Here is a 57,671-nt window from a genome sequence, read left to right as displayed (position 1 = left end):
AGTGTTGAGAAGAATTGGAATTCCGTAATTTAGTATAAATACAATAATAATACGCCGAGACACTTGCTCGGCGCACCCTACTAATGATTAATTCTCTGAATAAAATCATCCAATTTCTCTTTGTCTTTAAGCTTTTCATTACACTCATGACTATCCTGGCAGACGTAATTCCCTTTCTTCACAAAGGTTCCTTGAGATGAAGTTTTCGATTCAGACATATAAAATCCGATGCTTCCAAAGGTATTGCAAATCGTGCAAATTCCCTTCTTGCTGCTGCTTTTGAAGGTACCCTTAAATCCTTTCAATTTACCCTCATGCATAGCGACAATATATTTTCGCTCCTGCCCGTAATCATTCCAGCCTAAATAGGAGAGATCCCTAAAATCGATATTTCCCCAATCAGGTGACTTAAGTTTTTTCACTTTGGGGAATAATTTTTTTAATGAGGCTTCAGAAACAGCTGGAAATGGAATTACATAAGGTTTTAATCCAATTAAATAATCCTCCGCCTGGTCAGAATCCCTGATATTCCCGATTGGATCAAGTATGTGCAGTTGAGCTTGAGACAGTTCATCGAACAAATTTGTCACCTTATCTTTCACAAGTCCTTTCAAAGCTTGAAGGACACCTAGATCATTCACTGTTGAATATCCATTGATCAGTACTTGAGTCTGATACGTTATGAAATTATATTGATCATTTCGAATAAATGGTTCCATGTTAATCGCTCCTAAAAACATTTGTCATTATCATCATCTTAAATCGGCTTTTTAAGATGAGTCAAGGAGCACAGTTATTCCGTGCAACCCTATTTTTACTATATACCGGTACATGTCAAAAATATATGTAGAGTTTGGTTCAGAATCAATCTATACAAGATAAAAAGCACTGACATAATCATCAGCGCTTTCTATACACTATTTTCTTAATTGTTTCCGTTGAAAGATAATAATGTTCGGCTAATTCTTGAATCGTCTTTCCATTCAAAAAAGCCTCTTTGATCTCACCATTTCGTTCATCAATTTCTTTTCTACTTCCAGAACGGCTACCCCATTTTCGGTATTTCACCTTAGGTTTAGGAATATAAAGAGTTTCCCCCTGTACATATTTCTGGACTTCAACAAGAAGCGATGGTGGTAAAACACTCTCAGCTTTCACATATTTCATTTCAGTCAGCCCCTTATTTTCTGATTAATAAAGTAAATAAGGTGCAAAGCCGACTTACTAGAAATGAACTTTAAGGGCGATCAGTCAGCGTCCCCCCATGCAAAGTATCGCCTTTCTAATAATAGGCTTTGCATGAGACGCTTTGGACTCTGGTAAGTTTGTTTTCATTACCATGTCACCACCTCCTTTAAGTTGTTGTTCGTTCTTCTATTATAAAATAAATTCGGTTGAATCACATTATGATAAAAAGCCTAGAAAGAAGCAACATATGGTATAATCTTCTAAATATATTAAAGGAGATGTTCCCATGTTTTCTTTCAAAGTAGATCAAGAAATCTCGATCGAGCTATTTCAGCAGCACCACAAAGAGGAGTTATACGAACTGATTGATTCCAACCGGGATCATCTTCGCCAGTGGCTTCTTTGGGTCGATAAACGGAAGTCCCCACAGGATTTAGAGTCGATCATACCCATCTGGATACGGAATTATGCGGATAACAACGGATTCGATGCCGGAATACGCTATCAAGGGAGATTAGTCGGTATGATCGGGCTGCATTATATTGATTGGAAAAGCAAGAGCACCAGTATTGGATACCTTCTTTCGGAAGAAGCAGAAGGAAAAGGGATCATTACACGAGCCGTTTCTGCTCTATTAAACTATCTATTTAGTGAAATGGGCATCAACAGGGTAGAAATCCAATGTGCCATCAACAATAAGAAAAGCATTGACATCCCGGAACGTTTGGGATTTGACAAGGAAGGTATCACGCGGGATGGTCAATGGTTATATGATCATTATGAAGACCTTGTAACGTATAGTTTGTTGAGAAAAGATTGGGAGATGTCTTAAGGAGTCACTCATTACATAGGCAGTTTTCATTTTAGAAACGCCTCTTCTTTTAAAAATTGCTATATGTAAACGAGGCGGTTTCACTTCCTCCTTTGCCGGTGCAATGTCCCCATGTTTTTTCTAAAATATATAAATTCATTCATAAGAAAAATTCTTTCGAAACCATAAGAATCTGCTTAAAAATAAGCAGTCAATTCAATGACGGTTAATAGATGAAGCATGGTCTTAATTAAGACCATGCTTCATCTATTTATATTTTCCATACACACACGTATCGGTTAACCGTTCCCCATCAACCGAAAGATCCTCATTGCGCAGAATTCCTTCCAGTATATAGCCAAGCCTTTCAGGAATTCTCCTGCTTCTCCCATTTGTGGATTCACACCTGATTTCCACTCTTTTTCCTTTTAATTCAGTTAAGGCGAAATCGGTCAATTTCCCAACTGCTTCCATCATGTAACCATGCCCACTCATTCTGGTATCAATCCAATAACCGATTTCAAATTTTGGAACACTCCATTCAATGTTGTGAAAGCCTGTTGAACCGACGAATTCATTTGTATCTTTTCGGAAGATGAGGTACCTCAAACTTTCCCTTGTTAGAAATTTCGCATGAGCTTCACGGGTGTTCGTTTCCGTATCTTCTACTGAAGGGTCATTTTGTGCAAATCTTAACCACGGCTTTAATTCAGATAGTGAAGCCTTAATGGCTGCATTTACTGACCTGCCATCACCTGGCTGAGGCATTCTTAGTACTAACCTCTCCGTTTCTAACACTGGTGGAACTTCAAGTAATACAGGGTTCATACAAAACACTCCTCTTTATCAAAATAAAAAACTCTCATTCTCAAGAAATAATTCTTGAGGACGAGAGTTTATTTTTCGCGGTACCACCTCAGTTTGTTGGCATGTCACCATACCAACCTCTTTGGATACATTGTATATCCTATCTCTATAACGGGAGAAACCGATGTATTCACTGCCTGAAAGAGCTTCATACATAACTCCAAGTCTTTTACCATAATGAACATGATGGCTCTTTTTCAGCTAATAGAGCTCTCTGTACATCAATTACTCCATTATAATTTTCTCTTCATCGTTAATTGGAAATTCTTTAAATTAATGAAATTATAAGGTAATGACATCATATTGTCAATATACCTGGTATACTATTATTCTAGTCTTTCCAGCCTATACTAAAAATTAATAATACTTTATAATAAAGGAAAATCATACATCTGGAGGAGAAAAATGACTCACCACACAATCACTACTTCTATTGGGGATCAACTGATTGAGAGAAAGCATGAAATCGCCAATAACATTTTCTCAGAGCTTTTGGCTGCTTATCCAACAATTTACGTGGAAGCACGAAGAATTGAAAGCCTTCCTTATTTTGAGCAGCTTATCGAACTTATAGGTGAAGGCTTGCTAAGGGGAGAAAATAACTTAGACAAATCAAGTCAGTGGGGAAAGGAAGTTGGAAGACTTGCTTCAGGCCAAGGAGTTCCTTTGCATATGTCCATAAGTAAATCATCCTTATATAAAAAAGTGATATTAGAAAATATCGTTTTGCACAATGAAGCAACCATTTCTAAAGATATCCTACTGCAAATCACAAACGATATCGATCACACATTCACCACTATGATTTCTGCTTTTTGTGAAGCATATAGTGAGTATGCAGAAGAACAGCTGAAAATATCTGAAGAAAAGTATTTGTCCTTATCCACTCCAGTCGTTCCCATCTTCTCCGACTTGGCAGTATTGCCTCTCATTGGACAAGTGGATGAAGTACGTGGAGAAATGATGGCTGAGCATGTCCTTCTTGAGTGTAAAAAGCTATCCATTCATAAATTAATCATCGATCTTTCCGGTGTGTATGAAGTGAATCCATTGTTCCAACAGGGAATCATGAAATTGATTGACAGCCTTAAATTATTGGGAATCGAACCGATTTTATCGGGTATGCGCCCAGAAATGAGTATCGAATTTGTACAGATGGGAATAAACATTTCAAGCTTGAAAATCTATCAATCTTTAAATAAAGCAGTAGAAAATCATTAAAATGATATAGCATAACCTAAAGGACTTCATAGACAGAAGTCCTTTTTCTTATAAGTAATATAAGTAATGTTGCCCTCCACTCTCCCCTTCCTAGAGGGACGGACCTCTAAATCCATCTCTCTAATGATGCAATTTTTAGCATTTATGCATAATCACCATACTCTTTTCAATAAAAATGGAGGTCCGTCCCTCAAAAATTTTAAAAATGAGGTTGGGAAAATGCGGGACTGTTTTCCTATGGTTATTTTTGTTTTTGTGGGAGTGTGGAGGAAAGTTTTCTTGAATCTCGGTGATTTTTGCATTTGGCCACCCCTTAACTCCCAAAAATTTACATATTCTGAATTGTTGACCTATTCTGTTTTTTGGAAGGGTCTGCTAGAATCCTAGTTAGCAAGAATCATATACATACTTTCTCATACACACTCTCAATTATTCTTGTGAATTTTCATAAGAGGAGGTTATTCCACAAGCAAACGTTTCACTAATCCATTCATTTGTCGTTGAGCCAAAAAAAGAAAATCGGAGGAATGCTATTATGAAGTTTAAAAAAATTGCTGCTTTATCTCTAGCTGCTTCACTTGCTCTCGTACCTAGTTTCGGAGGAAGTGCCTTTGCACAAGATCAAAACCCTCTTGAGAAAGCCCCGAAAAAGACAGTTGTCAGTAAAAGCCTCGAAAAAGGCAGCTATACAAAAGGTGAGGTTATTGTAAAATTTAAAGACGGTGTGGCAGAGTCTGAAAAAGGAAACACTCTCAAAAAAGTGAATGCTTCTGCAGTAAAGGAAAAAGCTAGTAAGAAGAAGCCTTTTGAAGTGTTAAAAGTAGGAAATGTAGAAGCAACTGTAAAAGCATTAAGTAAGAATCCTAATGTAGAATACGCTGAACCTAACTATACTTTCTCAGCCACCTGGACCCCAAATGATTATTACTACCAAGGATATCAATATGGACCACAAAACACGTATACACCTAGTGCATGGGATCTTGCACGCGGGAGCAGCGGTCAGGAAATCGCCGTTCTTGATACAGGTGTAGATTATAACCACCCTGACTTAGACGGCAAAACGATTCGTGGATATGATTTCGTCGACAATGATTATTATCCGATGGATTTAAATGGACATGGTACACATGTAGCTGGTACCGCTGCGGCTGAAACGAACAACGGAACCGGGGTTGCCGGTATGGCTCCTAATACAAAGATTCTTGCCGTTCGGGTATTAGATGCCAACGGAAGTGGATCACTTGATGATATCGCGGCAGGTATTCGTTACGCTGCAGATCAAGGCGCTGAAGTTCTAAATCTTTCTCTTGGTTGCGACTGTAATACAACAACGTTAAAAAGTGCGGTTGACTATGCGTGGAACAAAGGGTCTGTCGTCATTGCCGCTGCAGGAAATGACGGAGTATCAACAACGTTTGAGCCAGCTTCTTACCCTAACGCCATTGCAGTAGGAGCAGTTGATTCCAGAGACCGTAAAGCTTCTTTCTCAAACTATGGAACTTGGGTGGATGTAACCGCTCCAGGAGTTGATATCGCTTCTACCGTACCTAACAACGGCTACTCATACATGTCAGGTACATCGATGGCTTCACCTCACGTTGCAGGTTTAGCGGGATTACTTGCAGGGCAGGGACGAAACAATGTTCAAATCCGTCAAGCGATCGAACAAACAGCTGATCCTATCAGCGGTACAGGCTCTTACTTCCAGCATGGAAGAATTAACTCTTACGATGCTGTAAGATACTAAAAAAGTGTAAAACACCCCTCAACCAATTGGTTGAGGGGTGTTTTACATTGATTGAATCTATTTCCCCAACAAAATAGAAAAAACCACTCTCCTTTTATAACCCTACCCGCTTATATTAACACTAAAAAAATTACAAATTCTAACAAAAGATTTATATCTTATATAAAGATTCGTTTTCATGAAAATTTTCCTGAATACTACTATTAATGGTCTACTCTATATCCTCAAAAAGTCCTTCATTTTCTCAATACCTTCTTCTTCGTTCGTATGATAATCTATTTTTGACAGAATTTTTAGAAAAAAGGAGGAATTGATTTGAAAAATAATAAAATCATTAGCGTTGGGCTATCCATTGGTTTACTGTCTGGAATGATGGCTACGGGGAGTTTAGCTGCACCATCGGACACTGCTCTCTTTCAAATGAATAAAAAAGAAGGAACACCCGAATTTGTTTCAGGACTACTATCTGCCCCATCCGGGAAAAAAGCGGAGACAATCGTCCTCTCCTTTTTAGAGAAGAACAAGGCGAAATTCAAGCTTTCTGATAAGAAATCGGACGAGCAGTTCAAGGTGTTGTCTGTCGAAAAAGATGAACTTGGAAATAAAGTCGTTCGCATTCAGCAAACCTACCATGGAGTACCTGTTTGGGGTTCCACACAGTCAGCAGTTGTAAAGGAAGATGGCACACTTCAAGCTTTTTCCGGTACTGTCGTAGCTGACTTGGAACAAAAGATAACCTCATTAAATAAGAAAGTGAACGCGAAAAAAGCCTTAAAGATTGCTAAGAAAGACCTTGGACTCGATCCAAAATTAGAAAGAGATGCTAAACCGGAATTAGTCGTCTATACAGATGGTGATTCAGCTTCCTTTGCATATTTTGTAAACCTGAATTATTTAGAACCGTCTCCTGGTAACTGGAACTATTTTATTGATTCTAAATCCGGAAAGATATTAAATAAATACAATGACATGCATGAAGTCACAGGAACGAATCAAGTAGGCACCGGTAAAGGCGTATTGGGTGACTTTAAACCGTTGAACACAACCCTTTCAAGTGGAAAGTACTATTTGCAGGATAATACCCGGGGAAATGGTGTGTATACATACAACATGAACAATCGTACCTTCTTCCCACAATTTTTCTTACCGGGCACTTTGTGGTCAGATAGCGATAATGTTCTAAATGCTGCATATGATGCTCCTGCAGTTGATGCTCATTATTTCGCAGGCATAACGTATGACTTCTACAAGGATAACTACAATCGTAATTCTTATGATAATCAAGGCGCACGCCTGGTGTCTTCTGTTCACTACAGCAGTGGGTACAATAACGCTTTTTGGAACGGCTCTCAAATGGTGTATGGTGACGGGGATGGCACCACGTTTGCCCCACTTTCAGGCGGTATTGACGTTGTGGCCCATGAATTAACTCATGCGGTGACAGACTTTACTTCTGACCTTGTGTATCAGAATGAATCGGGAGCCTTAAACGAAGCGATTTCAGATATTTTTGGAACATTGGTAGAGTACGAGAATGGAGCGAATCCAGATTACGAGATTGGAGAAGATATTTATACTCCTGGCACATCCGGTGATGCCCTCCGTTCCATGAGCAACCCTGCCAAATACGGTGACCCAGACCACTACTCTAAACGTTATACTGGTACAGGAGATAACGGGGGTGTTCATACAAACAGTGGAATCATTAATAAGCAGGCTTACCTTTTAAGTGAAGGTGGTAGTCATTATGGAATAACCGTTCCCGGAATTGGCCGTGAAAAGCTTGGGGATATTTATTATCGTATGAATACAGTGTACCTGACAGCTTCCTCAACCTTCAGTCAGGCAAGAGCTGCAGCAGTCCAAGCTGCAACCGATTTATTTGGAAGCACTTCAGCCGAAGTCAATGCTGTTAAACTATCATTTGATGCAGTTGGAATTAACTAAAGAGTTTGCCAGACCAGCAGGGATTATGTCCTTTGCTGGTTTTCTTCATTGGAAATTGTTCTTTCATCATCAAAAAAAGCCTGTTTCTAAGTACAAAAGTACCCAGAACAGACTTATTCTATTTAGGATGACCTTAACAGCAGCCGCTATCCGGTTCACCCACTAATACTAATCCCCCATCTTGCACATCTAATGTGATTTCTTCAGTCATAGAAATCACATTCGTATCAAAGGCAACCGAAACCCCATTAATTTCTTCCACTTTATCCGTTGCTTGAGCTAAATCTAAAGAAACGCCAATTTGTGGCCCACAGCATCCCCCTTGATTAAGAAAAAATCTGATACCTTCCGATCTGTTCTCTTCCATTGCATTCAACAGTAATTCTTTTGCTTCATTCGTAATATTCATTGTAAACAATCCCCATTTCTTTTTAAGGTCCGTCCCTCAATTCTTTGGATATAACTCTTTTAATACATTTTTCAGTTCTGGTTTGATGTTGATTTTTGGTCGGACATTCTTTGCTTTCGTTTCAGCTTCTTCGAGTGTGGAGGCTTCTCCCAGTGACAGTAGAGTTCCTGCTGCGACCGTGCCTGTCCGGTTACTTCCTCCGTTACAGTGGAAGTAGACGTTTTTGCCATTTTGATAGGCTGTTACCACTTCATCGATTGCACGCCTTACGGACTCTTCTTGTTGATCAGCATTCTCTACAATTGGACGATGCATGCGGGACACATCATCAAATTCCACTCCAGGTGCTTCAGCTCGTAAGTCGACAATTATATCCACTTTATCACGAACTGAGTCCACATCTTCGAAACCCCCGATATAAATTCGGTCTTTCACTAATTCATTATAATTCATTGTTATCCACCTTTACTTAGAGAAGTCCATCAGTTTTTTGTACCCTATCTTTTCTTCACTCATCCATGGAATGAGAGCGGTCTTGTTTGCATAGTCGTAATGCACTTTTTGTATCCATTCCCGCTCTGATACAGACCTGCCTCTTAACACGGGATCTGTTGTGTCCGTTGCAGATAGGCTTTGATTAATGATCCACCACTTTGGGTGAATCTCCGCTCGGTGCAAATCTTCCTGGAGTCGTTTCGCTTCGAAAACAGGGGTAGCTTCAGGTAATGTCACTATCACTACGCTCGTTTCGTTTGGATTACGAAGACGTGGCAGAAGATTTTTCACATGGTCTTCCACCTCTCCTTTTGAACGCGACACTTCTTTCGTATAAGATTCAGTCGCATCCAGTAAAAGCAGAGTATGACCCGTTGGAGCAGTATCGATCACGACTATTTCTTCATCCGCTTTCCCTACTATCTCTGCAAAAGATTGAAAGATGGCTATTTCTTCGGTACAAGGGGAGTTTAAATCTTCCTCCAGATACGCCAATCCTTCTTCATCGAGACCCTCTGCAGCTTTAGAAAGAACAGACTTTTTATACGACTCAACCGTTTCTTGCGGGTCGATCCGGCTGATTCTTAAGTCGTCCTTCCCTCGTTCTTCTTGGAACATATGAGTTAAGTGGGCTGCAGGATCTGTTGTGGTTAAATGTACCTTATGTCCCCTTTCAACCAATCCAACAGCAATGGCAGAAGCAATAGTGGTTTTCCCCACTCCACCTTTACCCATTGTGAAAATGACTCGGGTGTTATTCTTGGAGAAGTCATCTATCACTTCTATTAATCCGGGAATTTCAATTGATTCATCGTCATCAACAGTTACGGCATTCGGGTTAACCTCTACATGTGAGAATAATTGCCTCAAAGAATTCGTTCCCGTTAAGGAATACGCTACATAAGGTAGCGAATACGTTTGAATTTCCTTAAGAGCAATCGGCATTGAACGTAATGCTTCTTGCTGACGGCTGTAAAAGGCCGATGCAATCGGATCATCCCATTGATGCTTACCCATTAATCCATTTACAATCAACATTTGATTTTTTATTCCAATATCCTTGAGTTCCGTTGATGCCCGGTCAGCTTCCATTAACGATGAAGAATCCGGTCGTGCAACAAGTACAAGAGCTGTTTTTTCCTTATCGGATAAAACGTTAACAGTGGAAGAATACATATCCTTCTTGTCTCCAAGCCCTGAAAGAGGTCCCAAGCAAGAAGCTCCATGTGTACTCTCTTCCAAGAATCCCGTCCAAGCTGTTGGAAGCTGCAGTAATCGGAGTGTATGACCTGTCGGTGCCGTATCAAATACAATATGATCAAACTTATTTACTATGGCAGGGTCTGAAAGCAAGCTTGTAAACTCATCAAAAGCGGCAATTTCAACTGTACAAGCACCAGACAGTTGTTCCTCCATATTACTTACTACAGATTCTGGGAGCTTCCCTCTATATGGTCCAATAACTTTTTCACGGTATGAAGCTGCTGCTTCTTCCGGGTCAAGATTACAAGCGGATAATGTCGGTAATCCTGGAACTTGTTTTGGTTGATTGGTAAGTTCGGTTTCTAATACATCCTGTAAATTGGAAGCTGGATCTGTACTGACAACCAGCACCCTTTTTCCTTCATCAGCAAGGGCAATGGCTGTTGCACTCGCCGTAGACGTTTTCCCCACTCCGCCTTTTCCTGTAAAAAAGAGGAATGGTGTATGATGGACAGCTTCTAATTGAAACGATGTGAACATTCTACCCCAACTTTCTTATTTCTTATTAATATCCAATGTCAGTCGTACTTTTCTTTTCTCATTCAAATCCTCAGCCGGTACTTCAAACCATTTTGAAAAATCTTCATTTGAAGGATATTTTCCAACAGCGGCTTGTTTCCCATCAACAAGCGTGACAGGTAAAGCATCCGGACCTTTATCGTGTAAAATACGGTTGATCACTTCATGGTCAGCAAATGCCCCTGGATCATTCGCTAAATTGTATCGGCTAATATCAAACCCTCGTTTTTCAAGTGAATATACAGCATTCGCGACGCGAGTAAGCTCAGGATCGATACTGGGACCACAAACCCCCGTCGAACAACACATTGCCGGATCAAAAATTTCAACCTTAACCATCAAAATCCCTCTCCCTTTACTAAGCTTGTATGAAAAAAGCCGAGAAGAATCTCTCGGCTTTATAAGGAGGGACGGACCTATTGTACAATACCTCATATTTACAATTCACAATGAGGTCCGTCCCTCTATTTCTGTTTACTTTCCAGTTTCAGCGAATGTTTTGATGCGGTCGCTGATTTCATCACGTACGCGTTGGAAGAATGCCCATTTTTCTTCATCCGTTCCTTCGGCTTTTGCCGGGTCATCGAAGCCCCAGTGCTCACGCTTGACATGCGGAGGAGTCATTGGGCATTTATCCGCTGCATCACCACAAAGTGTAACGACTAAGTCTGCATTGTTCAAAATGACAGGATCGATTATGTCAGAAGTCTGGCTTGAAATATCAATTCCCGCTTCTTTCATTGCTTTAACGGCGTTAGGATTTAATCCATGCGCTTCAATACCGGCACTTTTCACATCCCAATCCTCTCCTAAATGATGCTTCGCCCAACCTTCTGCCATTTGGCTGCGGCATGAGTTACCTGTACATAGGAAGTATAGTGTTTTTTTAGACATAATAATCGAGCTCCTTTTGTTGTAAGTTTTAAGATATGATCATTAACCAGATATATAAACCAATAAGGGTAATGAGTAATGTTGGTACGGTTAAAATAATTCCTGTTTTAAAATATTGCCCCCATGAGATTTTCACGCCCTTTAATGATAAAACGTGTAACCATAAGAGGGTTGCCAATGAACCGATCGGGGTGATCTTCGGACCAAGATCAGAACCGATGACATTGGAATAAATAAGGGACTCCCGAATAACTCCTGTAGTGTTCGTATCCATAATCGCAATTGCATCGATCATAACGGTCGGCATATTGTTCATGACCGATGACAGTATCGCTGCAATGAACCCCATGGAAATCGTAGCGACGAAAAGTCCTTGATCAGCAGCCAATTGGATAACATCAGTTAACACACTCGTCAGTCCTACATTACGTAAACCATACACTACCACGTACATTCCAATCGAGAAGAATACAATCGCCCATGGGGCACCTTTAATGACCGTTTTCGTATTGACAGCTGAGCTTCTCCTGGCCATCAATAAGAAGAAAATCGATACAATGCCTGCGATGATCGATACAGGAATGTGCAGTGATTCACTGATAAAGTAACCAACAAGCAAGATACCAAGTACAATCCATGATAGCTTAAACATACGCTGATCTTTAATCGCTTCAACCGGTTTCTTTAGCTGGCTGGCATCATAATTCTTTGGAATGCTTTTTCTAAAGAACAGATACAGTACCAGTATGCTTGCAAACAATGAGAAGAAGTTTGGAATGATCATTCTTGATGCATATTCCACAAACCCGATATCAAAGAAATCGGCTGATACGATATTCACAAGGTTACTCACGACAAGCGGTAATGAAGTCGTGTCGGCGATGAATCCACTTGCCATGATAAATGGAAAAACCATTTTTTCTTCAAAATTCAAGTTTCTTACCATTGCCAAAACAATCGGAGTCAATATCAACGCAGCTCCATCATTCGCAAAAAATGCAGCGACAACCGCTCCTAATAGGGAAACGTACACAAACATTTTAACGCCATTCCCTTTTGCTGCTCTCGCCATATGTAGAGCAGACCATTCAAAGAATCCAATTTCATCCAGAATCAAAGAGATAATGATAATAGCAATGAATGCTAAAGTCGCATTCCAGACTATTCCTGTCACAGCCACAACATCCTGGAAGTCGACAACCCCTACAATCAAGGCAAGGATCGCTCCTCCACAAGCAGACCAGCCAATGGACAATCCTTTAGGCTGCCAAATCACGAGTACCAATGTGGTCACAAAAATCATGGTAGCTAAAATTACTGATAACACGGGAAACCCTCCTCCTAATTACAAGAAATGCGTAATCCTTGCTTTTCTAATGCTGTTAATCGATCATCCTGATTAGGCAAGTGTTCCATCAAGCTTTGAACAAACGGATACGCATCACTTTCTTTGTTAAGAGAGTAAAAGACCCATTGACCCCTTCTTAATTCCCTCACAAGTCCTGCATCTTTCAATTTACGAACATGCTGTGAGATGGCAGGCTGACTCATTTTGAATATCTCGACAAATTCACACACGCAGCAGTCATTGGATTCTAATAGTTTCACCATGGTAAGACGGGTTTTATCCCCTAAAAGCTTTAACATTGTTGCCGCCCTTTCAATATCAACTTTTGATTTAAGCATGTAAACACCTCCTCAAACACTTATTTTATTAGCATATTATTATTTACTTATATAATAAGAAAAAATAAGAACCTTTCAAAAGGCTCTCATATAAGTTCTTGCTTATATAATAAAATACTTATATGCTTATTTCAACCTTTTTTCATGATTCTTTAGTTTTGGGGCGCAAATTGTACCAAATAAATATAATTAGAAAAGTCCTTGATCACTTGACCAAGGACTTTTCTGATTCTTACTTAATGGTTAACGGCTTTATCTAATCCACCGGGCTTATTATGCACGGCCAATTTGTCAATTAAATTATTACTTTCAGTGTTCAGACCAATCAGATTTACTTTCACCCCATTCTGATGGTACTTAATAACGATTTTATCAATCGCTCCCACGGCAGAATCATCCCATAAATGTGTGTGGGTTAAATCCAGCGTTACTTCCTTCACATCTTCATTGAAATTAAAGCTTTCAACAAATTCCGTAACAGAAGCAAAGAACAATTGACCTGACACACGGTATACCTTCTTATGAGTTTCTTCAGAAGCCATCGTGGTAATCTTCACTTTTGATATTTTGGAAGCGAAGAATACAGCGCTTAAGATAATCCCGACAAGAACACCTTTAGATAAATCATGAGTAAACAATACCGTGACAACTGTTGCAATCATAACAAGAGAGTCTGTAATCGGCGTTTTGTGTAAGTTTTTCACTGAAGACCAATCAAATGTCCCAACGGATACCATGATCATAACACCAACCAAAGCCGCCATTGGAATTTGAACCAAGAAATCATTGAGCAATAGGATTAAGGTCATCAAGAATGTACCAGCCACAAATGCTGATAAACGTCCTCGTCCACCTGACTTAACATTAATAACAGATTGTCCGATCATCGCACAGCCAGCCATTCCACCGAAAAGACCGGATACGATATTCGCAATCCCTTGACCTTTTGCTTCTTTATTTTTATCACTTGTGGTATCTGTCATATCATCAACAATAGACGCAGTTAACAGAGACTCTACTAACCCTACAATTGCAATGGATAAAGAATATGGGAAAATGATTTGCAATGTCTCGAAATTAAATGGAATATCAGGAATCAAGAAGATAGGTAATGCTTGAGTGAGCTCCCCCATATCTCCAACTGTACGTACTCCACTTCCTGTCATCACCGCGAAAATAGTCACAGCGATAATTGCCACTAATGGTGATGGAACTGCCTTTGTAAAGCGGGGTAAAATATATATGATCCCCAATGCACCAGCCACCATAGCATACATGATCCACGATTCTCCAACAAAGTGTGGTAACTGTGAAGTAAAAATTAAGATGGCAAGGGCGTTCACAAATCCAACCATAACGGAACGTGGTACAAATTTCATTAAGCGGCCTAGTTTAAGGACACCCATGATAATCTGGATCACACCTGTTAGGATGGTCGCTGCTAACAGATACTGTAATCCATGATCTGCGACCAACGTCACCATCACCAGTGCTGTAGCACCCGTGGCGGCAGAGATCATTCCCGGACGACCGCCTACAAAGGCAATCACTACTGCAATACAGAAGGAAGCATATAACCCGATCATTGGATCGACACCTGCGATGATAGAAAATGCAATTGCTTCCGGGACCAATGCCATAGCCACGACTAAACCGGCTAACACATCTCCACGGATATTACCAAACCACTCATATTTAATTTTTTGACTTAAACCCATAATGCACCTCTTCCTGTTTAATTATGACTTTCAACTCTCATGAAAGTCGGGGCCGTTTAACACAAGGGACATTATATAATGGATGATTTAATTTGTGAAACGGTTATGAAAGCGCAAACATAACAATTTAACTTTCATTTACTCTTAATTTCACTGATAATCTGCATCATTTCAAAAACATGTAAATAAATCTTAAAGTTCCGAAGAGGAAATTGAATAATAATATAGAACTAAATACTAAACGCTTTCATCGGATGGAGGAAAAGCAATGTTCAAACATATTCTTCTAGCAACAGACGGATCTGAACACTCTCTAAGGGCAGGAGAAAAAGCGATTGCTCTCGCAAGATGCCATGAAGGCTCTAAAATAGATATTGTATACGTTGTAGATGGGAAGCAATCCAAGGAAGATGTTCTGCACCATTGGGGACTGGATGCAGCAGATAAACGGAAGCAGAAACTGCAAATGATAGAACAAAAAGCCAAGCATGAAGGCATCGACTATGAGATTATCTTTTTACACGGAGAACCGGGGCCAACCATTGTTGAGCATGCAAACAAAAACAACTTCGATGCAGTAGTCATCGGAAGCCGGGGATTAAATGTGTTTCAGGAAATGGTCTTGGGAAGCGTAAGCCATAAAGTTGCAAAGAGGGCTAAATGCCCAGTGATGATCGTGAAATAAAGTAAGACTTCCTATTTGGAAGTCTTACTCTATTTCAACCTTACAAATAATCAAAAATCATCAGTACCCGCTCTAATAGAAACAAAGGAGGGCATCCCATGAAAATTGGACTTATTGGAGATAGTTTAACGGAAGGCAGACCGGGGGTATCATTCGTCTCATTTCTTCAAAAGAAGTATCCAAATTATCTTTTTGACAATCTTGGAAAACCTGGTGAAACTGTTAAGAGTTTAAATACACGCATCACTAATACCCCTTTGCAAAAAAACTATGACCTTACATTTCTCTGGATCGGCGTGAACGATGTATACTCCAAGCTGTTAAAAATTCAGTCGCAGCCAGTTGTAAAAGATCATGATGAGTTTAAAGATTATTATCGAAACATACTTAAGAACATTTCTTCCTCAACCCGATACACCATCGCGGTTTCTCCAGCTATAATCGGTGAGCGTCTCGATAACGAATTCAACATGGAATTAAAGGAACTATCTTTCATAATCCAATTCATCACGGGCAACAATCCCTCCATCCATTTTCTTAATATGCAAGAGGTTTTCCTTCAACATTTATCCACTGGAGACAGCAGCAATTTTATCAACACCAGCATCTTTAGCATCATGAAAGATGCTCTTTTTTATAAGAGTCCTCCCCGAATTGACCACCTTTCTAATAAACGGGGATTGAAGTATACAATAGATGGTATTCATTTAAATAGTCACGGCGCCATGATCGTTGCTGAAAAATACGGAGAGTATATTGAAGAATTGCTCCAAACTTAATAGAGGCCCTTTCCGTCAAGAAGGGCCCCTTTTCAACATTTTTATTCACTTTCACTGCGATTGTATGAGCTTTCAGGAAGCGTGTCCCAGAAAGAAGTATCAGCATCTTCAATTGATCCGTCAGCAATGGCTTTTGCCGTAGCTTCTAAACTAATGACCGCTTGCTTAATAAGATACCCATTACTCTTTTGACCCAGAACATAATCATCGCGATAATGATCAGCCATTCCTCTCATTTCAAAAAGAAGAGTCGCTATTCCATATTCAACCGCCAGTCCGTTACGGCTAATCGTCGGTGCTGTGCCACCGATGTATTTTGATAACGTACCAAATCCACGACTTTCCACCGTGTTGTAAAGAACAGTACCCAGCCGTTTCGATTTCTCCACTACTTCAGGATCCACTTCTTCATTCGTAGGGTAAAGTATAGATCCCGATACGAGTTCATCGGTATCTCCAAGCGTTGTTTCGGCTCCTTGATGATGAAGATCGATCATATAATCAGGTTTGTACTTTTGGAGGACGTTACCATGAAGAGCTTGTGTTTCTGGTTGTAAGCGGTCCACGTGATCACGATTTAAATCGACTTCATTCGCATTGTAGCGGGTGTGAGTCCCCGAAACATAATCCTCAAGGGAGAAATTAACGTCTCCTTCTGCTCCATCCACATTTAATCTCGGAGCAACCAAAATATTCACATTCTCGAGCATTTCTTTTACTTCTTTTGAGTTCGATGTAAGGTGCTTGATGAACTGAAGAGCCCCTTCAGTCGTCAATGTTTCATTTCCGTGCTGCTGAGTTAAATAAAGGATCGTAGGATTGTTTTCATTTGTTCCAAACTTCGCAAGGTAAAGATCTCGTCCCTTGACGGATTGACCATACACTTCTAAGGAAAGAGCATCCGATTTCTGATCTAAATGTTGAAGCATACTCACCATTTCTTCATAATTATGTAATCGCTCGTTTTTGATCGTCTCGTTCCCATTATATCCTGGACCATTTGCAAGTACAGATGCACCCGGTGCAGAGAAAGCGATCCCTGAAGCTACCAGCACACCCGAAAGTGCTCCAACCATTAATTTATTCTTCATTATGTATTCCTCCTTTTATTTCGACTCCCTAATCTATTTAGAGATAAAAGGATTGAAACCCTTTACCATTTGCAAAAATGAAACTATGGTACCGAACTATGGACCTGAGTGTGAATATAAGTTCCTATGATATTTCTTAAATGGTTGAGTTTTGTCAAACTAATAGCAGGAGACTAATTATTCAGTCCCTATCCTCTATAAAAAAAGAGAAGCTAATGAAATATCAGCTTCTCATCAAAAAATCCCAACCTATCCTACTGTCCATAAATCTTCCCAGAATCATCAACGTAAATCGTTTTAATGAAGGTTCTTTGGAACGTATTTTTGTCCTTGCTTCCTTCTACATCAATGGTCACGTTATAAATTCCTTCTCCAAGCTTCGGAAGTTTTAATGAGTCATTTTTTGGTTTCACCTTACTTTTCTTCAACTTACCATTCTTGTAATATTCAATTGTCATGTCAGTTTTATGCTTTACCTTACTGTCCTTGGCTTTCAAATTGATTTCATCCTGTGCTAATTGGATGCTCATTACATCATTCATCGTGCTTTCAAAAGACACGTGTAAGAGATATTTTTCTTCTGAAGACGACGATGCATCAACCGTCCACTGCCCTGGTGCAGGATCATTTACGGTTACCGTATGGTGATACGCACCGTTAAAGTATTCACTTTCATCCTTTTTCACCTTGAAGATTGAACTTGTTTTTTGACCAGGATCTCTTAGGATTAATTGTGACGAAGGCTTATTACTAATCCAGTCAAATGTTACGGACAGAGCCCCTTGTTCTACAAAGACCTTTTCATGTTTCTTTCCAATATATTCTCCTCCTCTAACAAAAGAGGCAGCGTTCTCTGCAACATTTGTCTCGACCTCACTTTGCGGGTTAAACCCCGAGGTATTGGTCGCTTCATTCAAATAATTTCTGAACAAATTAAAGGTAGAGGAACCTTCTTTGATGGTCGAATGATTCCAATCCCCCACTCTCAGCTCTGTTCCATAGGGAAGTCTTGAACTATTGACCGTAACGGCACCATCGTTGCTTCCATAAGTACCCAGGTACAATCCTCCCCAATATAGTGAGCTTCCGAAGCTTCCCCATTTGGTCCCGCCAAACGTATAGATTGGATTTCTATTTACATTCCCATGAACATCCGTTTCAGAGCGGAAATAACTCATATACCCTGTTTGCAGTGAATAGGTGGCATCATTCTTACTTCCCAAAATGCCTGTCAACCACCCTGCCCAGCTGCTATAAGCAAGATCTGCCAGTTGGGAACCATAATGGGGTGTGGAAAGGGTGATCACCCTTGAGACATACGGATAAGCACCATAGTGTACAAGTGCTGATTGCGTATCGATTCCCCCTTTACTGTGGGCCACAACCACTACCTTTTCACCGTAGTAATTGTATATGTCGCGAATTTTCTGGGCAAGTAGGGCACCGTTATCCCACATATTCTTTGTTGGATACAGATCGATAAAAGCGGTTTCATAACCATTTTGATAGGCTGTGTCATACATATTATTTTCATTCCACCATGTGTTAGAAGAGCTATTTAATCCGTGTACAAAGAGGATAGGATGCTTGGAAGGGGCTACATACGAGGGAGTTGTACCTACATACCACTGCCCGGGAACTCCAGAAGGATCATCCTTACCGAATGAACCTGCATGGCCCCAGGACGGCAGCAATAATAATAGAGCAAAAACGGTCATGCAAATCTTTTTAATCATACACTCTCTCCTTTTCCATTGAAATAAACCTGTAAAGTATATCGACGGAAATCAGAAGATATAACCGCTCTAAAGGAATTAAGGAAGAAAGAACTAAAAAATGTTCTGGTCTTTCCCATAAACAATCATTATGAAATCTTTATTCTCAATATTATTTATATCACGTTCTTTCTTCAAAAAAGTAATTCAATTGTTCACGTAACTGACTCCTACTTTAAATTCACCACCCACTCTATCAAAATCCCTGATAGAATGATGGTATTACAATATATTGCGAGGAATGTGCTATGCCTGATTGGTCCTATCACGGAATATTTAAACCCGCTTTATCCAAACTCCCTGCTTACATGTCGAGAGAGCTTATACATAGAGGAATGGGGACGATCGCTTCTCTCCCTCTGGGTCCTAACATCATCCATTTCCTAGGAAGAGAAGAGTGTTCCCCTCTCCTGTATCGACAAATCAAACGGATGGAATTTACCAACCCTGTTGGTCTCTCCGGTAAAATTGATCCCTTACTGACCGGAACCTCTGCCTTTATTCATTTAGGCTTTGGCTTTATTGAAATTGGTCCGGTGACTTTACAGACTTCATCAGACTCCGCTTACCCTAATGCAGATCATAATGAGCAGCGTATACAGTTCTCGGACCCACTTGAATCTATTGGGTTAGAGAGGACTCTGAAGAAATTAAAGAAGATTAGAAAAAAACAGCCCTTCATCATAAGACTGTCGGGGACACCCCAGGAAATATCTATTATGATGGAAAAATTAGATGGATTTTCAGATGGTTATATTGTTGAAAGCGAAGAAATCCCCGCTACTATACATAGTGACAAACCGATTTTCATCTTAAATCCAACGTTAGAACTTCTTTACGAATTAAACGTCGAGGATATTACAGGAATCGTTGTAGAAGAAGATGAATTCAACGACCTCCTTTCAACTGTTCGTTCATACAAAAAAGCAATCCCGGCTCTATCAATCATCACTTCAGGTGGAGTTCGTGAACCAAGTCAGGCACTATCTCTACTAAGTGCGGGTGCAGACCTCCTTCTTCTTTCAGATGGTTATGTCTTTTCGGGTCCTGGTTTAACCAAACGCATTAACGAAGCATTACTGGATGATTTGAACGATCAGCTCACCCCTCAAAAAGGATGGAAATCTTACTGGTATTTTGGTTTATTTATTTTTATAGGAGGACTCTTGGCCTTCCTATTTAGTTTAACGTCGGTGATTCTGCCCTATGATGAACATTATTTGGGGATGAAGAGGGAATCGATTGCTGGATTCAACGACCGTATTGTAAAATTTATGGCTCATGATCGGATGACGTTAGCAGGTACTATGATTTCTGGAGGGATTGTGTATATGCAGCTCTCCTTCCATGGTGTCAGGAGAGGTCTCCTATGGGCCAAACAGTCCATAGATATTGCCGCTATTACAGGATTTCTGGGAATTTTCTTATTTATCGGATATGGCTATTTTGACTGGCTTCATCTTTTATTTTGGCTCATATTGCTACCCTTTTACGCATATGGCTGGATTCATACAATGGGAATAAAAGGAACTCCCTCATCTCGAAATCGAAGAAATCATAACATATGGATGCAATCCCTGTATGGTCAGCTTGCATTTGTCGTACTTGGATTTTCTTTTGTTCTTGGTGGTCTTGTCATTTCTTACTTTGGGGTTACTTCTGTTTTTGTTCCGACGGATCTTCTTTACCTCTGTATGCCCCCAGAGATTCTTCATGAGTTCAATCAGAACCTCATTCCCGTAATTGCACATGATCGAGCGGGATTCGGCAGTGCTTTACTAAGTGTTGGATTACTAGTATTAACTCTCTCACTTTGGGGCTTTCAGCAAGGAAATAAGTGGGTATGGCGGACCCTTCTGATAGGGGGGCTTCCTGCCTTTATTTCGGGGATATATATTCATTTTGCTATCGGGTACACCTCGTTTATCCATCTTCTGCCCGCCTACTTTGCCATTGGCTTATTTTTGATTGGCTTAGTCAAAACCTATTCATTTTTTTATCAAGATATAGTTATTGATGAACGGTAGCTGTATCCATTGCGGATATGGCTTTTTTACATTCGTAAATACCTTTTGTTAAGAGTTTGTAAATTTGCCGTCAAACCTTTGAATCAGCACACTTTTCATGTTACAGTCTTTGTATAATATTTTGATATCGACTTTCGATATTGGATTTCGATTTGAATATTGGGAGGTGTTTATTTGGAAGACAAAGTATTACGGAAACTCTTTCTGGGGTTTATCCAGATCCATATACTCCATCATGCCAAAGAAGAGCCAATTTATGGTACGTGGATGTTAGAAGAATTAAGAGAACATGGATATAGCATAAGCTCCGGTACACTGTACCCTATTCTTCACTCAATGGAGACTGACGGACTACTAACAAAAGAAGAGAAAAACGTGGAGGGAAAGATCAGGAAGTATTATTCGACTACAGATAAAGGCAATAAAGTACTCAGTGAAGCACGTGATAAAGCCTATGAGCTATTTAAAGAAATCAAAGACTAACAAAGAAGGTGAAATTATAATGAAAACATCTAGAAGTTTAAAGTCCCTGATTGAAATACTGTTTATTTCAACAAGGTTGGGGCTAACATCTTTCGGTGGGCCGGTTGCCCATTTAGGATACTTTCATGAAGAATATGTTCGCAGACGAAAATGGATGGATGAAAAAAGTTACGCAGATTTGGTCGCTCTTTGCCAATTTCTCCCCGGTCCTGCAAGCTCACAAGTCGGAATGGGCATTGGTATCATGCGGGCAGGAGTTCTTGGAGGAATTGTTTCATTTATAGGCTTTACACTCCCTTCTGTCATTGCATTGATTCTTTTCGCCATTATTCTTCAAGGATTGGATGTGGCAGATGCCGGGTGGATCCACGGGTTAAAGATTGTCGCAGTTGCAGTCGTTGCTCATGCTATTTTAGGAATGGCAAAAAAGTTGACGCCTGATTTAAAACGAAAAGCGATTGCATTGTTTGCTTTAGTGGTCATTTTATTATGGCAGACAGCGTTTTCACAAATTGGGGTCATTCTTCTTTCAGCTTTCATTGGATTTCTACTCTTTAAACAACATAAACCCGACGATGAAGCCCGAATTGACTTCCCGATTTCTCGTAGATTCGCAGTGATTTGTTTAGTTATATTCTTCGGCTTACTATTTCTTCTTCCGTTCTTAAGGGAATTGACCTCCCTTGAATGGATCGCTTTATTCGATAGCTTCTATCGTTCCGGGTCATTGGTTTTTGGTGGAGGTCATGTTGTCTTGCCTCTGCTTGAACGGGAGTTTGTTCCTACCGGATGGTTAACGGAAGAAGCGTTTTTGGCAGGGTATGGTGCAGCCCAGGCGGTTCCAGGTCCTCTCTTCACCTTTGCAGCTTATATTGGTGCTGTGATTGATGGGTGGCAGGGAGGATTGCTTGCGACTTTCGCGATTTTCCTTCCAGCCTTTCTACTCATTTTAGGGACGCTTCCATTCTGGGATTCCCTCCGTAGAAATCCTAAGATAAAAGGCGCGCTGATGGGAGTCAATGCCGCTGTCGTTGGAATTCTGATTGCAGCTTTTTACCACCCCATTTGGACTTCATCCATCCTTGCTCCACTGGATTTTGCCTTTGCTTCAGTTTTGTTTAGCATGCTGGTCTTTTGGAAACTTCCACCTTGGATCGTCGTGATGACAGGAGCAGTGGGTGGACTCGTTATGGGTTTTATATAAGTCGTTAAGTTGACTTTGTAAGGGACCTGGTCCTTGCATTTTGATATTATGAATTTTAAGGAAACGGTTTTGCATAGTGGAAAATAAAAAATGATCCGGGCAATGAATGCCTGGATCATTTTTATTTTTATCTTTTTATGAATCGATACGTCAGATATGCGATATACAGGGGTGTGGCAATGTAAATCAAATAGGGAAACTGCTCATAGGTCCCTTTGTAGATGACAAATAGCAATGCTCCAATGAAGAGAGTCACGATCGTTCCGTACTTCGGTAAAGGCACTTCCTTGAGACTCGGGATTCGAATACGGCTCACCATGAGAAAGCACATTGCTGTGAAAATGACCGTTGTTACGATATTCGGTATAAAGTCTCCAAACAGGGTGAGGAGCGCCAGGATCCCACCTGCTGCCGTAATCGGAACCCCTACAAAATAATGAAGAGACGATTTTGGCGGACTGGTATTGAACCTTGCCAGGCGATAGGCTCCGAATAATGGAAATAACCCTGCCACGATAAACCCTAATAATCCAAATTGAAAGAAATATGTATAATACACAAGAAAAGAAGGTGCGACTCCGAACGTGACAATATCGGCTAATGAATCCAATTCCTTTCCTAGTACACTATCCGCTTGCAGCATCCTCGCCAGTCTGCCGTCCATGCTATCAAGCATCATGCCAATAATAATTAGTATCGCTGCGTTTTTAAATTGTCCGCTAGCGGCAAACCCAATTGATAAGAAACCGCAGTACAGATTTCCCAACGTGACCATATTGGGTATTTTTTTCGTTAGTTTCATCTTTTATCCTCACTCTACCAAAAATTCTATTACTTCTAGGATACCATGTTACAGATTTTCTTAAAGAAATGTTGTGAAAAAACTTCTAAAAAACCTTATGAAATTTTATATTTAGAAAACAGAATGTTGACCATACTATTTACTGAGTATGAAAGTAAACGATAATGGGTGTTGATCTCATGATTAGAAAAAAGCTTCGTCAATGTAAATGTCTTACTCTTAAACTATTGCGTCTTAAAGATAACTCCCACAGTATTGCATTAGGATTCACGTTTGGATTATTAATCAACTTCGTCCCCTCTTTTGGCATAGGTCCATTCATTTCCACAGCAATTGCAAAGGTGTTTAAAGGCAACTCATTCGCTGGATTAGTAGGCGGGGTTTCCTTGATTTGGGCTTTCCCTTTTTTCTTCTACTTGAATCTTGTTGTAGGATATCTCTTCTACCCCATTGATGTAATCGATCCGTCAATAGACTACTCAAGTGAAGCAATAGATGTAGGGCTGCAATTGGGGAAAGCATTTTTTATCGGGATGTTCATCAATCTCCCCATTTTCGGCATCCTTACGTACTTCATCATGAATTCAATAGTTAGAAAATACCGGGAGACGATGCTTACGTATGTGCATAAGAAGTGGAACTTATAGTTTATTCCACTTTGTCTTTGTCTAGATATTCTCCGCGAAAAAATAATTGTTACTGAAACTCTCCTCTTTATTTAGAAAACATGAAACTCTTTTATGTTTTTATTCGTATATTTTTCTAAGAAGATTCTATCTTAACATTACCACACTATATACTAATCCACCTCGTGTTTTGTTATAATTTAACTATTAAGTAACGAATACGAATAAGAGAAAAAGGAGGATTGTCATGACTGGAACCATTGCTGTTATCATGATCTTTTCAATACCCATCCTCGGAATCATAACGGACCATTTCCAAAAACAATCCAAGCTGAAACAAAAAATGATAGAAGACCAACTCGAACTGGAAAAACTGAAACACGAAAATTTTGTGATTGAAACCCAGAAAATGAGACTGGAATTAGAACAGATGAAACTTCAGGATCACCAGGAGAAAACACAAATTTTATAACTAATAGCGCCAGGTCTTCCTGGCGTTTTTTATCTGAGGGGCTATTTTTAAACACGTTAAATCAGTTTTATTTCTGACATATTCCTTTAATTGAAATTACCAACACCTTTATTCATTCTTAAATAAACATCATATACACGTAAAAAACCCCCTTGACTTAAACGCTTAAAAGCGTTTAAGATATAAAGCATCTTGATCATACATATTTGTGAAGAGCTGTGATGGATTTGAAGTAGTGATCTCCTCCCTGTTATAGAGAGCTAGTGGTGCTGGGAACTAGTACATAGGAAAATCATGAATTACGTTTCTTGAGCTTCTTGTTCTGTAGTGGAACAAGACGGTTATTGTCCGTTATCAATTCGAGTGGTAGGCAATTTGCTTACAACAAGGGTGGTACCGCGATCTTTTTCGTCCCTGCTGATTTATTCAGCAGGGATTTTTTGTATGTATCTACTTTCGCGCATAAAAGCGTTTAAGCACTAAACAATATCTTGAAATAAGGAGAATTTAATATGAACCAAACCATTCCAAGTCATTTACGCCAATTTGTAGCTGAACAGCATTATCATTCATATACCCCTATCGATCATGCCGTGTGGCGTTATGTGATGAGACAGAATCATCACTTTCTTGAAGATACCGCACATGAAGCTTTCACTGAAGGATTAAAAGCATGCGGTATTAACATACACGAAATTCCTAAGGTAAGTGATATGAACCGGCACTTAGCGAAAATTGGCTGGGGGGCTGCAATTGTAGACGGTTTGATCCCTGGTACAGCGTTCTTTCATTTCCAAGCTCACGGTATTCTCCCAATAGCAACAGATATTCGTCAAAAATCGAATATCGAATACACCCCTGCTCCTGATATATTGCATGAAGCAGCCGGACACGCTCCCATTCTGTTTGATGAAACCTATTCCCGATTTGTAAAGATAATCGGCAATATCGGAGCGAACGCTTTTGCCACTGAAGAAGAACACGAAGCATTTGAAGCAACCAGGCATTTATCCATTGTGATGGAGGATCCATGCTCCACTGAGGAAGAAATTGAAGAAGCAAAGCAGGTGTTAATTGAAAAGCAAGAGGCCGTTTCCGGTCTTTCTGAAGCAGAACAAATTTCACGAATCTTTTGGTGGACTGTGGAATTCGGTTTAATCGGTGATTTTCATCAACCGAAGATCTTCGGTGCAGGACTGCTTTCATCGGTTGGAGAAAGCAAGCACTGTTTATCAAGTGAAGTGAACAAAAGGCCGTTCTCCATCGAAGACGCCATCCATACCAGCTATGATGTTACCTCCATGCAAACTCAATTATTTGTTTGTGAAAGTTTCGAACAGCTCATTGAAGAAGTCGAGAAATTCGGAGAGACCATGGCTTTCCGTAAAGGTGGAACAGAAGCTATAGATAAAGCGATTCATTCTAATCAACTTGCTCATATCGAATACAATTCAGGATTACAAGTCACCGGCATATTCAGAGAAGTCATAAAAAATGAGCATGGTGAAGCTATCTACGTCAAAACCGTAGGACCTACTTCACTTTCCATCCAAAACGAGCAACTGGATCATCACGGGACAGATCATCATGCTGATGGCTTCGGTGCACCAATTGGTATCCTTCAGGATGGTACCATTCTTGAGAACCAGACCGAAGCGGATTTAAGGAAGCTTGGCATTGAGATGAATAAAATGATGCAAATCACATTTGATGGTGGGATGGAAGTTTCTGGACATGTGACGAATCTCGTCTTTCACCATCATCATCTTGTTCTCATATCAATTGAAGAATGTATGGTGACTTTGGGTGAACACGTTTTATTCCACCCTTCATGGGGAACTTACGATTTGGCAGTAGGCAGTGAAATCGTTTCAGCAAGGCCACATGCGGCAGATTATGATGCTTTCTTCGGGGACACACCTCTTATCGAAGAAAAGGATGGCAGATCTCATGATCTTACACCATTGGACAGTCTCTTCAGAGAGGTAAGAGAACTGAGAGAAGTAGCCTTTTCCAAAGATCATATTCATAGTATAGTAGGCAGGCTGAAAGATGATTTCCCTGAAGAGTGGCTGCTTAGACTTGAAATTATTGAATTACTGCAGATTCACGAGCCGGGATCTCAGTTAAAGGAAGAGCTTCTGAAAGACTTATATGCTTTAAGTAAGCAGGACCGGTTTGCACGTCTCATTCAAAATGGCCTTGATGTCATTTATGGAAGGAAAGGAGTAATGGTATGAAGAAGTTAAGTGAAGCTGCCATTTCTCATAAACTTGAAACTCTTGAGAAATGGCGCATTAAAGAAGAGAAATGGATTGAACGGCGCTACCGGTTCAAAGATTACCTTGAAGGAATACGGTTCGTCAACAAACTCGCAGAGGCAGCCGAGGAAAGGAATCACCATCCTTTTATAACGATTCAATACAGATTGGTTATTGTAGAGTTGACTTCCTGGAGTGAAAATGGTCTGACAGATTTGGACTTTGAAATGGCCAATCAGTATGAAAAGCTCTATAAGGAAATGGTGTAATCAAAAGAGACGGTCCCAAGCGGCTGTCTCTTTTGTTCATAGGACCTTATTCCAAATACTCATCCGTCACACTTGAGTTTTGACTGGTACACTGCACATATCTCATCTAGCTTTTCCGGATCAAATCTGTTATGAATCTTGATATCCATTATGCTCTCCCTATTCTTTGTTTACTAAGGGGATAACTCATTTTAATAAATTCATATCGACTTCCATTGTTTCTTGAATGAATGCTCCTATGGGAACGAAGCCGACTTTTTTATACACCTTGATCGCACGATTATTGAAGGCTGCTACGGACAAAGTCAAGGTTTCAGGAGCATACCTCGCGATTGAGAAATCAACTCCCGCCCTCGTGAACGCTTCTCCCTTTCCCTTTCCTGTACGATTCGGATGCATGGCTAATCCGATATCAATAGTCGACTCATTTAATAGATTAAATGTGTAAAACCCAACCATTTCTCCTCTTGAAGCACAGCATAGGTTGTGTTTCCACGTTGATCACCATCTAAGAATTCTGCCAAATCCTCTTCATCTGCTGTAAGATCATAAAATGCATATTCCCCATCATATTTCCAGTTGTAGGCAATATCCTCAGCTTGCTCCTGAGTTATGATTTGAAAAGAGAAATCCATCTTTTGCTCCTCCCATCATTGTTTATGTAAATAAAACGGCCATTCTCAAAGTCTCGTCTCTTCATGGTTGATTAGCGTCCCCCGCTTCTGACCTGAGCATATTTTCTCCATGATTCCTGCCTGGTCGAAATTAAATATGTGTACAGGGAGTTTATAGTCCCTTGCTAAAAGCAGAGCTGATTGATCCATGACTTTAATATTATTCGTTACAACGTCATCATAATTTAAATTATGGTACATCTTCGCCTTTTTATCCTGTTTAGGGTCACTTGTGAAAACACCATCGACTCCCTGCTTTGCTACCAGGATAGCCTCACTATTCGTTTCGATGGCTCGCTGAACGCTGGGGTAATCCGTCGTCACAAAGGGTTGACCGTTTCCTCCACCGAATATGACAATGTATCCTTTGTCAAGATGGTGAACGGCGCGAAGGCGAATATACGGTTCTGCAACCGTTGAAACAGGGATTGAAGTCATCACCCGAACTTCTTTGTCGGTCTTACTTTTCAACACACCTCTAAGCATCAAACTGTTGATGATGGTTCCGAGAGTTCCGATACTATCCGCTTCTACCCGCTCTATTCCCCAAGTATCTGCCAGACTCCCTCTAAATATATTGCCACCGCCCACAACTATGGAAACTTCAATCCCCATATTGACGATCGACATGATTTCGCCCGCAATGTGATCAAGCTCTTCAGTGCCAAAATTATTTCCTTCCTTATCCGCCAACGCTCCACCACTTAATTTAATTAATACACGCTTGTATCTCATCTATATTCCTCCCCTGGACATAAAAAAAGAACTAAAAAGGGAATGAATACCCTTTTAGTTCTTTTTATAGGGGAAGAAATGCTGAAATATGATTGACGATTGATTAACATACCTTCTCCCCCTCTCGCACTATTCAGAATTTTCCTTCTCTCATTGTATAGAAAATACAGGAAATGTTCAAGTGGATTTTTCATTTAGTTCTCCTTACCACCCAAGCCCTTTACCTCTTCTTGTAGTTTCAACATAACCTCTTTTATCTTCAACATACCTATGTTTCCTTCCTTCCTCTTACGTAACGAAATAGTATCACTCTCGACCTCCTTATCTCCTATTACCATCATATAAGGAACTTTTTGCATCTCTGCTTCTCTGATTTTCATACCGACTTTTTCTACACGATCATCGATTTCTACCCTAAACCCTTCTCTTTCTAATTGAGACTTCACATCTTGAGCATATTGGATTTGTGCGTCTGAGATCGGAAGGATTTTGACCTGGTGTGGAGCTAACCAAAGCGGAAAATCTCCTCCGAAATGTTCAATGATGATTGCCATAAAGCGTTCGATTGAACCGTATATCGCTCGATGAATCATAATCGGTCTGACTGTTCGATTGTCTTCCCCAATATATTCACACTCAAATTTTTCAGGCATTTGAAAATCAAGTTGAACTGTTCCACATTGCCAGCTTCGACCAATGACGTCCAATATATGAAAATCTATTTTTGGCCCGTAGAAAGCACCGTCTCCTTTATTAACATGATAATTGACACCTCTCTCTTTCAGCACACCTTCCAAATCTCCTTCAGCTTGATCCCATAATGCAACGGAGCCCATAAAATCTTCCGGACGAGTCGAAAGCTCAACCTTATAGTCAAATCCGAATTTACTATAGAAAAGATCGATCAGATCCAATACTTTATGAAGCTCCGACCGAATTTGATCTTCCCTAACAAATAGATGAGCATCATCCTGAGTGAAGGAACGGACTCTCAATAATCCACTTAATGAACCCGATAGCTCATGTCGATGAACCAATCCCAGTTCACCGTATCGAAGGGGTAACTCCCGATAACTTCTTCTCTTGCTTTTATAGATTAATACTGCCCCTGGACAACTCATTGGTTTGATCGCATATTTCTGATCATCTACCTCTGAGAAATACATATTCTCATGGTAATGATCCCAGTGACCTGACTTTTCCCATAGCTCCTGCTTCATCATAATGGGAGTTCTAATCTCCTGGTATCCAGCTTTCCGATGTTCCCGCTTCCAAAATTCTTCTAACTCATTTCGTAATAGCATCCCTTTCGGTAAATAAAAGGGCATCCCGGGTGCCTCCTCCATCGATACAAACAGCTCCAACTCCTGACCTAATTTCCTGTGATTTCGTTTTTCCACTTCAGATTGAATTGACATTTTGTTTCCTCCTAATTATTTTATATATATAAAAAACCGCATTCATCCCTGTCAAGGGACGAATGCGGTCGTGGTACCACCCTAATTCCGAAGTGCTAAACAAAAGCCCTCCGCTCAAAGTTGATAACGGTTTTCCCGATTATGGATACTGACGTTTCACCATAATAGCTCCGAGGTGGTAAATCCTTTCCTTTTCTTCAGGGCTCTCAGCCATGTGACCCTGTTCTCTGGTAAGAAAAACAACAAATGATTCGTGTCCTCTTCATCACTTTATTATTCAATTAATAAAAAACCGCACCCATCCCTAACCAAGGGACGAGTGCGGTCGTGGTTCCACCCTAATTCAGAAGTGTAAAATATTACTCTTCGCTTAAGTAAGATAACGGTTTTCCCGATTATGGATACTGACATTTCACCATAATAGCTCCGAGGTGGTAAATCATTCATTTCTCTTCAGGGCTCTCAGCCGGTGACCCTGCTCTCTGATCAAGAAAAAACGGAATGAATCATGTCCTCATCTTTGCTTTCGTATAGTATATTCAATTTAGAATAAATTTGTTATTGAAATTATATGGTAGTATTTTCTAACTGTCAAGAGTGTTTAAATAAAAACAAGAAAAATAATTGCGACTAGAACAAGTCGGTAGATCGCAAAAGGAATTAGCTTGATTTTATTAATCACCTTCAGAAAAAAGTGTATCGACAGATAAGCAAATAGAAATGCACTTAAGAACCCAACCAATAGAAACGGTAAAAACTCAGGGGTAAAATACATCCAGTTCTTCATAAGAGAAAGCGAACTTGCTCCCAACATAATCGGAACCGCCATAATGAATGTGAAATCTGATGCTGCCCGGTAGCTTAATCCAAGTAAAACTCCTCCAGAAATGGTCGATCCAGACCGCGAAAAACCTGGCCATAATGATAAGCATTGAATAAGCCCGATCACCAGCGCTTTTTTATGTGTTATCTGATCGACGTTCTCCACTGTGACAATCTTGGGACGAAACAAATCCGCTGCAATCATGAGGAATGCACCGATTGTTAAACCAGCCAGGACCGTACTAAGCGAAAAAAGATGCTCATCGATATAATCCTCAAATAACAAGCCTAGAATCACAGCAGGAATTAATCCAGCCAGTATATGTGTTAATTTTAAGTTGGATGATTTATTTGCGGTACGGTGTTTAAATCCGAGTAAATCTTTAAATCTTTCTCTAAATACAATGACAACTGCTAAAATTGAGCCTAGTTGGATCACAACTTTGAACGTATTTGCTGGATATTTACCCAATACTTCTTTCGATTGGATCCATAAATCGTCTACTACTATCATATGGCCAGTGGAAGATACAGGAGCAAACTCCGTTAACCCTTCGACCATTCCCAATATAAATGCTTTAATTAACATGATGACGTCCATTTATCATTTCTCCTCTATCTTGTAATCATGCTGTGAATATGACAGTTATGAAAGATAGTTGGAGTGATATTTCACGATGACCCCAAACCCGGTTGAATCACCACGATAACGGGCATATAGTCCTTCATTGGAAAGAGTCAGAGGAATTAGAGGCAGAATTCTTTTAAAAGGAATCCTGCTTTTATCTTCTATTTTCTTCATCACAAGAGAAGGATTTAATGAGAAAGAATCATCGTCAAGATAGGCAATCTGAGCTTGATCCTGAATGACTTCATCTCCCCTATGAGCCTGAATATCGTTCATCTGCTGGAAAAATTCAAATGAGCAAAATAGCACAAGCAGCATAATTTTCTTCACTCTCTTCCCCCCTCTCGAGATAATCTAGCTTATCATACTATAACGGAAATTGGACGACAATAAGAAATTGGACGCTACCGAACAGAGCACTTCCAATGAATCATTAGCCTGAATGGTCACGAAAAGAGCATAATCGGTCAATTTTCAGTTTAAATCAATAAAAAGCAAAGTAAAAGGCTTCCCTCTACGGCGCTTTCTCTCATGTCTAATGAATATCTTTCTTCTTAAACCTTCCACCTCTTACCTCTGCTATATCCGCAATGGCTAGAAAGGCGGATGGATCATGTTCTGCAACGATGTCTTTAAGTTTCGCTTCCTCCAGACGAGTGATGACGCAGAATATCACTTTCTTATCATCTCCTGAAAAAGCACCTTCTCCCTTCAAATACGTCACTCCTCTCCCCAGTCGGTGTAAGAGGGCATCACCGATTTCCTTGTAATTTTCACTTATGATCCAAACCGATTTGGATTCATCCAGTCCTTTAATCGTAATATCTATCATTTTAAAAGCTACGTAATAGGCCAGAAGTGAATACATGGCTCTATCCCAGCTAAATACAAATCCGGCGGAAGCCAAAATGAACAGATTGACAAACATGATGATTTCACCGACAGAAAAGGGCAGCTTTTTACTTGATAAAATAGCAAGGATTTCCGTTCCATCAAGAGATCCGCCGTAACGAATGACCATACCCACTCCTATTCCAAGGACGATCCCTCCGAATAAAGAAGCCAGCAGAATATCTTGGGTGAAGGCAGCTACCGGATGAAGAAATGTAGTTGAAATCGATAATATGATAATTCCGTATAGTGTAGAGAATGCGAAGGTTTTTCCGATTTGTTTATATCCGATGAAGAAAAAGGGGATATTAAGGATAAAGATGAAAAGACCAAGCTTAACGCCTGTAATATGGGAGAGCATAATCGAGACACCAACGATTCCTCCATCAATGACCTGGTTTGGGACTAGGAATATTTCAAGGCCAACCGCCATGATCATCGCCCCGATGGTAATGAGGACAGCTCTTTTCACTACCTCTTTAAGGGGAATCTTCTTATGCTTTACTTTCACTTGCTGCAATTGATTTATTACCTGTCCTTCAATCATCTTCATTCCTCCTCCAAAGATAAACATCCCGCGACAACTTCTGAACTCATCTCACTGGAATCAAAATGATCTATGTAACAAACAGAAAACCAATACCCTAAAGCTCCCTAAAACAAGCTTGTATAACTTATATATTCTATTATCCCCTCCAAAATACCTGCTTATAGTGAGGGACGGAACTCTAAATGAGCACAGTCCAACTTCCATTGGCTTAACGAATACCTTGTTTTAATCATGCTAATCAAGTTATCCAACCATTTTCTATTTATCATTTCAAGGTCCGTCCCTCAGCCAATTAAATTTGACTCAAAGGGGAAAATGAAGTATTTTTAATACTTGTATATTCATATTTTGGATAAGCTGGAACTGTTTTCTGTTTCCAGGTAAATTAGGTTTTGGAGGCTTTTCTTTGATTACATTAATCAAAACTTTGTTGGTCAATATTACAATTTTGTTTTCATTTACGTATAATGCTAACGTATTATTTCCATTTAAAGAAAAACAAGTTCCACATTTTAAACATAAACTCACTTATGGTCTTATAGCATCCTTTGGGGCTTTATTGTGTATGCTTTATCCGATTGAAACCCTTGGAAAAACTCATTTTGACTTACGCATGATCGCCATTTTAATAGCAACGATCTACGCCGGATTATTTTCAGGATCGATCGTTTTAGGTTGCGTGATCATCTTCCGCTATTTAATCGGCGGTCCATATTTCATGGTTGGAATAACGGTCTCGGTCCTTGCGTTTGTAATAGGCATTCTCTTTCGTAGGATGCTATTAAATACACAATATAAATTATTGGGGAGTACAATTATCTTCCTGGTTCATTCATTGTTTTACATCACGATTATCAACAGCTTTATTCCTATTCTTCATTTGACTTTTTATTTTATTTATTTCACCGTTTTCTATTTTACTTTTGTGGCTCTTGTATTCATTATTGAACATTTGATTCACACGAACAGACAGATCGAAGAAATGGTGTATCTCGACAAATTGAATATGGTGGGACAGATGGCGGCTTCTATTGCCCATGAGATTCGCAATCCCCTTGCAACCGTAAGAGGATTCATACAGCATCTAAGCGAGGGCACCGAGGATGAGCAGTTTAAAAGGTACTCCCCTCTTATTCTGAATGAATTAGATCGTACGAATAAAATCATCACAGACTATCTAAGCGTAGCAAGACCTAGTGAATTTCAGCTGTCTACACTCAACCTGGAAAGAGTGATTCAGGACTGTGTCGACTTACTAAGACCATTTGCCTCCTATTCGAATACATCGATACTATTCCAGCAAAACGACAACCATTATATTAAGGGTGATGAACATCATATGAAGCAAGCGATTATGAACGTCATCAAGAACGGAATTGAATCCATTGAGGAACATGGAGAAATCACCATCTTTATAAAAGAAGACTCTTTCAGGGACAATGTGGTAATCAATATTTCAGACACGGGAAAAGGAATGACTGAGGATGAGTTAAAAAAGATCGGTTTACCTTTTTACACCACGAAAACAAAGGGCACCGGCCTTGGAAGCATGGTGACGAACAAAATCATTCGGGAAATGGGTGGAATGATTGAGTACGAAAGTGAGTTGAATAAGGGCACCATTGTGAAAATTCTTCTCCCTCTCACAACCAAACAATAAACATAACCAAAAGCTTAGGATATTTTATCCTAAGCTTTTATATTAGAGTAATCTCATCTCTCTTAATCTGTGATACACTTAATTTATCAAGATTTTCCAGGGCTTTACAACCTGGTGGGAGGCTAAATACAATGAGTAAAAAATGGACATTCCTATTTCTAATAGGTGTAATCGTAACCCTTTGCATAATAACCATTCTCAATAAGCCTACAGAAAAAGATTTTACCCTTTGGCTGCATGAAGAATACAATATGGATTGCAATAAAGACTGCTCTATCATTGAATTGGAAAATGGTAATGGGAACATTACTGAGAGAATTAAACTTGCAAATGGAAACGGAGCCTATTCTCCTGGACTATTTACATTACGTATAAATAGACACTACATAAGCCTAAATGACCCGAACCGTATATTTAGTCTAGAAGTGATCGGGTTTAATGGAAGATTCTATGAAATGAATTCTAAAAGGAATGACTTAAGTTTACATAATAATATTATCGATAATTAAATGACCAATCCAAAACCCGACTCTACAATAGAGCCGGGTTTTCTTCGTCTAATCTAAAAACCTCAACAAATCTCCATAAATAATATCATCAGACATGCCTAATTCTTTTCTTACGGTTTCTTTAAATGGCTCACATGATGATTCAGAAGTCGTTGCTTCACTGCTCTTATCATAGCAAACATTGTCTTTAAAGACGTACTTTTCAGTTACAAAGTCACCATCCCTGAAAATGACTGGGTGATCTTCTTTTCGTGTGAACAGATTATGTCCAAAGGAAAGATTATCCTTCGTTTTAATCCCCAATAAATGGAGAATGGTTGGACGAATATCGATTTCTCCACCTATCGTTTCGATTGTTTTTCCCTTTTCACCAGGCACATGGATAATGAGTGGTACTTGTTGAAGTTTTACATGATTCACCGGGGTGTCTTCCTGCCCTAAAAGTTCGAACACTCCATTTTCATATTTTTCGGAGATGCCATAATGGTCTCCATATAGTACAAAAATCGTGTCCTTATATAAACCATTTTTCTTAAGCCTGTTAAACAATGATTTAATCGCTTCATCCTCATAACGTACGGTTGTTACGTAACGGTTCACAACATCCTCATTTGTTGAAGCCTCTGGAATAAGTTTATCCTCTTCTTCCAATAAAAAAGGAAAGTGATTGGTCAGCGTAATCAAACGGGTGTAAAACGGTTGAGGTAATTTCTCAAGATACGAAATGGATTGCTCAAAGAACGGGATATCCTTTAATCCGTAGTTAACAGAGTTTTCTTCCGTAACATTGAAATCTCTCTTTGAAAAATAGCGGTCGTAGCCTAACGATTCGTACATAATTTCACGATTCCAAAAAGTGCGATCATTCCCATGAAAAACTGCCGCATAATAATCTTCTTTCTTTTCCAAAATATGAGGCATACTTTTATAACGGTTATCCGGTTTGCGAACAAATGCTGAACCGCTTGCTAATGGGTATAAACCAGTATCGATCATGAATTCAGAATCTGAGGTTTTCCCTTGAGCTGTCTGGTCATAAATTTGATTGAAATAAAAGCTATCCTTGATTAATGAATTTAAGAAAGGTGTGATTTCTTCACCATCGACTTTTTGGTTGATGACAAAATTTTGGGTAGATTCCATACTGATCAGTACAACATTTTTTCCATCGGCAACACCGTACAAATCGGAGTTGTTATGTTTCTTGGATTGTGTATATTTAATGGACGCTTCTGTGTCTGATTTACTGGCAAGCATCTTGGTGAAGGGTACCGTAGCTTCAACCCCAATGTCATATAGGTGATAATTGTATGGTCCCACTGATTTGACCATTTGCTCTCTATCATATGATTCAGCAAATAAATATGGGGATTTCATCAGCCCTAATCCTACGGTTACAAGTAGTAACACTAGACTCAACCCGATATATGAAAGTTTCCACCTCTTTGAGACCTTAATGGAAGAGGTAGCCGTCCACTTTCTCTTTAATAACCACCCGACAATCAGGAAATCTACAATTAAAAGGAGATCCCAGGGACTCATCAGTTCAAAGGTACTTGGTCCGATCCCCCCCACATTTTTAAACTGAAATAAAATCGGAACAGTAACAAAATCTGAGTAAAATCGAAAATATAAAAGATCACCGTATAAAAGCCCGGTTGCAATCCCCATAACAAGGATGACAACAGCGGGTTTTATCTTCTTAGAGAAGTAAAAACTGAAACCAATTAATAGCATTAACGAACCAAGAGGATTGAATATGATGAGTAATAAGTCCAATAAGGATTCGATATGTAAATTAAACCCAATAAAAGAAACTAATACGGTCTTCAACCATAAGGTTATGAGTGCAAACCCAATTAATTTATATGTCTTAAAGCGAGAAATAAAACGGGATAACCTGTTCATTTCACAACCCTTGAATCGACATTGCTTTGATATTCTTTGTTGAGTATGTTCATTGCTTCCAAAACCTTTCGTTCGTTTTGTCTTCCCATAAGTGCTACCTGAACCCAATTTCTCTTTACTAAATAGTCACTTTCGTAGCTTAATAAAATACCTCTATCTTTACAAACATCACCAAACTGCCTACTACACTGTTCCCTCTCCAGTGCAATTGTAATCACTCCAGGAGAATAGTTTTCATCCCCTAATATATGAAATCCTCCTTGAGTTAGCACATACCTTACTCTCTGAGCTAAATTTTCATGCATTTCAAACTGAATAAAATGCAGTGCCTCCTTTAGCGCCCTTACTAGATTAGATGAGTGGGTATATGGGATGCTTGCATTCACCTCGTACATTCCCATGTCCAGATACCTTGGAATTGATGGGCTGGGCTGTATTTCATCTCGATGAAATACAATGGCGAGGCCGGGATAAGAGCCTAACCCCTTCCCACTGACCGTTGTGGCAAAGTACACTTCCTTAAAGTCCACCGGAATGGTCCCAACCGAACTACAGGCATCGACGCATAGCTCCACTCCATACCTTTTGCACAGAGAAAGTAGGCCTTTCAGATCATACAAGTAGCCTGTCGACGTTTCACAATGAACCGTCCAAAGCCATTTAATATTTTGATTTTCCCGGAGTAAACTTTCCACTTCGCCTAATGAAATTGCTTCATTCCAGTCCTTTTCTAACGTATGAAAATGTAAATCAAATCTGTTTGCATGATCAATCAACCTGAACCCAAATTCTCCGTTTGCAAGAATTAGGCCGCTGCCTGACAAAGATTTCAGCTGAGCCGCAACCATATCATTAGATAGGGTGCCCGTTCCCACTGCAACTTCTGCATAGTTTGCGTTTGTTATTTCGCATAATGATCTTCTTACTTCTTCCATTTCATGAATAAACGAGCTGCTTCTATGAGAAATGGCTTCTCCTTTGAAAGCTTTTTCTACGTTTTCATGAGGTTGAACCGGACCTGGGAGGAAGGAAAGCGGAACTGAACTTTCTGTTTTGCGAATCATTAATCGCTGAAAGGCTTTCGTCGAATTTTCGAAGCTATAACGGGTTAAATACATTGGCTGAAATTTTGCCCCTTCCTCCCCCACGAGATCAGCAAAAGGCTGAAAGCCGATTCGTTTATACAACTTTAGCTGACGAACCGTTCCTGAAATGAGAGCCATCGTATATCCTTTCTCCAAGCAAAAAGATACTAAACGCTCACATAATTGATAAAATACCCTTGTACTTCTATATGCTTCTTTTACAGATAATAAGCGAATTTCACAAGGAACGGCACTGGCCGGCAAATATTCATTCAGATCACTCAGTTTTAAATCCAAAGAGAAGGGACGCTTGGCACGAACCGCGATCATGCCCACGACTTCATCTTCATCTTTAGCAATGACGTATGTATTTTCATCGTGAAACTTATCAATCAATTTGCGTTCTGAATTTCCTTCGTGCTGAGGTATTTCTTCCACAAAGGTCTGATAATTTAATGTATAGATTTGTTGAAACTCATCAGTTTCACTTGCAATTTTATAATGAAGAGAAAGGTTTTCCATTCTCGTACCTCCTATGTATCCGCAGATTGCTTCAGTTATCGTTTATGGACCAACAGAACCGTCACAAAAAGTGACAATAATCCGATAAAAATGGTGAATGAACTCTCAATCACATATGCCGTAATCGGAATGGTTGCCATTGAAAGAAAACCTGCAATGGTGTATTTTCTCAAAATCATATATGAGATTCCCATAGTGATGGCGAAAACCCCAATTGTAAGTGGATTAAGAAATAATGCAGTTGCTAAATAAGCAACTACTCCCTTTCCCCCGTGAAGTCCAAGCTGGATTGGAAACAGATGTCCGATCATGACAAATATAGAACTGAGAACAAAATAACTTTCACCTTCTGCCAGTTGTGCCGTGATCATTAATGCAAGAATCACTTTCCCGGCATCTATCAGCAACGTCAGAAGAAAACCTTTTTTCCCTATAGCTCGACCTGCATTCGTCGCTCCGACATTTCCGCTTCCAAGTTTACGGATATCTTCGCCGGTAAACATTTTCACTATATAATAAGCACCCGTAATACTTCCTAGACTGTAAGAAACCAAAATGATAATACTTATGATTATACTATTACTCATCATACCTACACCTGACTTTTCTTATATGTAATAGACGAATTGAAACCCAGGAAAGTTTCATGTATTTACATTTCCTCTACTTTTCCTATTTTCTAAGAGATAAAACGGCAAATAAAGAAGGCTGAATAATATAATGGCGACAACTTCAAGAGCCAGGAGATAGTAGGGATACTCGCCTAAATAGTCTATGGGACTTGCATTATACGGTTTATGAGAAAGAAACATATAATTTGCTCCTACCAATCTGTTCACCACGAACACGATCACAGCGATTAGATTTAAAGCAATGAATGACCTCACCATAGACCGGAACGTCAATGTGAAGCCTTCGATCCATACCATGTACAAACAGGATAATACAATCCCCAAATGTGCTAAGAAAAATTGAAAATATCGAAAGTGGGGAAAGCCAAAAAACAACTCAGGTGTCACGATGGCAATTAAAGCACCTGTCATACACGCAAAAAAACTGATTTCAAAGATTCTATAGTTTTTCGTAATAAGCATGATCGTGCACAAATACAATGAGATGGAACATAATTGAAACGGCAAATTTATGGCTACATCCCAAAGATCATTGATAATGTACCAAATTTGAAATAATGCTTCACTCAAAACCAGGAGCACCATGAGAAGCCATTTTAAAACAGCCTTACCTCTGCAGCTTAATCGATTTCTAAGCACATACAAACCGATCATACATCCCAACGAGACAATCATTGCTGCCACATGGGATACCGAAAACAACACAAAAGGATACTCCTCATACCTGAAATTCATCATCTCTTTCACGAAACCCTCACCCGCCTTTAGCACACCCATAGGTACTATATTCTCTTAATGTTTCATAATTCCTTTAAGGGACGGACCTATCAAAAGAATATCACCCAATCATCGCCCTCCATCCCCCCTATTCCCTTTCTCTAATTCCTTAACCAGAGAACAAAAAAATCCCTGTTAAGAACCATCAGATTACTTAACAGAGATTTATCTACTTTCCCATATGAGAATACAGGCATTAACAAAAAATTTCCCATCTCGATAAAGAAATGGGAAACATCTGTTTTTATTGAACCTTGCGTAATGGTACACCCTGGTTCTTATAAATAAAATCAAGTGCCAGTCGATTAAATTCCCTTGGCTTCTCTACATTACAAACATGGCCGCAATCTTCAATGAACACTTTCGTGGCAGATGGGTCTCCTTTTGTATCCTGATCAAGAGACTGTACAAATAGGTGATCTTCTTTCCCGGATATGTAAAGCTTGGGAATATGAGAAGCCCTTTCTTGTACAGAAGCGTATGTTGATTTCACATAAGGGGTAAGGCGATACCAGCCGAGAAAATCATTACGGTTCATTTTCTTTGCTTCACGGATGAATAATTTTCGTGAAACTTTGTGATTGCTCTTAGGCATCATGATATAGGCGAAAATTTTATATAACCACATAAATGGAATGATATTTTTTACTGCGTCACCGATTTTCAGAAGTGTATTGGATAATAAATTAAACCTTGTTATCCCCCCTCCTAAAACGGCACTTTTCACCCGATTTGGAGCAGTTTGGAGCAAAGCGTGAATTAGAACCGAGCCAAGGGATATGCCTATAAAATGTGCCCTCTCCACTTTCAGATGATCAAGTACTTTAAGAACTTCACGCACATTTAAATCAATTGTGAATTTTTCATTATATGATTCTACACTTGGGGACTCTCCATGCCCTGGCAAATGAATCGTTATTACATTATAAGATTTCTTGAATATATCGAGCTGCTTGCCGAAAATTCTTGAGTTTCCCCCAATTCCATGGAGAAACACCACATACTCTTTGCCGACTCCTTGATGAACGTTGTATTCTAGCATCAATTCTCTCCTTAAAACAGCACAACCTACCAAAAGAATGAAGTGAATCAGGCCAATTATTCGAGAACCGTTTTACTTCAATTAACCATCATTAATGTGAAAATCGATTTTCAAAACAATTGCATGATGCACTCTATGCTCTTGAAGCCTTACCTTAATTATCTTTCATTCTATACTATCTGAAGTCACTTTGTCATATAATAGCTGAAGAAATTCCGAACATTTTGTGATGAATGGCAGATCACCTGCCAATATCAGTAATCCCTTACATTTACAGCCCTGCTATCATTATGATTTCCAACTCGATTCCAAGATGCCTATACTTCCTTCACCATCATGACATCTTTCGTAAGCTCACTTAAACCCAACCCCTTTTGGATATCCCCTTCAGGAATATCTGATGCATGAAATGTAATTGTTTCGGCTCCTCGTGACCTTGCCTCATTCATCAACACACAAATCATTTTACCCTTATGAATCTTGAATTCTTGTAGTATCCCAAAAGGCAATACTTCACTATAATTTGTATCTTCACGTAATGTCACTCCCATGACGCCAATCATCTGTTCCTCGTTAAAAAACGAAATGGAAAAGTCAAAATCAACGGACGAATAGTATTCTTCCATCATTTTGATTTGGGCTTCATTCACCTCACCATTTACCTCCATGATGGAACGCCAATCTTCAAATATGAACTCATTGGAGACCTTCCATGAGAACTCTATATCTTCTGTCGATTCTACATTCGAAAGATATTTGCCAATTAATATGGCTTCATTGGTGATTTCAAATCCCTTTGCTTCAAAATAAAGAATCTGATCCTTCCACTGTTCACGAAAGCGTTGAGCCAAAATCTGCCCTCCGTACTCATCGCTTACAGCAAAACCATACACCCGCTCAAATAATTCATCCTGAATCCCTTCATATCCTGATAAGACCCAAGGGTAACCAAGAGAAACAAAATCACCTCTCCCTGTAAAGCTCATGTATCCAATAAGATCACCACCTTCATAGGCAAAGCAGCGTGATCTCGGGTCAAATTCCTTTTGTTCTTTAAATAATATTGGAGACATTGTCGGTTTCCAGGCAAAGGGAAGCGTGTATGTTATTTTTCTCCAGAAATCATATTGAAGAGCTAAATCGTTTTCTCCTTCAAAATATTTGTATGTAATGGACATTTTATCTCCCGCTTTCCAGTTGGACTTTACTTTGCACACGCTTTCCTCATTAACAGTGTAACTTATGAACAAATTCACCCACAAGAAAATAATAGATCCAAACCTAAAAATAAGATTTGGATACATTATCTTTCATATTTCTTACTACCGCACTATATAAAATGCCGATACAACACTAGAGAACTTATACCTCACTGCATTCTTAATCCGATTTTTTATTAAATCAACTTTCATCAGCGTAATCATTCCAATTAGAAAAATAATAAGAATCTTCGAAACCATTTCTATATACCTCCAATCATATCGATATCATTCGCATAAATCCCCACGACTCTTCTGCTGTGGTGGCTGCTCCATCCATCCACGTTCAACTAACAGCTTAAGACCATCCGCACCATACTTCATGATTTCTGTCACAAAAAGTGTATAATGAACAGCTAAATCCTTCCTTGTAGACATCGTGATGGCGTGACAAAGTGTTGACAGCCCCACTGAGTTTGAAGAAGCGATAAAAAAAAGCATCAATTTTTCTGAAAATGGCGCCACATTTGAATCTGTTACCTCCATGGATACAGGATAAGTGGGAAATGAATCATCTTTTACCAGGACTTGATTAAAAGTGGTAATCTGCTTCTCACTTAATTTTTTTCCTTTTTTGAGATAGTTCTTCACTTCGATATCTTTCGAAACTTGTATAAATCCTTTTAATAGAATGATTCCGATGCAATTTCTCTCAATTACAAAGAATAATTCGCTCAATTCCAATGCATTAAGCGGCCTTGTTTCACCTAACCAGCTCTCCAACAAAGATGGCTGCTCTGAAATGTATTCTATGGAATGAGGATAATTCATTTTAGGTGGACGATCATAGATCCCTTTTTCCAACATTAATTGTAATGATTGTTTATATAGTGATAATGATTTCGTCAGCGCTTCTTCAAAAAGATCATATACATCTTTACGGGCAACGGCCCCCACTATAGTAGTGTAATGACCGCTCGTGACCTGACCTCCGCGGTAAACAAAACTAAGAGCAAACAAATCAGTATATAGGGGTGGTGCGGTTGTATCTATGTCCCTATCAGTAAAGCCCCTTGGTACAGGAAATTCTTCAGATATAAAAAGAGACTTAATCTTACTCATTGTCTCTACGTTTGTCTGTAGACTTTCTTCGATGATGAATTTGATTCCTTCGTCTTTCAGGTATGTAAGGAAATGTGTGTAAAAGCAATTTAACGCCGAGCATTTAATATAAGTCGTCCACAAAGCGGATATTTCTGCAGTAGTCAACCTTATGTTTTTTTCCTCCATCTTTCGACTCCTTTTCTTTTTCTCTTAGTGTTTTCCTAATCTTGTAAATTATTCCGGATGATTTATGGTAAATGAAAAGAGCTGCCAGTGATCGGCAGCTCTCTTTCTTATCTGTTCTTATATTCATATTTCACAAATAACGGAAGAAATAGTGAAATAATAATGGCCAACAAAACGATTAATCCAAAGGTGAGCGGCTTTGATAAACCCTGTTCGGGTGCAATCAATAATCCGAATACTACCGCTGGAACAATGATGAGAAAAGAAACAATAAATTTCGAGGTGAAATTAATCGTATGTTTTTTACCACATTGACTGCATTCTATAGGTTTATAAGACCTCCAAATGGAGAATAATAACTCTTTCCATTGAAACTGATTCTTACATACATCACACTTTTGCAAAGTACTTCCCCCTATGTAAATCATCTACTCTTCTCTCTAGTTTACCATTATAAGACTGTCAGGAGTAGAAGTTAATGAGGTCCGTCCCTCGTATTCATTGCAGTGTCCGCAAACGCATACCCATTTTTAAAAATAAACATTATTAAAATTCACTATCACTATTACTTTTCCTCACACGATACATTCCATGACAAGATTCCTTCTTCCACCTCTGCTACACTGCCATGGTTCTCACAAGACTCAATCGCTTGTTTCAAACCCATTTTATCCAGCAGTATGATGGTGATGACCATCATGATGGTCAGGATTAAGAGCAAAGACTTCTGCTTCCCTTTCATACTAAAAACCCCTTTAATATCGTTTGATACACTAGTATTAGTAAATTATACCATATACATCCATTCAGTTACCTAGGTTAACGATATTCCCCTCAAAAAATGTCTTCATGCAGGATTTTTCAACTTTCATTCGAACTATGTACTATAACACTAAATCATAAGGGGTAACTAAATTGATACAATCATTTAAATTAAACGTTCAAACAATGGGTCAGAAAATGCCGGTTTACATTTTTCGAGTCGACGATGTCCTTATTGATACAGGACCTTATAGTATGAAAAACGAAGTGCGGAAAATTGTAAAAGAGCTTCCTATCCAACGAGTGATTCATACTCATCATCATGAGGATCACACGGGTAACAGTTCATGGATCGAAAGGTTTTACTCAATTCCACAATGGATTCATCCGTTAGGGGTACAAAAGTGCGCTCTCAGCACTAAACTGCCTTTTTACAGAGCTATGTTCTGGCATAACCGCCAGGCATTTCACGCGTTCCCACTTAAAGAAGACGTATTTAAAACGGTCGGGCATTCGTTTCAAATTGTTCATACACCAGGGCACGCTGATGATCACATCGTTCTCATCGATGAAGAAAAGGGCATTTGCTTTTCAGGTGATTTATACTTATTCCATTCTCCTACTTCTAATTTCTCATTTGAATCTGTACCTGAGCTCATTCGCTCAATTGACAGGACCCTGCAGTATTCCTTTCAAGAAGTGTATTGTTCACATCAAGGATACTTGAAGCAAGGAAGAAAGCTTTTAGAGAAGAAACTAGCCTATCTTCAGAACCTTCAAGAAGCCGTTATGAAAGCACACCAGGAGGGAAAAACCGCTAAAGAAATTAGAAAACACCTGCTTCCAAAAAATAAACTTTTTCAATATATTTCACTTTTCGAAAACTCACCAGAACACACGGTCAAATCCATCATCAAAGAAATATCGTAAACAGAAGGTCCGTCCCTATTGAGGGACGGACCTTCTGTTTACTGATTTTCAAGGCGGTTGAGGCTTCGTTTGAATTCCACCTGACAAATGATATCAAGGATTCTTGTACCTATGAATTGGCAGGCTAAGGCAAAAAGAATGATTTTTAAATCGACTACGATTCCTGTTAGTAGTAACACACTGCCATTAATGAAGAATAAAGTCTTCCCTGGGGTGTACCCTTTTAGCTTTGAAATAATAAGTGCTAAAATGTCCATCCCTCCAGAGGATGCTCCCATTCTGAAAAGAATGCCTATTCCAATTCCGAAAAGGATGCTGCCAATCAATAGATCGACGAAAATAAAAGAAACAGTTCCGATTAAATGGGAATTCAAGAAATTAACTACAAACGACGTGACTGTCACACAATACATGGTCCAAAGTGCATTCTCTTTTCCTAACCATTTAACCGCAGCTAGTAAAAGAGAAGCATTTAACACCCATAATGTAATGGCAAATGGGACATGCAACAAATAGTTTAATAGCACACTCACACTTGCAGCGCCACCTGAAGGGATAAAATGGGGAAACAAAAAGATAGCCATGGCCAATCCTTGTATGCTTGCTGCTATACCTAAAATAGTACCCTTTCTTACTACATTCATCTGTACATTGCTCCCGATTCTGTAAAGGACTCTATTTCATAGTCTAGTAGCTATACACTTCTTCTGCAACAGAGAAATGAAAATGACTGGTTGTGGCCTAATTGAAATTCTACAAATATCTGTAGTATAAATTCATTGAAAATATGGTTATTGTACTGTCATCCCTGCCTAATAAATTCAATATGAGCTCATTTCCGATCTCCCTTTACCTATTTAACAAATGCATGTCTTTCTTTTCACTCCTACTCTGTCTTTATCCTCTATCTTTTTTATATAGGTAGCCGCTACCGGTACTTTACATGCTGTATTTCCAACATCGACATGTACTTTCCCAATTTTATTCGCCACTTGTTTTGCCTCACCTAGCAATGGAGCTACATGTGCTCCTACAGAAATGACGAATCCATTCATTACGTAACGTACTCTATTTCTCTCTTCATGAATCGTTTTTTCAATATGTTTCAGATACTGTTTGATTTCGTCAATATTGATTTCGTGGTCTGGGGTTATACTAATATACCCTGCATAGGCACTCCAGCCAGCCGTTGCCGTCATTTCATTATCCGATTTAATCCACTCATTCGCTAATTCAATAGCGTAGTAGCTCTCTGCGGTTATATTAGCAACAGTGTATTCAGCCAGCATATACCAATCTGCTTTATTGACCCATTCCTGTAAAATTCCTTTATTCATTTCTTTAGGATTTACAGATAATCCTGCCAGGTACATGGCATCGAAATTTCCCGATTCGTACAGGCTTAATGCAAGACCTTGCTCTTTTTTTACATGTTTCACCAGTTTTTTCAAATCCCCAATTTTCACTCCGAATAATGGTTCATGTGCACCGTGACGTAAATATGTATTCTTGGTCTGTTCGTTACCCATCTCTTCAAGTGCTGCCATTACTTCATCATATTTCATGTTTGACCACCCCTTCATCATATTAGTTCAATTGTATTCTTCTCTATAGAGTTAGTTGGTGAATGATCCCTTCATTCCCTCATTCATCTTACATTCATGTTCAATCAACCATTTCTTCCGGTTAAGACCGCCTGCATAGCCGGCAAGATCTCCATTCGCTCGTATTACTCGATGACATGGAATGATGATGGCAAGCTGATTACACCCGTTGGCCCTTGCCACTGCTCGAACAGCTGCTGGACTGGAAATACTTTGAGCAATCTCAGTGTAGGACCTGGTTTGTCCAAAAGGTATTCTTTGCAATTCGCTCCAAACGTTTTGTTGAAAAGGTGTTCCGTTGATTTTTAACTTGGTTTGGAAACGTGATAAAGAGCCCTCAAAGTAGGCGTTCAATTCCTTTTCGATAGAACGAAGTGGCTCGGTAGAACCGGGAACGATTGCCGCCTTTGTTTTCTCCCTCAATCTCTTCACTTCATTCTCCAGACCGCGTCGGTCAACAAATTCCAGCAGGTATAAAGACTCTTCATCTGAAATTCCAATCATCGGACCAAGTTTCGTATCAATCCAAGCTGCTTTTAGTATGTGCTGGTGATGAGACAAAGCTGGCGGCGTTCCCATAATTCTCGAAAAAGCATCTCTGAATCCGCTGCTTGATTCATATCCCGTTGCAAGTTGAGCGTCCATCACCATCGAGCCTGATCTGATGTGCTTCATGGCAATTCCCATCCTCCGTGCTCTGGCATATTCTACAAAGGTCATACCGAACCGCCTCTTAAATTGACGCCGTGCAGTAGATGCATCTATGGATAGCTCCTGAAAATCCTTATCCTTCCAACGTTTTTCAGGATTTTCTTCCACAGCCTCTACCAGCATCTTTACAACATCTGAGATACTATTCGGGTGCGATAAGGGTTTACACCTTTTACAAGGTCGAAACGACGCCAGAAGGGCTTGTTGAGCTGTTCCAAAGAATTCACAGTTTTCAAATTTAGGTTTTCTAGCGGGACAAGTCGGACGACAAAACACACCTGTCGTTTTAACCCCTACATAAAAAATCCCTTCGTATTCCGATCTTTTTTCCACTAACGCTTGATAATACTCCCTTTGTAATTCGACTGATATCATCCTCATTCCTCCACTATTTCATTCTTCCTTTATTATAACCGCAATAAAACAACGATGCCGCCGAAAATCAGGCATCGATTTTTATCATATTAGAAGTTTTTTTGAGGGACGGACCTTTGTATTCCTACTAATTATCGTAACAAGCAGGGAATCTCTCACCCAATGGATAATGTATTAAGATAGCGAATATCAAAACTACGATAAAGGAGCTTCTCTTATGAAACTGACATCTCAACAATGGAATACAGCAGCTACCTATATCAAAACCCATGCAAGACCAATTGAACAAAAGCTATTCAGCTTTTTTTTTGAAGAAGGGAGTAAAGAGGAAGCAATCAAAGAACTAGCAAATTTTCAAAATATGGACGGAGGATTCGGCAACTGTATAGAGCCCGATTTTCGATTGGACAGTTCATCTTCAATGGCAACAACTGTTGGATTACAGTATGCAAAGGACTTAAAGCTTTCAGCCGAACACCCCATCGTTCAAAAGGCGATGAGCTACCTGCATGACACATACGATGAGAAAATCAACGGCTGGCATGCTGTGTCTGCAGAGGTTAACTTTGTTCCCCATGCACCATGGTGGCATTTTGATTTTGAAAAGGGACATAGCGGCGTTCAAACAACTTGGGCTAACCCTAACGCTGAAATAGTAGGTTATTTTCATTTATTTAGTCCGGAACACCCTCGATTAAAAGAATGGACTGAGAGAGCGGTCACAGAGTTAAAGAATCTTTCACACCCAATAGAGATGCATGATTTTCTCTGTTATGACCGACTCCTTTCTGAGGTGAAAGGGGAGACGGAATCCATTCTTTATAGATTTCTTTCTTCTTCCCTACGAAAAACTGTTTGTACCGATCCATCACGCTGGAATGAATATATAGCCAAACCATTGCAGGTAGCAAGTCATCCTTCTTCACCGTTTTATGAAGCCTTAAAAGAGGAGGTACATATGCAATTGAATGTCGAGATTGAAACTCAACACCAGGAAGGTTATTGGCAGCCGAATTGGTCCTGGTTCGGTCAATATGACGAGACCTGGCCAATTGCTGAAAAGGAATGGAGAGGGATTTTGACCCTAGGAAAGCTACGGATTCTAGAGGCCTATCAGAGAGTAGAAAATTAATTAATAAAGAATCCGGAAGACTTCCCTTCCGGATTCTAAAAATTATTTAAAATTCGCTTCAAACCATCTTTTTGCTTCATCTACTTCCTCACGACGAAGCTCATGCCCACCTTCTGTCCAGAACTCTGTTACCTGGGCTCGGGCGTCTTGAAGATTTTTAACGAGTTCCATTGTTTCTTGCATGGGGATGAGTGGATCTCGCTTTCCTGCACCTATGAATACAAGTGCGTCACTTAAGTCTGGAAGCTTGACATTTCGTCTAGGAACCATAGCGTGGAACAGGATTCCACCTTTTAATGCATCCTTGTAATGATACATTAAACTAGCCGCGATATTCGCTCCATTGGAGTATCCTAACGCAACAATATTTTGACGATCGAAACCGTAGTTATTAGCACTCTCATCAATGAACTCATTCAATTCCTTCGTTCGGAATACTAAATCCTCTTCATCAAAGACACCTTCCCGTAACCGTGCAAAAAAACGGGCCATTCCATTTTCATCCACGTTCCCTTTTACACTTAATACAGAAGCATCTGACTCAATCATATCAGCCAGCGGTAATAGGTCACGCTCATCTCCACCAGTTCCATGAAGGAGCAGAAGTGTGGGTAAGTCTTTATTTCCTTGTTTAAATATATGTTTCAAGCTGACTTCCTCCTTTATTCTTTTGTATCTAGTGGTTTTAGTTTCGCTTCTATGGAATCTCTTTGCGCTTCAAAATATGGTGGAAGTGATAAATTTTCACCTAAATTATCAAAATCTTCATCGGTCTCAAAGCCTGGTCCGTCTGTAGCCAGTTCGAAAAGAATGCCATTTGGTTCACGGAAGTAGAGGGAACGGAAATAGTATCTCTCAACAAAACCTGAATTCGGCAAGCGGTTTTGTGTGACCCAATCTACCCATTTACGTAATTCATCTTCATCCTCCACACGGAAGGCTACATGATGAACACTTCCTCTTCCCGGTCTTTCTTGTGGAAGATCATTTCTTTCTTCAAGATATACCTCTCCACCAGTACCGCCTTCCCCCGTTTCGAACACACGGATATCCGGTTGTCCATCTACATCTGAAGGAAAAGTCCTTGTTTCTCTAAAGCCTAATACGTCTTTCAGTACCATTGCCGTGTTTTCCCCACGGGCAACCGTCAGCGTAATCGGACCGAGGCCTACTATCCCATGCTGGACGGGTACAGGACTCTTGTCCCAAGGCTTCCCTCCAGGAACTCCTTCGTTCTTTTCATCTGACACAAGCATGAGTCGCTGTCCTTCAAAATCACGGAAGCTTAGTGTTGCCCGCCCACTATGGTGAGAAATTTCGTCATGTTCAACACTCATCTCTTCAAAGCGATTTTTCCAATAAGCTAACGCCTCATCCGTATTCACCCGCAGTGCAGTTAATGAAATACTATTTGTCCCTTTATACGTATTCCCCGCATGTGGAATTTCGAAGAATGTGAGGTCCGTCCCTGGATTTCCTCTTTCGTCTGCATAGAAAAGATGGTAAACAGATGTATCATCCTGGTTGATGGACTTTTTCACGAGACGAAGTCCCAGTGTTTTTGTGTAGAATTCATAATTCTTCTTTGCATTTGCTGTAATGGCAGAAACGTGATGCTGCCCTTTAAGTGGTTTTAAGTTCATAATTGATTCACTCCTTAGTATTATTCTTGCTTAATTTCTATCTTCATCATACACGAAAATTATCTTTAATTCAAGATATTTTACTTCGAAATGTTTTTCACTTATCTATACTCTAATATCTCCACAAAAAAAACATCCGTACAACCAAGTACGAATGTTTTAAAATAATCGATTATTCAACTTCATTATTTTTAATAGTCAGTGCTTGTGACAAAGTAGAAGTAATCGTCAGGTTGTCAAAATTCAATCCCAGTTGAACAGCTGTTTGTGCGATTTCAGGGCGTAGCCCAGATAGAATCGGCTTCACACCGATCAATTGAAGTGCATCAATTAGCTGAAAGATTTGATGAGCTACCATCGTATCTATTAATACAACACCTGATAAGTCGATGAACAATTGAGAAACTTCCTTATTAACACATTGTTCCAACGCATTCTCTAAAATTAATTCCGCACGTGTAGGATCGATATTACCTACAAGGGGTAAAAGCGCAGTATGTCTATTCAAGGATATGACAGGTGAACTTAATTCGTTGATCACTTCCTGCTGGGATTGGATCTGCTGCTCCACAACTTCCGTTTGCAGCTCAACAAATCGCAGCATAACCCGGTCAAATGCTTCAATGATGACTTGATTCCAACGGCTGAATTGTTCAAAGATATTTTCTTCCATATGAGATTCGGCGTATTCTTTCAAGAATTCCAGGTATTGATGTCTAACCCTCATGAATTCTCTAAGAATATAGTGATTTGGGGTTTCTAGATGTTCCTTATCCTCTGCAATGGTCAAGACCCATTCATCGATCTTCTGATTAAATGTTTCTTTATCCTCAGCAAACAAATTACAAAGAATGCCGTGAAACTCAAAGTTTTGATTTTTTAAAGTTTCTATCACCTTGGGATCTGAGGAAGAATAAACACCATTTGTTGTGTTTTTATCCAGGGAGTTATACCAATCTTCCGTTAATTGACGAGCCTTACTTAATAAAAATGTATGTAGTTCCTGATTTCTATGCATGTATGATTCCTCCTATGATATCCAACAAATTTATATCAATTTCTTCTTCCCTGTCTGACGCAATGAGTAGTTGGGAAATCATACCCTTTTCTCTGGTTCTTCTTTATTATTGATTCTGGTTTTAAAGTTGAGTCGATCAATCCGCTTTCGACATTTTCCTATACCAATCCCCATTATATATCACATTCATACATAATTTCCATTCAGACACACTTCATTATGAGCATTACAGGTCCGCCCCCCTGTCAACACCCGCATCCTAAACGAGCATCACACACTTTCATTTGCTCTGGTATAGTTACTCTATCCACCCTTTAAACTGCTCATCTAAAATTCTCCGATTATTACACCGGTAAAGGGAATTTCCTTATCATTTTTCAACACTTTAATCGTATCATAGCTCCCTTTGAATTCATTTCGGTTGAAGCGATATATTAATTGATTAGTCAGCTCTTTATGCAAATAGTTTTTTTCGAAGTGTCAGTAAATGAAATCCATAATGTGCCTTCTCTTACTTCAAAATCAATGTTTTTATAATAGGGAGCTTTTTTAGCATTTTGATCTACCACACTTCCATTTAACACCACAAGTGAACTTCCGTTTTCATTTTCATACAGAAAGATTCCATTTCCATGATCTGAAATAGATTCCTGAAGTGCTTTGGAAGCTTCCCTCAAATCCAGTTCCTGATGCGGGACAGTTTCGTCTATTCCAATACACGCAGAAAGAAACAAAATCAACATCAAGCACAAACTTAAAAATTTCATCACTTTCCCCCTAAGTAATACCATTTACTACACTCTTGAGATTATATATAAAAACCCGAAAAAAATATTAGTATATTCTAAAAACATTACATTTTTTTGTAAAACAACTCTACAATTCACAATATAAAGTGTATAATGAGGGTATTAACTGAGAAACAGACAGCGGGTATTTCTCGATATACTATTTTGATGTATATGAATCTCCTACTAGAATCCAACCGCAAATCTTAATATGATGTCGTAATCCTACTACTTAATCATTTGTCAAAATAGTTGGGAGCTGATGAGAGAATGAAAAATAATCTGACAAGAAGGTGTATAGAAACACTCGCTATCCAAAGTGCCTATCATTTCTGCGTGTCTATAGGAATCAAGCCCAGTTTACTCAATCTATCAATGGTCACAGGATTCTCAGAAGAAAGAATACTGGAAATACTCGAAACCAAGTTTAGTAATCAAAGTGTTAAAACAGAAGATCACTCTTTTTGACTCTGTATTTCCCCTTTATTACTCTACAAGCCGATTATCCTTCATCCCCTAACCATTAAATTCTTTCATTTTCTAAATTTCCATTTTTATTTTAAATTAATGGACCACCGCTGGTCTTTCAAAGAAATTAATAAGAATAGACTGCTAAACTTTTCGCCACAAAAGCAAAAAAGGCAACTCCACTTTGGGGAGTTGCCTTTTTAGTATGGTATTTATAATACATTAAAATATCTTGCTTCCGGATGAGCGAAGACCATCGCTGTTACCGATGCTTCCGGTTCCATCATACATCCGTCTGTTAATTGAATTCCAATTCTTTCAGGTTGAATAAGCTTAAACAGTTTCTTCTGATCTTCAAGTTCGGGACAGGCGGGATACCCAAATGAAAAACGTTGTCCTTGATAATGAGTCCGGAACCGGTCCTGCATCGTAAAATCAACGGGATCTGGGAACCCCCATCTGCTTCTCATCATTTCATGTACTCTTTCAGCCAGTCCTTCAGCTGTTTCTAAGGCAATAGCCTGCAGGGCGTGACTTTCAAGGAATCTGCCTTCTTCCTTCATCTCTCTTGCCCACTGCCTGATTTTCACACCTGCCGTTACGGCAAAGAAACCGACATAATCCATTTCTCCGTTTTCTACAGAACGCAAGTAATCTGCTAAACATAAATGCTGATTTCCTGCTTGTCTTGGAAAGTGAAATCGTTCTATCTCTATGGAAAAATCCTCCGGATGATAAATAACAACATCATCTCCATCTGATTGAGCAGGAAAAAATTGATATCTTGCAGATGCCTGAATCATCCCTTCCCTTTTTGCTCTTTGGAACAATTCATCAGTCACTGCTTTAAGGCCGACCGTCCTCTCGTCCTCTTCTTCCAGTAATCTCGAAATTTTCCCTTTAATCCCCAAATGATGTCCGAGCAGCATTTGCTGATTAATGTAGGGATGAATTTGATCAAGTGAAAATTCTTTAATGGTGTGTGGAATTAAATCAGAAGGAACATGGACTTTTACATCTTTCGCAACTGTAGAACGTACTTTCACCGCAACAGAAGATGTATTTAGTCTCGGTGAGTCTTCAGTCGAAACGATCTTACTTAACTTTTCACGACTCTCCTCTTCCAGCCGCAGCCTCGTTTCCTCATGTTGAATCCCATTCATGATGCCCAGTCCATCCATTGCGTCCTTCGCATAGAGTACCAGTCCGTCATATTCCCGACCGATTTTATTTGTAGTGAATTTTCGAGTCAGGGCCGCACCTCCTACTACAAGGGGAACTGAAATATCAGACTGTTTTAAATCTTGAGCAGTAATGACCATTTGTTGGGCAGACTTCACAAGGAGTCCGGACAAACCTACGATATCGGGTTTTTCCTCCCGAATGACTCCGATCAGTTCCTGAGGTGTTACTTTAATACCTAAATCAATCACTTCATATCCATTATTACTGAGGATAATATCAACGAGATTCTTACCAATATCATGGACATCCCCCTTAACCGTAGCTAATATCACTTTTCCCTTCGAAGATGAACTTTCCGTTTGTTCCATATGCGGTTCCAAATGAGCAACGGATGCTTTCATGACTTCGGCACTTTGTAATACTTCCGCTACAATCAGCTGGTTATCATTAAATAACCTTCCGACTTCACTCATGCCGGCCATAAGGGGACCATTAATGATTTCAAGTGGAGCGTCATATTTTTCCAAAGCGATATTTAAATCGGCAATCAGCCCTTCCTTCGTCCCTTCCACCACATAATGAGCCAGTCTTTCTTCCAGCGTCATAGTGTTGACAGGTACCTTTACTTCTTTCTTCTTCCCTCTGTAAAATGCAGTGAATTCAGCCAGTGTTTCATCAGTCGTCTCAAATAAGAGTTTCTCCGCCATTCGAACTTCTTCTTCAGGAATTGAGGCAAAACGCTCTAATTTTTCCGTATTGACTATGGCGTAATCCAGCCCCGCTTTGGTACAGTGGTAAAGATATACCGCATTCAGGACTTCTCTCCCAACAGGAGGCAGTCCAAAAGAAACGTTACTAACCCCTAAGATATGAGGGCATTCAGGTAAGGCTTCCTTAATCTGTCTTATCCCTTCAACGGTGGCATTGGCTGAACCGATATATTGCTGATCCCCTGTTCCCACAGGGAAGACGAGAGGGTCAAAGATGATGTCTTCTGATGCTATCCCATATTTCTCTGTTAACAGTTTATGTGAGCGGATCGCAATGTCTACCTTACGCTCTACAGACACTCCCATTCCTTTTTCATCAATCGTTCCTACTACAACCGCCGCTCCGTACTCCTTCATAAGCTTTGTTATCTTCTCAAACCGCTCTTCTCCGTCTTCAAGATTGATCGAGTTAATGATCACCTTTCCTTGAGAATATTTTAATGCGGTCTCAAGAACTTTCTCATCCGTAGAATCAATGACTAGTGGAACTTTTACTTTTTTCACTACTTCCTGGATAAATACATTCATATCTTCAACTTCTTCACGATCGGGATCTGCAAGGCAGATATCGATCACCTGAGCTCCATTTTTCACTTGTGCTCTCGCAATCTCTGAAGCTTCTTCTATCTTATTCTCTGCAATCAATCGTTTGAATTTACGTGAACCGATGACATTCGTCCGTTCTCCGACCAGAATCGGTCTTCTGTCTGCATCCTCATAGACGAACGCTTCAATTCCTGACACTGCATGAGGATGAGACTCATTAGGTTTACGAGGCGGTAATCCCTTCACAACTTCTGAAAGGGCACGGATATTCTCCGGTGTGGTTCCACAGCACCCTCCAACAAGATTCAGCCAGCCTTTCTCAGCAAAGCCTTTCATCTTTACACTGAGTGAATCAGCCGTCTCATTGTAATTCCCCTCCTCATCAGGAAGGCCTGCATTCGGATAACAGCTGACATAGGTAGTTGCCAGACTTGATAAAGAACGTATATGATCACGCATAAATTCAGGTCCGGTTGCGCAGTTTAGACCAACGACCAAAGGGTTTAAATGTTCAAGGGATAAATAAAATGCTTCAATTGTTTGCCCTGCGAGTGTAGTACCCATCGGCTCAATGGTACCGGATAACAAAATGGGTATCTCTTTCCCTCTGGATTCAAAAGCAGATCTAATTCCAAGGTTTGCTGCTTTTACATTTAAAGCATCCTGACTCGTTTCAAGCAGCAGTACATCAACTCCTCCATCGAGAAGGCCTTCTGCTTGAACACGATAGTTGTCTACCAACGCATCAAAGCTTATCCCTCCAGTAACAGATAAGGTTTTGGTAGTGGGACCTAGAGATCCTGCAACAAACCTGGGCCACTCGGAAGTTGAGACATCTTCAACTGCTTTTTTGGCAATTTCAGCTGCTACTTTATTGATTTCGTATGCTTGATAGCCTATATCATATTCGTCCAGTACGACGGGGGTTGCACCAAAGGTATTTGTTTCAATTACATCAGCTCCGGCTTTCAAATATTCCAGATGGATCTGATAGATGACCTCCGGCGCTGTCAATACCAGATTTTCATTACAGCCCTCAAGCTCCTCTCCACCAAAATCATCCGGGGATAAATTCGCTTGTTGAAGCATCGTTCCCATTGCTCCATCGAGTACGAGTATTTTTTTCCTTAGCTGTTCTTCAAACAAAGTGATGGCCATAGGGAACCTCTCTTTCTGTGATGTTTTTCTCTTGTATATGATGAATCAGTTCAATGCTCATATCGTACCTGACAAAAGGCGTGATAAGATAAATCCCATTAAAGAGATCTATTGCTGTATCAAGTAAGCCTTTTGCTATCTCCATTCCAACTGCTCTTGCAACTACGGGATCTCTTCCCGCTTCCTTCATCCTTTGTCTTGTTTCTTCCGGCACATTGATTCCCGGTACTTCATGATGGAGAAACTCTGCATTTCTTGAGCTGATTAATGGCATGATTCCGATAAAGATCGGAACATCTAAATGCTTCGTAGCTTCATGTACTTGAATCAGCTGTTCTTTCCCAAAGATCGGTTGAGAAATGAAATAGTCAGCACCGGCTTTCTTTTTCTTTTCAAGCCTTTTTACAGAAGCGTCTAAATGACGGAAATTCGGATTAAAGGCTGCACCTACTGAAAATTGAGTGCGTTCCCGGAGTGATTTTCCTGAGAAGGATATCCCCTCATTGTTCTGTTTTATCAATTCAATGAGTTCAAGAGAAGATAAATCATAAACGGATGCTGCACCAGGGAAATCTCCAATCTTGGCCGGATCCCCAGTAATGGCTAATATATTGTGTATCCCTAACGTGTGTAATCCCATTAAATGGGATTGAAGTCCAATCAGGTTTCGATCCCGACAAGTGATGTGAACTAAAGGCGTAAGATCGAATTTTGAGCTTACCAGGCTGCCAATGGCGTCATTACTAATACGAGGCGATGCTAACGGGTTGTCTGCAAGCGTGAGTGCGTCAATTCCAGCTTCCTTTAATGCCTCAGCCCCTTGGAAGAACAGCTTCGTGTCGAGATGCTTAGGTGGATCGAGTTCAACAATGATCGTTTTCTTTTTCCTTACTTGCTCATGCAGCAAGCTTCCCTTGATAGAAGGTGACGATAACTGAACAACCTTTTTTGTTTTCACCACTTTTTCTTTCACTGGCTCCCGGCTTTTTAACCTGCT

At 39.7% G+C, this 57,671-nt stretch carries 54 protein-coding genes, 1 pseudogene and 4 other annotated features (1 of these 59 only partly in view); of the genes and pseudogenes, 17 read left to right on the top strand and 38 right to left on the bottom strand.

The window, feature by feature from the left end; genetic code table 11:
* Window positions 1-80: 80 nt before the first annotated feature.
* The gene (locus tag RSX31_RS04155) at window positions 81-719 is read right to left on the bottom strand and encodes a FusB/FusC family EF-G-binding protein (protein ID WP_315633442.1); all 639 of its coding nucleotides are present in this window, start codon (window positions 717-719) and stop codon (window positions 81-83) included.
* A 181-nt stretch (window positions 720-900) separates the two neighbouring features.
* A complete protein-coding gene (locus tag RSX31_RS04150) occupies window positions 901-1,167 on the bottom strand; it encodes a CD3324 family protein (RefSeq protein WP_148969159.1) in 267 nt (88 codons plus the stop codon).
* A 307-nt stretch (window positions 1,168-1,474) separates the two neighbouring features.
* Between RSX31_RS04150 and RSX31_RS04145 the strand changes: the two genes are divergently transcribed.
* Window positions 1,475-2,020, top strand: a complete 546-nt coding sequence (locus RSX31_RS04145) for a GNAT family N-acetyltransferase (protein ID WP_148969160.1) — start codon at window positions 1,475-1,477, stop codon at window positions 2,018-2,020.
* Between the two features lie 246 nt (window positions 2,021-2,266).
* Here RSX31_RS04145 and RSX31_RS04140 read toward each other — a convergent pair whose 3' ends face one another.
* Window positions 2,267-2,827 carry a GNAT family N-acetyltransferase gene (locus RSX31_RS04140; protein ID WP_315633439.1) on the bottom strand — a complete coding sequence of 187 codons (561 nt, stop codon included), beginning with the start codon at window positions 2,825-2,827 and terminating at the stop codon, window positions 2,267-2,269.
* 53 nt (window positions 2,828-2,880) lie between these two features.
* Window positions 2,881-3,126: a binding site (T-box leader), on the bottom strand.
* 145 nt (window positions 3,127-3,271) lie between these two features.
* Between RSX31_RS04140 and RSX31_RS04135 the strand changes: the two genes are divergently transcribed.
* From RSX31_RS04135 to RSX31_RS04125, 3 genes are all read left to right on the top strand, one after another.
* Entirely contained in the window at window positions 3,272-4,087 is an 816-nt protein-coding gene (locus tag RSX31_RS04135) for an STAS domain-containing protein (protein ID WP_148993751.1), read from the top strand.
* Window positions 4,088-4,622: 535 nt separating this feature from the next.
* Window positions 4,623-5,837 carry a S8 family peptidase gene (locus tag RSX31_RS04130; RefSeq protein ID WP_148969163.1) on the top strand — a complete coding sequence of 405 codons (1,215 nt, stop codon included), beginning with the start codon at window positions 4,623-4,625 and terminating at the stop codon, window positions 5,835-5,837.
* A gap of 369 nt (window positions 5,838-6,206) precedes the next feature.
* A complete protein-coding gene (locus RSX31_RS04125; protein WP_397548074.1) occupies window positions 6,207-7,784 on the top strand; it encodes a M4 family metallopeptidase in 1,578 nt (525 codons plus the stop codon).
* Between the two features lie 133 nt (window positions 7,785-7,917).
* On the opposite strand, the gene RSX31_RS04120 is transcribed toward RSX31_RS04125, so the two are convergent.
* The 8 genes from RSX31_RS04120 to RSX31_RS04085 form a co-directional block, all read right to left on the bottom strand.
* Window positions 7,918-8,193, bottom strand: coding sequence for an adhesin (locus RSX31_RS04120; RefSeq protein ID WP_315633436.1), 276 nt, complete (start codon window positions 8,191-8,193; stop codon window positions 7,918-7,920).
* Between the two features lie 36 nt (window positions 8,194-8,229).
* The gene (locus RSX31_RS04115) at window positions 8,230-8,646 is read right to left on the bottom strand and encodes a protein-tyrosine phosphatase family protein (protein ID WP_315633434.1); all 417 of its coding nucleotides are present in this window, start codon (window positions 8,644-8,646) and stop codon (window positions 8,230-8,232) included.
* A gap of 12 nt (window positions 8,647-8,658) precedes the next feature.
* A complete protein-coding gene (gene arsA, locus RSX31_RS04110; RefSeq protein WP_315633432.1) occupies window positions 8,659-10,431 on the bottom strand; it encodes an arsenical pump-driving ATPase in 1,773 nt (590 codons plus the stop codon).
* A 15-nt stretch (window positions 10,432-10,446) separates the two neighbouring features.
* On the bottom strand, window positions 10,447-10,809 hold the full coding sequence (arsD, locus tag RSX31_RS04105; RefSeq protein ID WP_148993747.1) for an arsenite efflux transporter metallochaperone ArsD: 363 nt from the start codon (window positions 10,807-10,809) through the stop codon (window positions 10,447-10,449).
* 135 nt (window positions 10,810-10,944) lie between these two features.
* Window positions 10,945-11,364 (bottom strand): arsenate reductase (thioredoxin), encoded by a 420-nt coding sequence (gene arsC / locus RSX31_RS04100; protein ID WP_315633431.1) that lies wholly within the window; start codon window positions 11,362-11,364, stop codon window positions 10,945-10,947.
* 28 nt (window positions 11,365-11,392) lie between these two features.
* Complete coding sequence (locus RSX31_RS04095) at window positions 11,393-12,691, bottom strand: arsenic transporter (RefSeq protein ID WP_315633430.1); 1,299 nt, start codon at window positions 12,689-12,691, stop codon at window positions 11,393-11,395.
* Window positions 12,692-12,705: 14 nt separating this feature from the next.
* Window positions 12,706-13,050: an ArsR/SmtB family transcription factor gene (locus tag RSX31_RS04090; RefSeq protein ID WP_148969171.1), complete on the bottom strand. Its 345-nt coding sequence runs from the start codon at window positions 13,048-13,050 to the stop codon at window positions 12,706-12,708.
* 236 nt (window positions 13,051-13,286) lie between these two features.
* Window positions 13,287-14,768 (bottom strand): SulP family inorganic anion transporter, encoded by a 1,482-nt coding sequence (locus RSX31_RS04085; RefSeq protein WP_315633428.1) that lies wholly within the window; start codon window positions 14,766-14,768, stop codon window positions 13,287-13,289.
* Window positions 14,769-15,036: 268 nt separating this feature from the next.
* Here RSX31_RS04085 and RSX31_RS04080 point away from each other — a divergent pair, with 268 nt between their 5' ends.
* Window positions 15,037-15,453: a universal stress protein gene (locus tag RSX31_RS04080; RefSeq protein ID WP_148993743.1), complete on the top strand. Its 417-nt coding sequence runs from the start codon at window positions 15,037-15,039 to the stop codon at window positions 15,451-15,453.
* Between the two features lie 98 nt (window positions 15,454-15,551).
* Window positions 15,552-16,232 carry an SGNH/GDSL hydrolase family protein gene (locus RSX31_RS04075; RefSeq protein ID WP_315633426.1) on the top strand — a complete coding sequence of 227 codons (681 nt, stop codon included), beginning with the start codon at window positions 15,552-15,554 and terminating at the stop codon, window positions 16,230-16,232.
* Between the two features lie 41 nt (window positions 16,233-16,273).
* Here the strand turns inward: RSX31_RS04075 and RSX31_RS04070 are convergent, their stop codons facing one another.
* Both RSX31_RS04070 and RSX31_RS04065 read right to left on the bottom strand, forming a co-directional pair.
* Complete coding sequence (locus RSX31_RS04070; protein ID WP_315633424.1) at window positions 16,274-17,323, bottom strand: M14 family metallopeptidase; 1,050 nt, start codon at window positions 17,321-17,323, stop codon at window positions 16,274-16,276.
* 254 nt (window positions 17,324-17,577) lie between these two features.
* Window positions 17,578-19,059, bottom strand: coding sequence for an esterase/lipase family protein (locus RSX31_RS04065; RefSeq protein ID WP_315633423.1), 1,482 nt, complete (start codon window positions 19,057-19,059; stop codon window positions 17,578-17,580).
* Window positions 19,060-19,346: 287 nt separating this feature from the next.
* Between RSX31_RS04065 and RSX31_RS04060 the strand changes: the two genes are divergently transcribed.
* The 3 genes from RSX31_RS04060 (at window position 19,347) to RSX31_RS04050 (ending at window position 22,812) form a co-directional block, all read left to right on the top strand.
* Window positions 19,347-21,125: a dihydroorotate dehydrogenase gene (locus tag RSX31_RS04060; protein ID WP_315633422.1), complete on the top strand. Its 1,779-nt coding sequence runs from the start codon at window positions 19,347-19,349 to the stop codon at window positions 21,123-21,125.
* Window positions 21,126-21,299: 174 nt separating this feature from the next.
* The gene (locus RSX31_RS04055; protein ID WP_148969177.1) at window positions 21,300-21,608 is read left to right on the top strand and encodes a PadR family transcriptional regulator; all 309 of its coding nucleotides are present in this window, start codon (window positions 21,300-21,302) and stop codon (window positions 21,606-21,608) included.
* 19 nt (window positions 21,609-21,627) lie between these two features.
* Window positions 21,628-22,812 carry a chromate transporter gene (locus RSX31_RS04050; RefSeq protein WP_148969178.1) on the top strand — a complete coding sequence of 395 codons (1,185 nt, stop codon included), beginning with the start codon at window positions 21,628-21,630 and terminating at the stop codon, window positions 22,810-22,812.
* A gap of 127 nt (window positions 22,813-22,939) precedes the next feature.
* On the opposite strand, the gene pssA is transcribed toward RSX31_RS04050, so the two are convergent.
* Window positions 22,940-23,614 (bottom strand): CDP-diacylglycerol--serine O-phosphatidyltransferase, encoded by a 675-nt coding sequence (gene pssA, locus RSX31_RS04045; RefSeq protein WP_148969179.1) that lies wholly within the window; start codon window positions 23,612-23,614, stop codon window positions 22,940-22,942.
* Window positions 23,615-23,793: 179 nt separating this feature from the next.
* On the opposite strand from pssA, the gene RSX31_RS04040 reads away from it, so the two are divergent.
* The 4 genes from RSX31_RS04040 to RSX31_RS04025 all read left to right on the top strand — a co-directional run bounded on the left by RSX31_RS04040 (window position 23,794) and on the right by RSX31_RS04025 (window position 27,242).
* Window positions 23,794-24,261, top strand: a complete 468-nt coding sequence (locus tag RSX31_RS04040) for a DUF2062 domain-containing protein (RefSeq protein ID WP_315633418.1) — start codon at window positions 23,794-23,796, stop codon at window positions 24,259-24,261.
* A 226-nt stretch (window positions 24,262-24,487) separates the two neighbouring features.
* Entirely contained in the window at window positions 24,488-24,712 is a 225-nt protein-coding gene (locus RSX31_RS04035) for a hypothetical protein (protein WP_148969181.1), read from the top strand.
* 209 nt (window positions 24,713-24,921) lie between these two features.
* Window positions 24,922-25,131: a binding site (T-box leader), on the top strand.
* A gap of 93 nt (window positions 25,132-25,224) precedes the next feature.
* Window positions 25,225-26,952 carry an aromatic amino acid hydroxylase gene (locus RSX31_RS04030; RefSeq protein WP_315633416.1) on the top strand — a complete coding sequence of 576 codons (1,728 nt, stop codon included), beginning with the start codon at window positions 25,225-25,227 and terminating at the stop codon, window positions 26,950-26,952.
* Complete coding sequence (locus RSX31_RS04025; RefSeq protein WP_315633414.1) at window positions 26,949-27,242, top strand: 4a-hydroxytetrahydrobiopterin dehydratase; 294 nt, start codon at window positions 26,949-26,951, stop codon at window positions 27,240-27,242. Before RSX31_RS04030 ends, RSX31_RS04025 begins: the two co-directional genes overlap by 4 nt.
* A gap of 148 nt (window positions 27,243-27,390) precedes the next feature.
* Here RSX31_RS04025 and RSX31_RS04020 read toward each other — a convergent pair.
* The 6 genes and pseudogenes from RSX31_RS04020 to RSX31_RS03995 form a co-directional block, all read right to left on the bottom strand.
* A pseudogene (locus tag RSX31_RS04020) lies at window positions 27,391-27,877 on the bottom strand (GNAT family N-acetyltransferase).
* 45 nt (window positions 27,878-27,922) lie between these two features.
* Window positions 27,923-28,651, bottom strand: coding sequence for a UMP kinase (gene pyrH, locus RSX31_RS04015; RefSeq protein ID WP_148969185.1), 729 nt, complete (start codon window positions 28,649-28,651; stop codon window positions 27,923-27,925).
* Window positions 28,652-28,845: 194 nt separating this feature from the next.
* Entirely contained in the window at window positions 28,846-30,069 is a 1,224-nt protein-coding gene (thrS, locus tag RSX31_RS04010; RefSeq protein WP_315633412.1) for a threonine--tRNA ligase, read from the bottom strand.
* A 51-nt stretch (window positions 30,070-30,120) separates the two neighbouring features.
* Window positions 30,121-30,344, bottom strand: a binding site (T-box leader).
* 33 nt (window positions 30,345-30,377) lie between these two features.
* Window positions 30,378-30,599, bottom strand: a binding site (T-box leader).
* A 71-nt stretch (window positions 30,600-30,670) separates the two neighbouring features.
* On the bottom strand, window positions 30,671-31,492 hold the full coding sequence (locus RSX31_RS04005; protein ID WP_315633411.1) for an undecaprenyl-diphosphate phosphatase: 822 nt from the start codon (window positions 31,490-31,492) through the stop codon (window positions 30,671-30,673).
* Between the two features lie 45 nt (window positions 31,493-31,537).
* Window positions 31,538-31,849 (bottom strand): hypothetical protein, encoded by a 312-nt coding sequence (locus RSX31_RS04000; RefSeq protein ID WP_315633410.1) that lies wholly within the window; start codon window positions 31,847-31,849, stop codon window positions 31,538-31,540.
* Window positions 31,850-32,054: 205 nt separating this feature from the next.
* On the bottom strand, window positions 32,055-32,957 hold the full coding sequence (locus tag RSX31_RS03995) for a YitT family protein (protein WP_187443370.1): 903 nt from the start codon (window positions 32,955-32,957) through the stop codon (window positions 32,055-32,057).
* A gap of 409 nt (window positions 32,958-33,366) precedes the next feature.
* On the opposite strand from RSX31_RS03995, the gene RSX31_RS03990 reads away from it, so the two are divergent.
* Complete coding sequence (locus tag RSX31_RS03990) at window positions 33,367-34,620, top strand: ATP-binding protein (protein ID WP_315633408.1); 1,254 nt, start codon at window positions 33,367-33,369, stop codon at window positions 34,618-34,620.
* A gap of 131 nt (window positions 34,621-34,751) precedes the next feature.
* A complete protein-coding gene (locus RSX31_RS03985) occupies window positions 34,752-35,129 on the top strand; it encodes a hypothetical protein (RefSeq protein WP_148993728.1) in 378 nt (125 codons plus the stop codon).
* Window positions 35,130-35,177: 48 nt separating this feature from the next.
* Here the strand turns inward: RSX31_RS03985 and RSX31_RS03980 are convergent, their stop codons facing one another.
* From RSX31_RS03980 to RSX31_RS03940, 9 genes are all read right to left on the bottom strand, one after another.
* Window positions 35,178-37,037, bottom strand: coding sequence for an LTA synthase family protein (locus RSX31_RS03980; RefSeq protein ID WP_315633406.1), 1,860 nt, complete (start codon window positions 37,035-37,037; stop codon window positions 35,178-35,180).
* A complete protein-coding gene (locus RSX31_RS03975; RefSeq protein WP_315633405.1) occupies window positions 37,034-38,644 on the bottom strand; it encodes an aminotransferase class V-fold PLP-dependent enzyme in 1,611 nt (536 codons plus the stop codon). Before RSX31_RS03975 ends, RSX31_RS03980 begins: the two co-directional genes overlap by 4 nt.
* 35 nt (window positions 38,645-38,679) lie before the next feature.
* Window positions 38,680-39,231 (bottom strand): glycerol-3-phosphate acyltransferase, encoded by a 552-nt coding sequence (locus RSX31_RS03970; RefSeq protein ID WP_315633404.1) that lies wholly within the window; start codon window positions 39,229-39,231, stop codon window positions 38,680-38,682.
* A 57-nt stretch (window positions 39,232-39,288) separates the two neighbouring features.
* Window positions 39,289-40,014: a YwaF family protein gene (locus tag RSX31_RS03965; RefSeq protein ID WP_315633534.1), complete on the bottom strand. Its 726-nt coding sequence runs from the start codon at window positions 40,012-40,014 to the stop codon at window positions 39,289-39,291.
* A 283-nt stretch (window positions 40,015-40,297) separates the two neighbouring features.
* Window positions 40,298-41,095 carry an alpha/beta fold hydrolase gene (locus RSX31_RS03960; protein WP_148969195.1) on the bottom strand — a complete coding sequence of 266 codons (798 nt, stop codon included), beginning with the start codon at window positions 41,093-41,095 and terminating at the stop codon, window positions 40,298-40,300.
* Window positions 41,096-41,412: 317 nt separating this feature from the next.
* Window positions 41,413-42,312, bottom strand: a complete 900-nt coding sequence (locus RSX31_RS03955; protein WP_315633401.1) for a hypothetical protein — start codon at window positions 42,310-42,312, stop codon at window positions 41,413-41,415.
* Window positions 42,313-42,582: 270 nt separating this feature from the next.
* Entirely contained in the window at window positions 42,583-43,584 is a 1,002-nt protein-coding gene (locus tag RSX31_RS03950) for a DUF3231 family protein (RefSeq protein WP_315633399.1), read from the bottom strand.
* Window positions 43,585-43,691: 107 nt separating this feature from the next.
* Window positions 43,692-43,988, bottom strand: coding sequence for a TIGR04104 family putative zinc finger protein (locus RSX31_RS03945; protein WP_187443372.1), 297 nt, complete (start codon window positions 43,986-43,988; stop codon window positions 43,692-43,694).
* 161 nt (window positions 43,989-44,149) lie between these two features.
* Window positions 44,150-44,326 carry a hypothetical protein gene (locus RSX31_RS03940; RefSeq protein WP_187443373.1) on the bottom strand — a complete coding sequence of 59 codons (177 nt, stop codon included), beginning with the start codon at window positions 44,324-44,326 and terminating at the stop codon, window positions 44,150-44,152.
* Between the two features lie 173 nt (window positions 44,327-44,499).
* On the opposite strand from RSX31_RS03940, the gene RSX31_RS03935 reads away from it, so the two are divergent.
* Window positions 44,500-45,276, top strand: a complete 777-nt coding sequence (locus tag RSX31_RS03935) for an MBL fold metallo-hydrolase (protein WP_315633396.1) — start codon at window positions 44,500-44,502, stop codon at window positions 45,274-45,276.
* Window positions 45,277-45,314: 38 nt separating this feature from the next.
* On the opposite strand, the gene RSX31_RS03930 is transcribed toward RSX31_RS03935, so the two are convergent.
* The 3 genes from RSX31_RS03930 to RSX31_RS03920 form a co-directional block, all read right to left on the bottom strand.
* The gene (locus tag RSX31_RS03930; protein WP_148969200.1) at window positions 45,315-45,920 is read right to left on the bottom strand and encodes a YitT family protein; all 606 of its coding nucleotides are present in this window, start codon (window positions 45,918-45,920) and stop codon (window positions 45,315-45,317) included.
* A gap of 213 nt (window positions 45,921-46,133) precedes the next feature.
* A complete protein-coding gene (locus RSX31_RS03925; protein ID WP_282137904.1) occupies window positions 46,134-46,841 on the bottom strand; it encodes a DNA alkylation repair protein in 708 nt (235 codons plus the stop codon).
* Between the two features lie 51 nt (window positions 46,842-46,892).
* Complete coding sequence (locus tag RSX31_RS03920; protein ID WP_282137905.1) at window positions 46,893-47,966, bottom strand: bifunctional transcriptional activator/DNA repair enzyme AdaA; 1,074 nt, start codon at window positions 47,964-47,966, stop codon at window positions 46,893-46,895.
* Between the two features lie 217 nt (window positions 47,967-48,183).
* On the opposite strand from RSX31_RS03920, the gene RSX31_RS03915 reads away from it, so the two are divergent.
* Window positions 48,184-49,098 (top strand): hypothetical protein, encoded by a 915-nt coding sequence (locus RSX31_RS03915; RefSeq protein ID WP_282137906.1) that lies wholly within the window; start codon window positions 48,184-48,186, stop codon window positions 49,096-49,098.
* 42 nt (window positions 49,099-49,140) lie between these two features.
* Here the strand turns inward: RSX31_RS03915 and RSX31_RS03910 are convergent, their stop codons facing one another.
* The 6 genes from RSX31_RS03910 to RSX31_RS03885 all read right to left on the bottom strand — a co-directional run.
* Entirely contained in the window at window positions 49,141-49,746 is a 606-nt protein-coding gene (locus tag RSX31_RS03910; protein ID WP_315633394.1) for an alpha/beta hydrolase, read from the bottom strand.
* Between the two features lie 14 nt (window positions 49,747-49,760).
* Window positions 49,761-50,741, bottom strand: coding sequence for a ring-cleaving dioxygenase (locus tag RSX31_RS03905; protein ID WP_282137908.1), 981 nt, complete (start codon window positions 50,739-50,741; stop codon window positions 49,761-49,763).
* A gap of 172 nt (window positions 50,742-50,913) precedes the next feature.
* Window positions 50,914-51,759 carry an STAS domain-containing protein gene (locus RSX31_RS03900; protein ID WP_315633393.1) on the bottom strand — a complete coding sequence of 282 codons (846 nt, stop codon included), beginning with the start codon at window positions 51,757-51,759 and terminating at the stop codon, window positions 50,914-50,916.
* A gap of 446 nt (window positions 51,760-52,205) precedes the next feature.
* Complete coding sequence (locus tag RSX31_RS03895) at window positions 52,206-52,526, bottom strand: hypothetical protein (RefSeq protein ID WP_315633392.1); 321 nt, start codon at window positions 52,524-52,526, stop codon at window positions 52,206-52,208.
* 701 nt (window positions 52,527-53,227) lie between these two features.
* Entirely contained in the window at window positions 53,228-56,674 is a 3,447-nt protein-coding gene (metH, locus tag RSX31_RS03890) for a methionine synthase (protein ID WP_315633391.1), read from the bottom strand.
* A protein-coding gene (locus RSX31_RS03885) for a bifunctional homocysteine S-methyltransferase/methylenetetrahydrofolate reductase (protein ID WP_315633390.1) crosses the window boundary here: on the bottom strand, window positions 56,655-57,671 show its 3' portion. 834 nt of this gene lie beyond the right edge of the window; only the last 1,017 of its 1,851 coding nucleotides appear in the window; the start codon falls outside the window, past its right edge; the stop codon is at window positions 56,655-56,657. Before RSX31_RS03885 ends, metH begins: the two co-directional genes overlap by 20 nt.

This window comes from Rossellomorea yichunensis, from assembly GCF_032337515.1.
Classification (GTDB): domain Bacteria; phylum Bacillota; class Bacilli; order Bacillales; family Bacillaceae_B; genus Rossellomorea; species Rossellomorea yichunensis.
This window is presented reverse-complemented; position numbering and strand designations above follow the sequence as displayed.

Bases quoted from the DNA above. Each gene is read 5' to 3' on its own strand.
- RSX31_RS04155 (WP_315633442.1), bottom strand. From the start codon at position 719: ATGGAACCATTTATTCGAAATGATCAATATAATTTCATAACGTATCAG.
- RSX31_RS04150 (WP_148969159.1), bottom strand. From the start codon at position 1,167: ATGAAATATGTGAAAGCTGAGAGTGTTTTACCACCATCGCTTCTTGTT.
- RSX31_RS04145 (WP_148969160.1), top strand. From the start codon at position 1,475: ATGTTTTCTTTCAAAGTAGATCAAGAAATCTCGATCGAGCTATTTCAG.
- RSX31_RS04140 (WP_315633439.1), bottom strand. From the start codon at position 2,827: ATGAACCCTGTATTACTTGAAGTTCCACCAGTGTTAGAAACGGAGAGG.
- RSX31_RS04135 (WP_148993751.1), top strand. From the start codon at position 3,272: ATGACTCACCACACAATCACTACTTCTATTGGGGATCAACTGATTGAG.
- RSX31_RS04130 (WP_148969163.1), top strand. From the start codon at position 4,623: ATGAAGTTTAAAAAAATTGCTGCTTTATCTCTAGCTGCTTCACTTGCT.
- RSX31_RS04125 (WP_397548074.1), top strand. From the start codon at position 6,207: ATGATGGCTACGGGGAGTTTAGCTGCACCATCGGACACTGCTCTCTTT.
- RSX31_RS04120 (WP_315633436.1), bottom strand. From the start codon at position 8,193: ATGAATATTACGAATGAAGCAAAAGAATTACTGTTGAATGCAATGGAA.
- RSX31_RS04115 (WP_315633434.1), bottom strand. From the start codon at position 8,646: ATGAATTATAATGAATTAGTGAAAGACCGAATTTATATCGGGGGTTTC.
- arsA (WP_315633432.1), bottom strand. From the start codon at position 10,431: ATGTTCACATCGTTTCAATTAGAAGCTGTCCATCATACACCATTCCTC.
- arsD (WP_148993747.1), bottom strand. From the start codon at position 10,809: ATGGTTAAGGTTGAAATTTTTGATCCGGCAATGTGTTGTTCGACGGGG.
- arsC (WP_315633431.1), bottom strand. From the start codon at position 11,364: ATGTCTAAAAAAACACTATACTTCCTATGTACAGGTAACTCATGCCGC.
- RSX31_RS04090 (WP_148969171.1), bottom strand. From the start codon at position 13,050: ATGCTTAAATCAAAAGTTGATATTGAAAGGGCGGCAACAATGTTAAAG.
- RSX31_RS04085 (WP_315633428.1), bottom strand. From the start codon at position 14,768: ATGGGTTTAAGTCAAAAAATTAAATATGAGTGGTTTGGTAATATCCGT.
- RSX31_RS04080 (WP_148993743.1), top strand. From the start codon at position 15,037: ATGTTCAAACATATTCTTCTAGCAACAGACGGATCTGAACACTCTCTA.
- RSX31_RS04075 (WP_315633426.1), top strand. From the start codon at position 15,552: ATGAAAATTGGACTTATTGGAGATAGTTTAACGGAAGGCAGACCGGGG.
- RSX31_RS04070 (WP_315633424.1), bottom strand. From the start codon at position 17,323: ATGAAGAATAAATTAATGGTTGGAGCACTTTCGGGTGTGCTGGTAGCT.
- RSX31_RS04065 (WP_315633423.1), bottom strand. From the start codon at position 19,059: ATGATTAAAAAGATTTGCATGACCGTTTTTGCTCTATTATTATTGCTG.
- RSX31_RS04060 (WP_315633422.1), top strand. From the start codon at position 19,347: ATGCCTGATTGGTCCTATCACGGAATATTTAAACCCGCTTTATCCAAA.
- RSX31_RS04050 (WP_148969178.1), top strand. From the start codon at position 21,628: ATGAAAACATCTAGAAGTTTAAAGTCCCTGATTGAAATACTGTTTATT.
- pssA (WP_148969179.1), bottom strand. From the start codon at position 23,614: ATGAAACTAACGAAAAAAATACCCAATATGGTCACGTTGGGAAATCTG.
- RSX31_RS04040 (WP_315633418.1), top strand. From the start codon at position 23,794: ATGATTAGAAAAAAGCTTCGTCAATGTAAATGTCTTACTCTTAAACTA.
- RSX31_RS04035 (WP_148969181.1), top strand. From the start codon at position 24,488: ATGACTGGAACCATTGCTGTTATCATGATCTTTTCAATACCCATCCTC.
- RSX31_RS04030 (WP_315633416.1), top strand. From the start codon at position 25,225: ATGAACCAAACCATTCCAAGTCATTTACGCCAATTTGTAGCTGAACAG.
- RSX31_RS04025 (WP_315633414.1), top strand. From the start codon at position 26,949: ATGAAGAAGTTAAGTGAAGCTGCCATTTCTCATAAACTTGAAACTCTT.
- pyrH (WP_148969185.1), bottom strand. From the start codon at position 28,651: ATGAGATACAAGCGTGTATTAATTAAATTAAGTGGTGGAGCGTTGGCG.
- thrS (WP_315633412.1), bottom strand. From the start codon at position 30,069: ATGTCAATTCAATCTGAAGTGGAAAAACGAAATCACAGGAAATTAGGT.
- RSX31_RS04005 (WP_315633411.1), bottom strand. From the start codon at position 31,492: ATGGACGTCATCATGTTAATTAAAGCATTTATATTGGGAATGGTCGAA.
- RSX31_RS03995 (WP_187443370.1), bottom strand. From the start codon at position 32,957: ATGATTGAAGGACAGGTAATAAATCAATTGCAGCAAGTGAAAGTAAAG.
- RSX31_RS03985 (WP_148993728.1), top strand. From the start codon at position 34,752: ATGAGTAAAAAATGGACATTCCTATTTCTAATAGGTGTAATCGTAACC.
- RSX31_RS03980 (WP_315633406.1), bottom strand. From the start codon at position 37,037: ATGAACAGGTTATCCCGTTTTATTTCTCGCTTTAAGACATATAAATTA.
- RSX31_RS03975 (WP_315633405.1), bottom strand. From the start codon at position 38,644: ATGGAAAACCTTTCTCTTCATTATAAAATTGCAAGTGAAACTGATGAG.
- RSX31_RS03970 (WP_315633404.1), bottom strand. From the start codon at position 39,231: ATGAGTAATAGTATAATCATAAGTATTATCATTTTGGTTTCTTACAGT.
- RSX31_RS03965 (WP_315633534.1), bottom strand. From the start codon at position 40,014: ATGATGAATTTCAGGTATGAGGAGTATCCTTTTGTGTTGTTTTCGGTA.
- RSX31_RS03960 (WP_148969195.1), bottom strand. From the start codon at position 41,095: ATGCTAGAATACAACGTTCATCAAGGAGTCGGCAAAGAGTATGTGGTG.
- RSX31_RS03950 (WP_315633399.1), bottom strand. From the start codon at position 43,584: ATGGAGGAAAAAAACATAAGGTTGACTACTGCAGAAATATCCGCTTTG.
- RSX31_RS03940 (WP_187443373.1), bottom strand. From the start codon at position 44,326: ATGAAAGGGAAGCAGAAGTCTTTGCTCTTAATCCTGACCATCATGATG.
- RSX31_RS03930 (WP_148969200.1), bottom strand. From the start codon at position 45,920: ATGAATGTAGTAAGAAAGGGTACTATTTTAGGTATAGCAGCAAGCATA.
- RSX31_RS03925 (WP_282137904.1), bottom strand. From the start codon at position 46,841: ATGAAATATGATGAAGTAATGGCAGCACTTGAAGAGATGGGTAACGAA.
- RSX31_RS03920 (WP_282137905.1), bottom strand. From the start codon at position 47,966: ATGATATCAGTCGAATTACAAAGGGAGTATTATCAAGCGTTAGTGGAA.
- RSX31_RS03915 (WP_282137906.1), top strand. From the start codon at position 48,184: ATGAAACTGACATCTCAACAATGGAATACAGCAGCTACCTATATCAAA.
- RSX31_RS03905 (WP_282137908.1), bottom strand. From the start codon at position 50,741: ATGAACTTAAAACCACTTAAAGGGCAGCATCACGTTTCTGCCATTACA.
- RSX31_RS03900 (WP_315633393.1), bottom strand. From the start codon at position 51,759: ATGCATAGAAATCAGGAACTACATACATTTTTATTAAGTAAGGCTCGT.
- RSX31_RS03895 (WP_315633392.1), bottom strand. From the start codon at position 52,526: ATGAAATTTTTAAGTTTGTGCTTGATGTTGATTTTGTTTCTTTCTGCG.
- metH (WP_315633391.1), bottom strand. From the start codon at position 56,674: ATGGCCATCACTTTGTTTGAAGAACAGCTAAGGAAAAAAATACTCGTA.